The organism is Leucobacter insecticola, assembly GCF_011382965.1.
Classification (GTDB): Bacteria; Actinomycetota; Actinomycetes; order Actinomycetales; family Microbacteriaceae; genus Leucobacter; species Leucobacter insecticola.
The window spans coordinates 173,014-230,684 of record NZ_CP049934.1 but is presented as its reverse complement, the minus strand read 5'-3'; the positions used below and the strand labels follow the sequence as shown (position 1 = coordinate 230,684).

The following is a 57,671-nucleotide window of genomic DNA, read 5'->3' as shown; positions in this document are numbered from 1 at the left end:
ACCTGTATAAAAGGTGCCCTGACGCTCTTTGCGCGAGAGCGCCCCCATTGATTCGAGCCGGCCAATCCGATCCCTCAGCGTGTTGCGACTGACGTTGAGTTTTTGTGTCAGTTCGCGCTCGCTCGGCAAGCGTTCGCCCGGCTTCATAGTGACGAGCAGGTCAACGATTGAACTCAGTGCCGTGTCGCTCAAGAAGGTAGCTTGGAAGCGATCCGTGCTGGGAATGTCAGGTCGTCGTTGAACGGCAGCTTCAGAATTTTGCAACGGGTACCTCTTCAGACGTGTCGTCACCAATCTACACCGTTCGGCTCATCTCGGAAGAGGACCTGGTGCGCGTGCTCGACATCATCGGCGCCGCGGATCCCGAAGCCTGACGCGCAAGCGGGCGTCTGACGAGCGTCCCCCTTCCCCGCGAGCGTCCCCCAAAAGCACGGGTGCTTCGGTGTTGGGATGGGGGCCGCTCGTCAGGATGGGGGACGTTCGCCATTGAAACACTCGCGCCCTGCTGGATCTCGATGGAGACCCAGCAGGGCGCGGGTGTTGTGTGCCTGGCTGGTGCCGCAGCTTACATAAAGCGCAGCGCCTGCACGAGAATGGCCAGCACGATGCCGAGCGCGCCGAGCACGATACCGATGATCGCCATAGCCAGCACGCCGCCAGAAACCTGATCGCCGCTCTTCACTGCCTTCCGGTACTGATTGATGGCCTGAGCGCCCGAGATGACGCCAATCGCACCAGCGATGTACGGCAAAAGGAAGATGGACACTGCGCCGGCAATGAGAGCGGTGAGGCTTGCCGCCATCACTGACTTGCTGGTTCCCTTGCCGCTAGCCCAGGCGGGCGGAGCCGGCGGGCCCGCCTGTGGCGCTTGAGGCATCGTCATCGGCTGTGCCTGCATCTGCGGTGCCTGCATCTGCGGTGCTTGCGATGCTTCCGCTGCCTGCGTGGGCTGCGCGGGGGCCGCCTCGGCGGGCGCGGGGGCCGCAGCGGTGTTCGGGTTTGTGGGCTGAGTGTTCGGGGACATTTCGGCTCTCTCGGTCAGACGGTGAAGGCGCTGGGCGGCCTCGACGGAAGGTGAATCTGGTTGTTCGCGAACGATGCTTGACGCGAGTCACTCGTTGCTCAAGGTGCGATAACCGAAGATCAATTATTCCATTGAAAATTCGACGCAAAGCCTACGGAATGGCCATTCAGGCACGTAAATTTCCCTGTTCTTCACTGCAATCTTCATCATCTGTACTGCTTTTGTTGGTTTGTGACCCGACGCTGTGTCGGGTGCAGGGTCCCGATCCGCCACTCGTATGCGCTGGAAATGGGTGATTTCAGCCGATTTTCCGACGCGGTTGCATGGCGTGCGCAGCCGCGTGTGGGGCGAGGCCTTGTGGCCCCACCCCAACGTCGCGATCCTTAGTTCGATGAGAAGCGATCGAGCCGCATCTGTGCGGTGGCGGCGTGGGCGGACATGCCCTCCGACTCCGAGATGGTGATCGTTGCCGGTGCGAGCAGTGGTGTCGCCTCGCGCTCAACACGCTGGTAGGTCAGCGGCTTGAGGTAGCGCGATACCGAGAGACCAGCACTGTGCTTCGCGCCGCCCGCGGTGGGCAGCGTGTGGTTGGTGCCTGCCATGCCCTTATCTGAGTACGCGACCGTGCTCCACTCGCCCAGGAAGACCGAGCCGTAGTTGCTGAGATTCTCGTGGTACCAGGCGTCGTCCGCGGTGATGACCTCGAGGTGTTCGGGGGCGAGGTCGTCCATGAGCGCCACCGCGACCTCGCGGCTGTCGGCGACGGTCACCGAGCCGAAGTCGCGCCAGGCGGGCCCGCAGATGTCGGAGGTTGACAGGGTGAGCAGCTGGCGCTCGACGGCGGCGATGACCTCACGGCCGTGGGCCTCATCGGTGGTGACAAGGGCCGCGGGGGAGTTGGGCCCGTGCTCGGCCTGGCCGAGCAGATCCGCGGCAACGATTTCGGGATCGGCGGTCTCGTCCGACAAGACAGCGACCTCCGAGGGGCCTGCGAGCAGGTCGATCGCAGCGCGCCCGAAGAGCTGGCGCTTCGCCTCGGCGACGAAGGCGTTGCCCGCGCCAACGAGCATGTCTGCGGGAAGTTCGTCGATGAGGCCGTAGGCCATTGCAGCGAGTGCCTGGACACCGCCGAGCAGGAAGACGCGGTCAACGCCTGAGACGTGTGCGGTGTAGAGTACGGCGTCGTTTGCGAGACCTGACGGCTGCGGCGGCGTGCAGGCGATGACGTGGGGCACGCCGGCGGCCTTCGCCACACCGACGGTCATAAACGCGCTCGCGGTGAGCGGGAACCGGCCAGCGGGCATGTAAGCGCCTACGCGACCGACGGGCACGTAGCGAACGCCCGTATGGAGGCCCGGTGCGAGTTCGACGTCGAAGTCGACGTGTCCCTCGCGCTGGCGGCGGGCGAAGGCCTGCGTGCGCTCTGCGCCCAGCTCGATGGCTTCACGCAACGCCGGGTCGAGACGATCCCCGCTGCTGGCGATTGTGCTCGCCGAGATTTCGAAGTCGTTGCCCTCCCAGCGGTCGAGCTTGCGTGCGTAGTCGCGGACGGCGTCAAGGCCGCGCTGCTCGATATCGAGAAGCATTGCGGAGACAGTTTCGACGACCTTTGGGTCGCGCTGCGCGGCAGGCACATCGAGTGGGGTCTTGAGGCGCGTGAAGTGGCCAGCGTACTTTTCGAGGATGGGCGTAGTGAGTTTCATGTTCTGATGCTAGGAAGAGATAACCTCTAGGGCAATAGGGTGGTTGGTTCTATATGGCATAGTCTGGGGCTATGACAATAACGCAGCTTCGCGCCTTCGTGTGCGCGGTCGACGGGGGATCGTTCACCGCTGCCGCTGAGGCACTCGGTGTGTCGCAGCCCACCATCTCGGCCCTGATCCGAAAACTCGAGGAACACCACCAACTGACGCTGTTCATTCGCACCGGACGCAGGCTTAGCCTGACGGCGGCCGGGGCGGAACTGCTCGCCTGGGCTCGCCAGATTGTCGAGACATCGGAACGCGCGGATGAGGCGCTGACGGAGTTGCGCGGCGTGCATCGCGGCTCAATCTCGCTCGGTGTGCTGCGCAATGCGAACTTTTACTTCTTGCCTGACATGGTGGAGCGTTTTCACCGCGTCCGCCCAAATGTGCAGTTGCGGTTGTTTGGGCAGAACTCATTTGAAGTCGTGGAAGGGGTGCGAAACGGCACGCTCGAAGCGGGAATCGTGGTCTTGCCGGTGCCCGACGACGAGCTCGAGGTGTTTCCACTCGTGCAAGATGAAGTGCTGTGGGCGAGCGCCCATGCCGAGCGCGTCGCGAAACCTGTCGGGATCGAGCAGATCGTCTCAAGTCCCGTGGTGCTCTACGACGTGAGCTACAGCTGGAACGACCCGACACGTCGGCAACTCAGTGAACGCGCGCAGGAGCGCGGGCTGCGCCTGGAACCGCAGTTCGAGGTTGAGTATCTCGAGGCGGCACTCGAACTGGTCGCGCGCGGGATCGGCGACACGATGGTGTCGCGCGCGGTGACGCAGAGCAGCCATTTCCCGTCTGAGATTCATGTGGCGCCGTTCGAAGTGCCAATGTACGACACGATCGCCGTGATCAGGCGCCGAAATAGCGTCCTGTCGCCGGCGATCGTGGAACTCATCGACATTGTGAGTGCGCTGTTGCGTCGTCGCGCGCCGGATCCGAGCGTGTATCCGGCTGTTACCGCGCCACACATCACCACCCGGGAATCATCAGCCCGCGGTGTTACTTGACCCGGTGGAGCTTGCCGTCACTCCGCTCCGGTGCCGAGCACGGAATCCACCCGGCGGAGGATCAGATCGAAAAAACGTGCCGCCGGAAGCGCATGCAGTGCGATCTTGCCCCCTTCTTGCGAGATTGCTTCGAAGAGACCTCGACCAGGCACGAACACCGCTCGCCACCATCTATTCTCAAACTCGATCCGGAACTCGGTCCACGGCTCGCCCCTGGAGATCCCGTCGACCCGATCCGCGTATTCTTCGTCCGAGATACTCCATGAATCACTGAAACGGAACGCGGGGACGACTCCCATCCAGGCGACTGAGTCTGCGGGCAGACGCTCTGGGCTGAGCTCATAGGCCTCTACGTTGGCCGTGTCGAGTGCGTGCGTGGAAGCTCCGCTAGTACGTAGTACCACCAGTCCATCCTTGGTTGAGTAGGCTGCGTAGAACCCCTGAACCCTGCCGTGAGTGACCACTGCGTGGAGCACCTTGGGTTGTTCGAGCCGTACGCCCCAGGCATCGATCAGCATCTCGATAGCGGATACAGGCATCTGTCGCGCGGATGCCGGCTCGGGTGCCGGGATCACAGTGAGATCTTCGAGGGGAAAGCCCGCTCGGGCGGTCGCGTCATCGTCAAGCTGGACGCCTTCCTCGCTGTTAGCCGTTGCCGCCGTTTGAATCGTCTCGGGGTCTGCCGCAAACCGCAGGTTCGTCACAATCCAATCGAAAGTCTCCTCGACGGCAAGCGCCTGCGACGGGAGAAACGACGCTGAAGCATGCAGGTGGTACTCGCCGGTAGCAATGACCCACTTCTTTACCATGACATCGAGATGTCTCGTTGCAGGATAAGCAAAGATGAGCACGCGACCGATCGGGGGGTCATCGGCTAAAGCCAGAGACCCGAAGAACACGTCGACACTCACCAATCGGGCACCGAGATGTTGCTCGCCCGCGGCCAGGATCGCGGCCATCGAGGCGTCGACGAGCGGTGCGGTGTTCTTTGTTGAGGTGAATACAATATTTGGGCGAAAGGGCAGATCGGCGTCGCGCGCAACGAGCACCAGCTCAACATCGTCGCCGTGCCCCACTTCCTCGACCCGGAGCACGTTTGGATACCGAACGAAGAGACGAGCAGTCTGTGCCTCATCAATGAGGACTTCGGTCTTTGTGTCGCTATGATCAGTCATTGTTCTTCCGATTCGCCTTCCTCAGCCCCCGGGCGGTCTTTCTCAAGTCTCTGGCGGTACGCTCGGCCTGACGACGTAACTCGCGCCCCTCACGGAACCACTTCGGGAGCATGAAATTCGGCCATAATCCGAGAAAGCCGAGGGACCCGACGGCCCCAACCGCTGCGAAAGCAATGGTGAGTAGCGTGACGTCTTTTCCTGTTGCCCAAGCTGCTGGAAAAAGCAACGTAACCCCGAGCAGTACCGGTAGAACCCCGAGAAACACTAGAGCAAAACCTCCGCAGGAGGTAAAGCCGCTCGGGTAAGCCCACTTCTTCCATCTGCCCGTGTAAGCCAAAACTCCACCGATGCAGCAACAAATGCCGATGAATATGAGAATAACGGCCACGCTACACACTACCCTGATTCGGACTGGCTAGGTCAAGGTAGGTGGCCCCGGGTGCTAGCACCGTGACATCATCACGTTCGTTTCGGACTGTGTCTAGAGTATGTTCTGCCACTTCAGACCCTGCCCAGCCAGCGATGATGCCGCCAGCGATACCACCAATGATGCCCCCGACGACGCCACCAATCAGAGTACCTGCTCCAGGGAAGATTGAGCCGATTGCGGCGCCGGCGATGGCCCCGCCCTTCGCGCCTACCCACGCGCCACCGAGTCCGGCTGCCACAGACGCGCTACCGACAATCGCCGCGTCTTGGACCGCACGTTCTTGACGCTGTTCCTCGCTCCATTCTGGGTATCTGGTGAGGTTCGTGTTATAGCTGTCCGAGTAGGTGCCCCAATAGGTTAAGCCCGCACCAGCGACGCCAAGACCGCGTCCGCCCCAACTCGCCCACCCAGGAGGTGTTCCGAGTTTCGGGTCGGCGGTCAGTATCGGTTTGTTCCACCACCCACTCGGCTTTGTCGCAACGTTCGGCAACGGGGTGTAACCCCAGGAACCAGCAGGGGCTAATAAACCCGTTGTCGGGTGAACAGAGAACCACTTTCCGTTTTCGAAGACTCTCTTCCAGTCGGCATCCACCGCTAGCGGATTAATGAGTTCTGGCGGTATCACGGCATTCGCGCCCGGAATGATTAATGTTCCCCGATACCGTTCCATCATCCCTTGGGCGAGACCAATCGTGGCATCGCCAAGGGTGTTTGGCAGCTTCGCGCCTTCGTGTGCGCGGTCGACGGGGGATCGTTCACCGCTGCCGCTGAGGCACTCGGTGTGTCGCAGCCCACCATCTCGGCCCTGATCCGAAAACTCGAGGAACACCACCAACTGACGCTGTTCATTCGCACCGGACGCAGGCTTAGCCTGACGGCGGCCGGGGCGGAACTGCTCGCCTGGGCTCGCCAGATTGTCGAGACATCGGAACGCGCGGATGAGGCGCTGACGGAGTTGCGCGGCGTGCATCGCGGCTCAATCTCGCTCGGTGTGCTGCGCAACGCGAACTTTTACTTCTTGCCTGACATGGTGGAGCGTTTTCACCGCGTCCGCCCAAATGTGCAGTTGCGATTGTTTGGGCAGAACTCATTTGAAGTCGTGGAAGGGGTGCGAAACGGCACGCTCGAAGCGGGAATCGTGGTCTTGCCGGTGCCCGACGACGAGCTCGAGGTGTTTCCACTCGTGCAAGATGAAGTGCTGTGGGCGAGCGCCCATGCCGAGCGCGTCGCGAAACCTGTCGGGATCGAGCAGATCGTCTCAAGTCCCGTGGTGCTCTACGACGTGAGCTACAGCTGGAACGACCCGACACGTCGGCAACTCAGTGAACGCGCGCAGGAGCGCGGGCTGCGCCTGGAACCGCAGTTCGAGGTTGAGTATCTCGAGGCGGCACTCGAACTGGTCGCGCGCGGGATCGGCGACACGATGGTGTCGCGCGCGGTGACGCAGAGCAGCCATTTCCCGTCTGAGATTCATGTGGCGCCGTTCGAAGTGCCAATGTACGACACGATCGCCGTGATCAGGCGCCGCAACAGTGTGTTGTCACCTGCCATCGTGGAACTCATCGACATTGTGAGTGCGCTGTTGCGTCGTCGCGCGCCGGAGCCTCCGCGCGATTAGACCTCGTTCTCGTCATCCTCTGGCACTACAGAAATCACCTCTGTGGCGGCTGTCTTGAGAATTCCGGATCGACGCAGCAGTGCGCGGGTCTTGGTGTGTTGGGGATCGCCGAACACATCTTCTGGCGGCCCCTGCTCAACGATTTGTCCACCGTCCATGACCACGATCCGGTCTGCGATTTCACGGGCGAACTGCATTTCGTGCGTCACGATCATCATGGTGGTTCCCGACGCGGCGATTTTTTTGATGACCGCCAGGACTTCACCGACCAACTCTGGATCTAGCGCGGAGGTCGGCTCGTCGAAGAGCATCACACTGGGCTGCATTGCAAGTGCCCTGGCGATGGCAACGCGCTGCTTCTGTCCGCCGGAAAGGCGAGACGGGTAGTTGTGCATGCGATCCTGCAGTCCCACCATATTGAGCGCTGGCTCGGCCAGTTCTTCCGCTGCCTCGCGCGAGAGTTTCTTGACGTCCCGCAGAGGGCCATGACGTTCTCGAGTGCGGTTTTATTCATGAAGAGATTGAAGTGTTGAAACACCATCCCGATGTCGGTGCGCTTCGCGGCGGTCGCGCGTGCGGATTCGCCGACAAGTTTGCCTTCGATTTCGCGGTATCCGACCAGGTGGTCATTGACCAGAATGCGACCTGACTCGATCACTTCGAGCTTGTTGATGCAGCGCAGGAGCGTCGACTTCCCCGATCCGCTTGAACCAATCAGTACGACCGTTTCGCCCGGGGCAACCTCAAGATTGACGCCCTTGAGTACCTCGAGTGAGCGGCGAGTGTCTTTCCGGCCAAAGAGCCGCTGCCAGAGTGACGGCTTTTCGCCAATAATGTAGGTCTTGTGGACGTCCTGAACATTGATGACTGAATTAGGCACGGCTTCTCGCCTTCTTTTCGAGCACGATCACGAGGCGTGACAGCGGCAACGACAGTGCGAGATAGAGCAGCGCTGCGGCCGTGTAGATCTCCACCGTCTGGAATGTCTGAGAGTTGAGCGTGTTGGCGGTCTTCAGAATCTCCGATACCGCGATGACCGACGTGAGCGCCGTGTCTTTCACCATCGCGATGAAGTAATTCCCGATCGGGCCGAGCGCGACAGTGAAGGACTGTGGAATGACAATGCGCCACAGAGCCTTCGTGGGGGTGTAGCCGAGTGACAACGCCGCTTCTGTTTGTCCGCTGTCAACGGCGAGGATCGAGGTGCGATACACCTCGGAGAGGTATGCGGCATAGTTTAAGCCGAGACCGATAATGCCCGCTGCAATTGGGTCGAGCTGGATCCCGATGACCGGCAGCACAAAGTAGATGTAGACCAGCTGCACGAGCAGCGGGGTGCCACGCAGCACCTCAACGTACACCGTCGCGATGATGCGCAGTATGCGGCTGTGCGAAATGCGCGCCAGCGCGATGAGCAAGCCCAGTACCAGGGCGAGCACCATCGCCCCGAGCGCAAGCTGTGCGACGACGGGGATGGCGCGAATGAGGCTCGGCAGGACGCCGAGCACGCTCTCAATGAAGTCCATGATTCCTCTTTCAAGATGAGTGGCGGCGGGGACAGACCCCGCCGCCACTCACGCAGGAGCTACTTGGCTGCGTTATCTGAGCCGAGGCCGTACTTCTGGAGAATCTCTAGGTATTTGGGCGTTGCTTTGAGGTCTGCAAGCGCCCCGTTGAGTGCTTCACGCAGTTCATCGCTGTCGCTGTCTTGCCGGAATGCGGCTGCGATGGTGCCGGGAAAGTAGGGCTCGTAGGGTGACACAAGTTTCACTTTGTCGTTGGGATTCTGCACCAGGCTCCATGCAACGACGGCCTGGTCAGTGAATGCAGCATCTACCTGGCCATTTGCGACGGCCTGCAGCAGGTTTGCTTGCGAGTCGTACATCTTAATGTTCTTCTCGTCGGTGAGGCTCTGTGCGATCTCGAGGTGTGTGGTGCCGGTCATCACTCCGATTGACTTGCCCTTGGCATCATCGCGCGAGGTGAGTGTCGAGTTTGCGGGCACCAACATTCCTTCACCCTGGGTGTACCAGGTGTCAGAAAAACTGAGCGTCTTCTGGCGATCCTCGGTGACATAGAGGCCGTCAGCGATGAGGTCGGCTTTCTTTGAGAGAACCGACTGCGGCATTGTGGCGAAGTCGGTGACAACCACCTCAATGTTCCAGTCGAGCTCTTCCGCCATCGCGTTCAACATCTCACCATCGATTCCGGTGAGCTCGCCGGTCTTTTCGTCAACAAACGAGAAGGGGGCATCATTTGATGTCACCACTGTGACCGTTCGTGAACCATCAGTTGAGTCCGTGGAGTCGTTGCTCGCGCTGCACGCACTCAGGAGAAGAGCTGTGGCTGCCAGGGCCGCAATTAGGGCCGACTTCTTGTGAGTAATGTTCATCGTTGTAACACTTCCTTCATTGGAGACTTGCCTACGGCAGCGCAGGCGGTATCCCAAGCATTTATGGAATGGATGTATTACACAAGGTCGCAGGAATCTATGCGATTCAGAGCTTTGTCCTATAGTTCATAGAACTCAGGACGGCGATCCCCGAACACGTCGTTTCGAGGGCTGATACGGCGGCGATCCCCGGCCAGCTCAACCGCCGCATCGTACCGACCAGAGGCAGCCATCTCCCCGGTCACCCAGCCGTCGGTGCCCACCACCGTGGTGCCCTCCGTCCATACCGTGCCGCGTTCTTCCCCGCTGCGGTCGCAGCACGCGATCGCGACTCCGGAGGCGCGGGCCGCGGCCATCGCGTGAACGACCTCGGGTGCGTGCTCGTTTTCGGGGCGCGAGATGTACGGCCAGTTCGTCGGAACCGCGATGACATCTGCTCCGCGCAGGGCGAGGGAACGGGGCATCTCGGGAAACTCCAGGTCGTAGCAGATCACCGTTCCCAGTTTGCCGAAGGGGGTGTCAACGACCGGGGGCACATCAGAGCCGGGGGTGAAGATAGATTTTTCGGTGTCCCAAAGGTGCAGTTTTCGGTAGATCGTGGGGGCGGATCCTGGCGTCAGGATGACTGCGCTGTTGTAGATGAGAACCCCACTCGGATCCTCGCCACCGTGCTCACAAAACCCGATGACGGCGCTCGTGTGCTCCCCAAGGATCGCCTGCCAGCGAGCAAACACCGGTGAATCGGCGGGCAGCGCAGCGTCGCGGGCCTCGCTCGGTGTGAGGCTGTAGCCGCTGGTTGCGAGTTCTGGCAGCACTAACAGATCGATCCCGTCGGATGCCGCGCTGGCGAGCTCCGTTTCAATCTGGGCGAGGTTCCCTGGCCCGTCGCCGATACGGGGGGCGAGTTGGGTGCAGCGAATACGGGCTTGGTTGGTTGAGAAAGACAATGGGGTACCTGCCTGAAACACTCGGAGGCGCGAGACGACGCCGAACGGAGAAGTTGCCCCCTCAGCATCACACAGATCGTGTCAGTCTGGGAGAGTAAGAATCACATCTGGGGTATAGCCAAGATCAATGCCTCCCAGAGGTTGCCGCGGTCTGGTGCGATGCACTTCGGGGGTTTATGGTCGGGTGGAGGTGAGCGCTCATGTGCGGTGCGCTACTCCGCCTGAACGTGAGGAAAGGGATCCAATGACGAACTCCACGCCGGTTGCCGCCGCTCAGGAAGCAGGGCCGCTCATCGAGTCCCGCTCGATCGAGTGGGTGCCGCTCAACGAACGCAGCGGCAGCCCGAAGAGTCTGTTTTCCCTGTGGTTCATGTCAAACGCGAACATCACGACTCTCGCGACGGGCATGCTGGGCGCAGCGCTGGGCGGTTCGTTTGCGATGTCCGCTGTCGCGATCCTCTTGGGGGTCGCTGTCGGCACGGTCTTCACGGCGTTCCATTCGGCGCAGGGCCCGCAGTTGGGCTTGCCGCAGATGATCCAGTCTCGCGCGCAGTTCGGGTACCGCGGTGTTGCGATTATCTGTCTGATCGTGGTGTTCAGCCTGGTCGGATTCAACATGTTCAACCAGATGCTCGGGGCGGAGATCCTGGTCAAGGTAACCGGCGTCGCCGTGAATCCGCTGTGGTATCTGATCATCAGCGGGCTCGCCTTGACGCTCGCAATCTTCGGGTATCACTGGATTCACCGCACCCAGAAGTGGCTGACTTGGCTGTTCCTGCTGACCTTCGGCGTTCTTACCGTCGCGGCCCTGTTCATGGTTTCTTTGCCCGCCGAGCAGTTCAGCTTCAGCGGGTTCACCTGGGTGGCATTTCTGGTGCAGTTCGGAGCTGCAGCGGCCTACGCGCTGGGGTGGGCGCCCTATGTTTCTGACTACTCCCGTTACCTCGCACCCGAGACGAAGCCTGGGCGGGCGCTCTTCTACACCTACAGTGGCATTTTTGCGGGGCGTCTTGGTTGATGCTACTGGGTGCCCTTGTTGCGGCGGTGTTCGTGGGTGCGGATCCGATTTCTGCGGTGAAGGATCTTGCGGACCAACTGCTTCCGGGATTTGGCAACGTGATTCTTCTCGCTGCGCTGCCCGGGCTTGTTGCGGTGATTACCGTCAATATTTACGCTGCCGCGATGGAGCTGATTACGGTGGCCGACTCGATTCGCCCCGTTCGCCCCACCCGTGCGGTGCGGGTCTTCGCAACCTCCGTGATCGCGGCGGTCGCTTTCTTGGGTTCGGTCTTGAGTACGGGGGCATTCCTTGACAGCTTCGGCAGTTTCTTGGTAGTGCTGCTGTATGTGCTCGTGCCGTGGACCTCAGTAAACCTGGTCGACTACTTCTTTGTGCGCCGCGGCCACTACGTCATCTCCGAGATCTTCCGCCCCAACGGGCTGTACGGAAACTGGGGTTGGCGTGGCATGGTCTCTTACGTTGTGGGACTTGCCGTAATGGTGCCGTTTGCGGTGACCGCCTGGTATGTCGGCCCTGTCGCGCAGCAACTCGGTGAGGCAGATATCGCACTGTTTGTCGGCCTGATTGTCTCGGGCTTGGTCTATCTGCTGCTGGGTCGCACCATCGACCTTGAAGCGGAGCGGGCCGCGGCTGCGGCGGACAAGCTCGCTACGGGTGCCCACTCGGTCGCTTTCGAACGGGAGTAACCGGGGCGAAAGACTACTCCTGGACGAGTTTTTCGCAGAGCCGCTGTAGCTCCCGCATCTCGGCTTCGCTCAGCGCCCCTCCAACATCCCGTGCCACGCTCTTTGCGTGCGCCCGACCGACCTCGCGCTGCACGCGCCGCCCGTCCTCGGTGAGTGTGACCTGCACGGCACGGCCGTCGCTCGCATCGGTGCAGCGAGAGAGCAGCCCCCTGGTTACGAGCCGGTCTACCGCACGCGAGAGTGCGGGTTGGCTCAGCAGTACCCCGTGTTGAATCTCGCTGATCCGCATGGGGCGGTCGCCCTTTGCGAGGGTGTACAGCACGTCGTACTCACTGATGCTTACCTCGTGCCACATGTCCTCTGCGAGGTAGCGCTTCATGAGGGTGGCGTGGGCGGTCATCAGCGACTCCCACGCCTCGTTGGCGAGGCGGACGTCGGTGCGCGTGCTGCTTGCCATAGTGGTTAGTTTATCTTTCCTCCTCGAATCGTGTGCCCGCGGTAGCTCGGGCGCTGTCCTGATATGGAGATCCGCCGGTCACGTTGTCGCCCCGATTGGCGTTCGGGCGGGGTTGGCGGGGTGTGGCATCGCCGTACTTCGCGCGCACCCGCGCTGCATGTGAGGGGGTGTCGGGCGTTTCGGGATTCCGAATCGCCGCGAGCTCGCGTCGCAGAACCGGCACGACTTCTTCGCCGAGCAGCTCGATCTGCTCGAGCACGGTGGTGAGCGGGAGGCCAGCGTGGTCGATCAGAAACATCTGGCGCTGGTAGTCGCCAAATGTCTCGCGGAAGCCGAGGGTCTTGTCGATGACCTCCTGAGGGCTGCCGACACTGAGTGGGGTTTTTCGTGTGAAGTCTTCAAGGCTGGGGCCGTGCCCGTAGACGGGTGCTTCGTTGAAGTAGGGCCGGAACTGGCTCGCCGCGTCTTGTGATTTCTTGGCGATGAATGCCTGCCCGCCGAGCCCAACAATGGCCTGCCTTTTGCTGCCGTGGCCGTGGAACTCGTAGCGTTCCCGGTAGAGGTTGACGAGCCGGAGGAAGTGTTCCGAGGGGGCGAAGATGTGGTTGGCGAAGAATCCGTCGCCGTAGTAGGCGGCTTGCTCCGCGATCTCGGGGGTGCGGATCGAGCCGTGCCATACGAACGGCGGCACGTCGTCGAGCGGACGGGGCGTTGACGTGAAGCCCTGCAGGGGTGTGCGGAAATTCCCCTCCCAATCGACCACATCCTCACGCCACAGGCGGTGGAGCAAGTTGTAGTTTTCGAGGGCGAGCGGCAGGGCGCTGCGAATGTCTTTGCCGAACCACGGGTACACCGGGGCAGTGTTGCCGCGGCCGAGCATGAGGTCCATACGTCCGCCCGCGAGGTGCTGCAGCATCGCGTACTCTTCGGCGATCCTGACCGGGTCATTCGTGGTGATGAGGGTGGTGCTCGTTGACAGTTTGAGCGTGCGTGTCTGCGCTGCGATGTAGGCGAGCAGCGTGGTGGGGGCTGAGGAGAAGAATGGTGGGTTGTGGTGCTCGCCGATGGCGAAGACGTCGAGACCTACCTCTTCGGCCTTGCGTGCGATCTGCACAACCGCTTTGATGCGTTCTGCCTCGCTGGGGGTTTCTCCGGTGACCGGATTGCGGGTGATGTCGCTGACGGAGAATATTCCGAATTCCATACTGCTGCGCTCCTTTTTATATGCTCATGCATGTAAATGTAACGGGAAGGCCCGCGATCTATTCCCGAAACTGTGCGCCAGCCTCTGTGGGTTGACGAATCTCGAAAAGTGGTTCTAAACTGACTGGTCAGTACAATTACAGAAAGCCGAACCTTGTACACCGAAACCTCGACACCAGTACCCGTCGCAACGCCCCGATCCCGCAGCATCGTGAACCTTGAAAGCGCCATCGTCAACGGACCCCGCGGCCCGGTGTTTGGCCCGCTCACCGCCACAAGCGCGACGCCGATTACCGTCGTCACCGGTTCGCGAGGCAGCGGACGCACCGCCCTGTTGCTGGTGCTTGCGGGCCGCATGCGGCTCGACGCGGGAACCGCGATCGTCCTGGGTGAAACCGGCACGGCCGCGATCCGACGCCGCACCGGCATTGCGGGTTTCGCCGACATCGATGCGCTCGAACCGACCGCCAGCGTCGCCGCGACACTGCGCGAGCGCCTCGCGTGGGTCTTGCCGTGGTACCGCCGCGCACCGAAGCTGACGAACACGCTCGCCCACGAACTGCTCGAACCGGCGTTTGGGGAGCTTCCGCAGCCGGAGCCCACCGTGTTGGTGCGGGATCTTGTGCCCGCAGACGAAATGCTGCTGCGCATTGCGCTCGCGCTCACCGAGGCTCCCGAAGCGCTCGTGATCGACGACTTCGACGAACTGCGCAGCGCCGCTGACCGGCAGCTGGTCGCCGACCGCCTCAACGCGCTCGCGGACAGTGGCATCGCTGTCATTGTCGCGACAACCGATCCGGCCGACGCGCTGCACTTCCCCGCCGCGCCCGCCCTCATCCGGCTCTAGCCGCTCCGTCGGCTCCTCCGCCCCGCACCGCCGGTTGAGCGAGCGAAGCGAGTCGAAACCAGGAACGTCCGTGATTTCGACTCGGCAAGCCTCGCTCAATCGGCGCAGACCCCACACCTACCAACACGAATCGAAGACCGAACATGTCAATCTTTACCACCGGAACCGAACTGCGCCGCTTTCGCAAGGGCACCCTGCCGCGCATCGCCATCGGAGTGCTCCTGTTTATTCCGCTCATCTATGGGGCCCTGTACCTGTGGGCGTTCTGGGCCCCCACCGACAACATGAATCAGCTCCCCGTGGCGTTGGTGAACCTCGATCAACCCGCCGAGAAACCCGGTGGTGACACCCTGAGCGCGGGGGCAGAGGTGGTGAAGGAGCTCACCGATGGGGGCGAGCTGAAGTGGCAGACCATGTCGTCAAGCGAGGCGGCGCAACAGGTCGCAGATGGCGACGTTTATTTTGCGGTGACGATCCCGCGCGACTTCTCTCGCACCCTCGCGGGTCTGCAAGACGACCCCAAGGCGGGGCAGATTGACGTGGTGTACAACGACAGCAACTCCTTTCTAGCCTCGACCCTCGGCAAACAGGCGATGGTGCAGCTGCGTGATGCAGTCGCCGAAACCACCACCCGCACAGCTGCGAAAGAGGTGCTCGTGGGCGTCGAGACGCTGAGCGACGGCACTCGTGACGCCGCCGAAGCCGCGGGCAGAATCGACGAGGGCACGCACGCGCTTGCCGCGGGGAGCACGGAACTCAGCGTTGGGCTTGGTGCGCTCGCCGACGGCACGGCCGAGCTAGCAACAAGTGCGCCACTCCTGTCGGATGGGGTATCTCAGCTCGCCAGCGGTCTGGGTGAAGCAAGAACGGGCAGTGCGACGCTCGCGTCCGGCAGTGCCGAACTCTCGACCAAAACCGGTGAGGCAGCGACCGGGGCCGCGGCGTTGAGCGCCGGGCTGGGGGAACTCAATACGGGGGCTTCGAACCTTGCGGCGGCAGCGGGACAGGCGGCCGGGGGTGGATCCCAACTCGCCACCGGCATCGAAGGTCTCGCTTCGGGATCCGCGAGTGTCGCGCAGGGCACCGGTCTCATTGCGCAGCTCGCAGCACAAAACCCCGACATGACGCTCGCGGAACTCGATGCCGCATTCGCTCAGCAGGGCAGCTCGCTTGCCACGCTTGCCCAGGGCGCGACCGCGTTGAGCACTGGCGCGCGTACCGCGGCAGACTCAGCCACCACTCTGAGCACCGGGCTGACCGCCTTGAGTGGTGGTGCTGACACGCTGAGCACCAAAGTCAGCGAGGCTGCGACGGGTGCGAGCGGGCTATCCACGGGATTGAGTCAGCTGAGCTCCGGGGCCCAATTGGTGTCTGCGGGGAACGCCACCCTCGCGTCTCAGCTTGGCAGCGCGGCCGACGGTTCCGACACCCTTGCTGCGAAGACGGCGGAGTTGGTGCCCGGCGCCACGCAGCTGAGCGACGGGGCGCAGAAGGCTGATGAGGCTTCGACGGCGCTTGCGAAGGGGGCAACACAACTCGACACGGGCGCGAGCGAATTCGCGGAGAAGCTCAGCGCCGGTGCTGCGGAAGCGCCAGAATTTGCCCCGGGGCAGACCGGTCGCATTGCGCAGACAATGGCCGCGCCCATTGAACTGCACCAGACCACCGAAAACCCGGTACAGGGTTCGGTGAGGGGTTTGCACCGTTCTTCATTGCGCTGGCGACGTTCGTTGGGGCGCTGATCACGTGGTTGATCCTGCGTGCCCTGCCGCGTCGCCCGCTCGCCACGAACACCTCTGGCCTGCGCTCGGTGCTCGCGGGGTTCTGGCCGGCGGCGATCATCGCGGTGGGGCAGGTGGTGATCATGATGGCGGTGCTGGTGTACGGCATCGGGATCAGGCCCGTGCACTGGTTCGGTATGGCCTCGTTCATGCTGCTCGTGACGCTCGCGTTCCTTGCGCTGCAGCAGATGTTTATCGTGTTGCTCGGCACCGCGACGGGACGGGTGGTGAGTCTCGTGTTGTTGATGCTGCAGCTGTCGTCCTCGGGCGGGACCTATCCCGTTGAGACGACGCCGGTGTTCTTCCAGGTGCTGCACCCGTTCATGCCGGCTTCGTACGTGGTGACGGGGCTCAGACAGTTGATCGGGGGCGGGATCGACGCCCGCTTCTGGGTAGCACTTGCCGTGATGCTTGGCGTGCTCGTGGTGTCGCTGGCGGTCAGCGCCGCGTCTGCGCGCAGCCAAAAGGTGTGGACGATGAAGCGCCTCCATCCCGAGCTCGCGATCTAGCGACGGCTAGGCCGTCGCCGCGAGCTCCCGGGCCCGTCTCGGGCCCGGTGTAGGCGCTTGCGGAGTGCTGCGCCGTGCTCGCGATCTAGCGACGGCTAGGCCGTCGCCGCGAGCTCCCGGGCCCGTCTTGGGCTTCGTTGGATTGATCGGACGTGTTTTAGAGGCTACGAGCCTTGGTCTCGGGGAGAAGGAATACCGCAGTCGCTGCTGAGATTGAAAGGAGCACCACCGCGTACAGGGAGAACATCCACGGTTGACCGAGTTGCGCGCCAAACCACGTCTGAAGGTAGGGCGCGGTGCCACCGAAGAGTGCGACCGCAATGCTGTAAGGAACTGCGGTACCAACGGTGCGGATGTGCGTTGGGAAGAGTTCTGCAAAGACTGCAGGGAGAATCGACATGGTGCCCGCGAGAAGCATCAGCACCACCGCGGTGCTGACAAACAGCGTCCATGGTTGATCCGTCATCATCCGCTGCATCGGAAAATAGGCTGCAGCGGTACCGAGCAAGCTGATGGTGAGAACTGGTTTGCGACCAATCCGATCCGCGAGTCTTCCCCATAGTGGGAGGACCGCAATGAAGAGAATGATGCCACCGGAACCGGCCCAGAGCGCGCCACCGGCGTCCATCTCGAGTGTTGCAATCGCAACTGCTGGTGCAGTAACTCCCCAGACGTAGAACGAGACGGTCGCACCGATTGTGAGCAGGATGACAAGCATTGCTGCACGCCCCGCTGACATGAGCGGGGCGGGACGTGCGCCTGTGAGAGTTTGGATCTTTCCTGTCTCAAAGGTGTCGCTCTCCTTCATGCCAACTCGCATCACGAGGACGAATAGTCCGAATGCCGCGGCGAGGAAGAACGGGATACGCCAGCCCCAATCTTCCATCTCGGAGGGGCTAATGAGTCCGATAAGCACCGCACCGAAGAGTGAAGCACAGAGGATCCCCGTCGTGCCGGACACATAGATCAGTGACGACCACAGACCCCGCTTGTTTGGTGCGGCGATCTCAGAAAGATATGTCTGCGCTGCGGGCATCTCGCCGCCATGCGCAAGTCCCTGAACCAGACGGGCGATGAGGAGCAGGACCGCGGCCCAGGCCCCGATGGCGGCGTGCGAGGGAGTCAGGCCGATGAGTAAACTGCCGAGTGATGCGGCGAGGACAGCGAGTATAAGCGATGCTTTGCGTCCCCGACGGTCAGAGATGAGTCCGAAGAGGAGTCCGCCGAGCGGACGAGCGAGGAACCCGACTGCGAAGACAGCGAAAGTCTGGAGTAGGGAAGACACCGGGCTATTGCTGTCGAAGAGCTTCATTGCAATAAAGGGGGCGAAGGTAGCGTAGATTTGCCAGTCAAACCATTCAAGCGCGTTACCGACGCTGGTCGCGAACACGGTCCGGGATTGCGAGCGTGGAGCGGTTGACTTCTTCACCTGTGGAGTGAGCGTGGTGGACATGTTTTCCTTTACGGTGGCTACGCGCAGCTATCGCCCGTAGTTACTGAGGCGTTCTCGGGCACAGCGGCTGACAGCTCTGTTAGTCGCTGGATCGCGAACTCGGTATGGAGGAGAGCGCCGTCGGCGAGAATCGCATCGTCGAAGACGGCGTGGGGGGAATGATTGTAATTGCTTCCTTCAGGCGGCGTTGCGTCGATGAATACGAGCACACCGGGAACTTCCTCGAGGACTTCTGCGAAGTCTTCTGAGGCGGTCTTTGGGGTCTCAACTGTTTCTATGTGGTCTGCGCCGAAGATCCTGCTCACCATCGAAATGACCGCTTCCGTGTCTTCTGCAGTGTTGACGAGCGGCGGGAACTCAGGGGTGAACTCCACCTCCGCCTGTTGATTGTGAGCTAAGGCGACTCCGCGAGCCACGCTGGGGAGCACCTTGGCCGCCATTTCGTGGCTTTCATGTGAGAAGCCGCGCACGGTCGCCTGCAGATGTGCACTCTCTGGGATGATGTTGCGGGCAGTTCCGGCAGAAACTTTGCCGATCGTCACCACGACCGGGTCAAGGGCGTTGAAGCGTCGAGTGGTTGCGCTTTGTAGCGCAAGAATGGTCTCGGCGGCAGTAGGTACGGGATCACTCGCGAGGTGTGGAGCTGAACCGTGGCCACCGCGACCCGTAATGTCAACGGTAAGCCCGGCGGCATAAGCCATCGCGGTGCCTGGGCGAATGCCGAAGCGTGAGCGGCGTTTGTCGCCGGTGAAGACATGGACAGCGAACGCGGATAGTACGCGCGGCCCTGCGGCTTCGAGCACTCCCTCAGAGATCATGATTCGCGCACCGCCCCAGCCCTCTTCGCCGGGCTGGAACATGAAGACGACGTCCCCTCTGAGCTCGTCGCTTCTAGCGCTGAGTTCACGTGCGGCCCCAACAAGCATTGCCATGTGTAGATCATGTCCGCAGGCGTGCATGATGCCAACAACTTGTGAACTGAAATCACAGTTGGCGGGCTCTGATACAGGGAGTCCATCCATGTCGCTGCGAAGAAGTATCGCGGGGGAAGCGCCGTTTCTTTCCGGGTGCGTTCCCCGGAGCACTGCTGTGATGGAAGTACATTTCTGGCCCAGCGTGATTTCGAGCGGCAGGCTTGAGAGTTCTGCAAGAAGTCGCTGTTGCGTGCGTGGAAGCTCGAGGCCGATTTCCGGTACTGCGTGCAGTGCTCTCCGTAACCGAATCAGATAGTCATGTTCGGTGACGTCAATAGCCATTGTCTGCTCCATTGCTTTGAAAAGGGTACTGCCGGGTAAATCTGGTTGCTCAAGTATTGGTCTTTGCCTCTTGCCTTCATCAAAAATGCAGGATTCAATCTCTACATGCGATCAATCTCACGAAACGCTCACCTAAATGATCCGTCCGTGCTTGACGATGAAGACCTCCAGCTTGTGCATGCATTGCAGCTCGCTCCGCGGGCCTCCTGGGCGAGTTTGGCTCCAATTCTGGGCGTCCACAGCACCACTCTTGCGGCGCGGTGGAGTAGGTTGACTTCCGCGGGAATCGCTTGGGTCGTAGCCCACCCAGTCGGCTCTCGCCTCTCGCCTCTCACTGCCTTCATTGAAGTGCTGTGCGAGACGACAAAACGGGATGAGGTGGTCGATGCCCTGTCGGAGATACCGGATGTGGTTTCTCTCGACGTCTCAGCTCGGAACCGGGATCTTCTCCTCACTGTCTCCGCAGCTTCTATGGCTCACTTCACCGAAGACATTCTTCCGGCGATCGCAGAAGTGTCGGGCGTTGAACACCTTTCGACTTCCTTCAGCACTCGAATGCACACCATTGCGGATAGTTGGATGATTCGAGCGCTTTCGCCGGAACAGGCCAAACTCGTTTCGCAGCTCAATGACCGTGCTGTGCCCGGCAAGGCAGCTTCGCGCGTTAACACGGACATATTGCGTGAATTGTCAACAGACGGAAGGCTTTCAGCCTCGGAGATCGCCCGGAAGCTCGGGATGAGCGAGCCCACCGTGCGACGTCAGCTCAGGTCCGCAATCTCGCAGGGGTTCGTGAGCTTCAGATGCGAGCTATCACAAGACGTCAGTGGGACCCCGATTACAGCCGAGTGGTTCGCGACTGTCCCTGCGAGCGAGCACCTGGCATTCGCGAGGCACGTGGCGCAGATACCAGGTTTGCGGTTGTGTGCCTCGACGACGGGACGCACCAATTTTCTGCTGACTTTCTGGTTGCGTTCGGTGAGCGAGGTGCCACATATAGAGGCGCTTCTGGCCGGGGCGATTCCAACAGTGGAGTTTCGTGAGAGCGCTATCGCGTTGCGTATCGTGAAGCGCCTAGGCTGGTTGCTGGGGGAAGGTGGTCGAGCGACCGGTAGGGTAATTGCGCCCTCATGGGGTGCATCGACTCTCTAAGCACGTTCGGTGCGAGAGGATAGAGGCATGGCACGCACCGACACGAAGCAGCTCATCATCGACGCCGCGGTCGCGGTCGCGGCCCAGCACGGCATCAGCGGCGCCTCGATGGACCTGATCGCGGAGACCGCGGGGGTCGCGAAGGGCAGCCTCTATTACAACTTCGCCTCGAAGGACGCACTGTTCGAAGAGGTTATGCAGCGCGGATTCGAAACGCTCGCGGCGGCGATTGACGAGGCGCGATCCCGCACCGTCGATGATCCTGCCGCTGGACCGCGCGCGGTTGCCGCCGCGACGCTCGAGACGCTCCGCGAAAATCTCAACCTTGCCAAGCTCATGGCGTCCGAGGTCTTCCGCACCGACCGGGCATGGGCGGATACGATGGTCGTCGCCCGTGCTTCGGTCGTGGTGCGATACCGCGACGTGTTGCGTGCCGCGCGTCCCGTGGCTCCAGACACTGAAATCACCGAGACAGCGGGCGCAGCGTTTTTTGGTGCGCTTGCTGGAGCCTGCCTCGACTGGTTGCTGTTTCGCCCGGAGCAGTCAGTTGAGGCCGTGCTCGACCAGGTGTTGGGGAGTCGCTAGGCTCCCTTCACCGTCGGCGGGCCTGTGCTGTGTTTTGAGCTATTTTGGAGCTATGCGAAAGCTTCAAGACTCCGCTTGGGTGAAGGTGACATCACTTGTTGTGGGGTTGGTGCTGTTGAGCGGATGTGCCGAGCAAGGGTCTCCGCCGATCCTCGCTGATCCCAGCCCCGATTACTCTGACCATCTATTTAGCCGAACGTTGGCCGTCAGCAGTGACGGTGCGGCTGTCATTGGAGATGCTTGGGGCGGCACATGCGTGTGGGATGCTGCGACGGGCAGCTATGAGGTTTTCGACGGGGGCTTTCTCGCACTTTCACCCGATGGGTCCAGTACCGCCGCATGGGAGAAGGACGGGTCTATTTCGGTGCGTGATCTCCAGTCGCGTGACCTGGTCCACACCTTTGAGGGTCTGCGGCTTGACGCCAGCACTGACGATGCGGTCCCGCATTTCCCCTCCTACCCTGCGAACCTCTCAAATGTCGCGTTTAGCGCTGACGGTGCCCTTGTGGCGGGAGCAGATGCGGGCGGGCGACTTCTGATCTGGGATACGTCAACTGAACAGATACTGAGGTCTTTCGAGTTCGACCATCCCGTTCAGGGGCTTGTGTTTGATCCGCAGGGTGAACGTTTGGCGCTGTTGCAAGAGACCGGTGCCTCGCAGCTTGATATTGATTCTGGAGAGATTCTTGGGCGAGTGAAGACGCAGTCCAAATCTGCGTTGTCGTGGTCGCCTGACGGCACATGGTTGGCCGGGGCCGACGCGGATGGCGCCCCCACAATCTGGCGCGCGGATGACTTCTCTGTAGTGAAGAGCTTTCCGGGGTTTCAGGCGGACGGAATTGCGTTGAGTGCGGGTGCGGGCATCGCCTTTACTGCGTCTCAGGAGACGTCTGACGATTCGAGGGTGTTTGTGTGGTTTGAAGGGTCAGGTGATGAGGCGGCCGAGTTGCCTGGCCGTTACCTTCGCCCGGGCGCCGTGGCGTGGGCACCGGATGGTAAGACGCTCTACGCGCTGAGCTTCACTTCCGGTGTTTTCCGTTGGGATTCATTCGCTGCGGACAGCGTTCCTACACGCTTTGAGGCTCCGCCGCGCAAGTGAGTGTTGCCGCTGATGTTCGAGGCTACGCCCCGAGCAGCTTCTGGATCCGCTTGATGCCCTCGAGCAGCGCCTCGTCGCCGAGCGCGTAGCTGAAGCGCAGGTAGCCGCTCGGCCCAAACGCCTCGCCGGGAACCGCGGCAACCTCAGCCTCCGAGAGGATCAGGTCGGCGAGTTCGAGCGAGGTCGTCGGGGTGACACCGCCGTAGGTCTTGCCGAGTGCGCCCGTGACGTCTACGTAGGCGTAGAACGCTCCCTCGGGTGTGGGGCAGTTGAAGCCGGGCACCTTGCTGAGTTCTTCAACGATGACCTTGCGGCGGCGGTCGAACGCGAGTCGCATGTCTTCGATGGGCTGCTGGGGGCCGGTGAGCGCCTCAATCGCCGCACGCTGCGCGATGTTGTTGATGTTTGAGGTCAGGTGCGACTGCAGGTTCGAGGCGCCCTTGATGATGTCTGCGGGGCCGACCATCCAGCCGAGACGCCAGCCGGTCATGGCGTAGGTCTTGGCAACGCCGTTGACGAGCACGGCGCGATCCTGAATCGCGGGAGCCGCCTCAACGATCGAGACGGCGCGCACGCCGTCATAGGTGAGATTCTGGTAGATCTCATCCGCGATGACCCAGAGGCCCTTCTCCGCGGCCCATTCGCCGATTGCGCGAGTTTCCTCTGCCGAGTAGACCGCACCCGTCGGATTCGATGGAGAGACGAAGAGCAGAACCTTGGTGCGCTCGGTGCGGGCAGCCTCAAGCTGCTCGACGGTGACCTTGTAGCCCTGATCGGCGCCAGCAAACACCTCGACCGCGACGCCGTCGGCGAGCTGAATCGCCTCGGGGTAGGTGGTCCAGTACGGGGCGGGGAGGAGTACCTCGTCGCCCGGATCGAGCAATGCCTGGAACGACTCGTACACAGCCTGCTTGCCGCCGTTGGTGACGATCACCTGCGACGGATCAACCGCCCAGCCGGAATCGCGAGCCGTCTTCTCGGCGATCGCCTTTTTCAGCTCGGGAAGCCCGGCTGCCGCGGTGTAGCGGAAGTTCTTGGGATCATCGAGGGCCCTGCGGGCGGCATCGACGATGTGTTCAGGCGTCGAAAAATCTGGCTCGCCCGCAGCGTAGCTAATCACGGGGCGACCTTCGGCCTGGAGAGCCTTTGCTTTCGCGTCAACCTTGAGGGTTGCCGACTCTGCAATGGCGGCGATCTTCTTTGAAAGGCGAGAATGTTTGATCACCGTTCCAGTCTAAGACATGCACGACGCTGTGCCCCGAACACTCCGGACGCATTTCGCTGGGCTTGGAAAGCCAGACACCACTGACTAAGCAAGTGTTTTTCAATGTTTCATAAAAACTTTTGCACATCTAGCGTCATGATTTGCCCGATGTGTGCTCCCTCTTTATTGGTGGGATCTTTTTGATTGCCTCCGCGTTGTGAACAGTGCCGCTGTGAGTGGTGCTGGAGCGGTTACGGCACCAATGAGGCCCCAGGGCATCCGAAAGTCCTTTTCAGATGAGGGTGTCCGCCGAAATCACGTTAAAGACAGAAATGATGAAGAGAGAGTTGATGTTGAGGAATCGCTTCGAACGGCCAGCGTGTCCGCATGCTGCCGAATTGAAGTCTCCTGTGCGCACCGAGGTGGTCCTTTCGGCCGCCGCATCTGCAGCATTACGAATCCTTTCAAATGTTCCTGTTCTGACGCGTTCGAGCGACGTGCGCCACTGCAGCTGTCAAACGCGGCGGCACACCAACCGTTTTTCCCTCACTGAATGTGTCAGTGGCGGGATCCTGATATCCACACCAGAGAATGAGGTACTCAGTGTTTGAGATTCGATCGCGGTGCGGGGTTTGCGCCCCGCTGCACCTACTCAGCGGAGAGAGCGTCTGCTGGCGCTGAAGCGAGTGTTCTCGCTGGCGCTCGTCGCGTTGGTCGTCGGCAGCGGTGTTTCAGTGGGTTCCACCGCGGCCCAGGCCGCTGAAGTGACGTTCCCGATTGATCTCGACTTCGACAGCGGAGCGAAGGGCGCGGTTTTCTCGAACCCTGATTTCAAGGTATTTGGGTCGCCGACCTACACGGGCAACGCTGTCGCAGATTCCGGTAAAGACGGTGTTGGCTGGTTGCAGCTGACAAGGAATGTGAACAACCAGGCCAGTGCCCTCATCAGTAACAAGTCATTGCCCACGGCTGAGGGCGCGAGCTTCGAGTTTGATTTCCGCGCGTTCGCGCCGGTCAACCAGCAGCTCGCAGACGGCTTCAGCTTCTTCTTGACGGACGGCGACGATCCTAGCTTTGTCCCCACACGAATGGGCGCTCTTGGAGCCGGACTGGGCTACAGTTCCGCGTGTTTGTCAGCGACAGGCTACCCAGGCATCGAGCGGGCCTATTTGGGTATCGGAATCGATGCGTACGGCAACTTCTCGCAGAGTGGTGGAGGATCGACCGCCCTTCGAAACGATGGCGGAAACCGCCCGAGTTCTCCAAGTACGGTCGTGCTGCGAGGCTCCGGTAACGGTGGTGCAGGTAGTGGGGTTGGTTCTTGCGGCCAGGAGTATCGCTTTGCGGCGGCAAATAAGCTGAAGACCGGCACGCTTGCGCAGGTGAACGTCTCGACGAGGGCCGCACGGTATCGTCGTGCGCAGATTCTTGTCGTGCCTCAGCCCGGAACTGGCCCGCGCATTCAGGTGTCGATTAGTGGGTTGACTCCGGTTGGGGAGCAGCCAACTGTTTGGGAATACAACCTGATTGACTATCAGGTGGTTCCTGGTGACGGCGTGTTTAGCGAGCTTCCGGAAAACCTGCGGTTCGGCTTCGCTGCCACAACTGGTGGGCTCAACATGATCACGCAGATCGGAAGCATTCGCTCGAGCTCGGCTGCCGACGCGGAGATTCAGGCTTCGGCGCTGAGGGTGAACGACGTTGAATCCGACACCGCGACGCTCGGTGATACTGTCTCCTTCACGGTAAACGCTACGAACAACGGTCCGTCCAGCATCAACGGCACGACGACTCCGGGCGAGAGCCGCGTCTATCAGGATCTCTCGGAGCTCGGCCTCGAGAATGTGTCTTGGACGTGTGAGAGTGTGAACGGCGGTACCTGCAGCACTGCAGGGGCTTCCGGGGGAAGGATCCTGAAACAGGATTGGTATGGTCCGGCTGGTGCGGGCGTGAAGTTGACCGTGACGGGCACAGTTGCCTCGGCAACGAGCGGTGGCGCAAAGACCAGCAATGTGATCATTCCGACTGACTTTGAGAACAACTCCTTGGGGTCGTCGTCCAACGCGACACCGACCGGAAGCGTGATCGACTCGGATGTGTCGAACAACTCTGCTTCGCTGACGTTGAATGTACTTGCCGCGCTGAATATTGAGGCTTCATCATTCTCAGTGACCACCACTGATGTTGTTGCGGATGGCGATGCAGCACACACATTGACCGCGACCGTGAAAGATACAGACGATCTGCCGCGTGCTGGCGAAACGGTGACGTTTACCGCACCTGCCGGTGTGGTGCTGTCGAGCCAGACCGCCGTATCGGGCGCGGATGGTGTCGCTTCTGTGACGGCGAAGTCGATGACCGCAGGGACGTACACGGTCTCGGCGAAGATTGGCGCGGATCAGATCGGCACGGACAAGCAGATCACGTTCACATCGGGCGATGTTTCGGTGGGTGAGGATGGCACCTCAACGGTGTCGATCACGAGCGAGGAGAAGATCGCTGATGGTTCTGACGCGCACACGGTGACGGCGACGGTGTTGGATGCGAACAATAACCCGGTGTCGGGCGTGACGGTTGATTTCACGGCTGAGACGGGTGCCACGTTGAGTGGAGCATCCGCGGTGACCGGCGCGAACGGTGTTGCAACGGTGACGGTGACCAGCTTGACTGCTGGCTCGTACGATGTGACCGCTTCGGTTGCTGGTGTTGCTCTCAACGGTAGCCCGGTGTCTGCGGTGTTCAAGGCTGGTGCGCCGTCTGTTGGTGTGGATGGTACGTCGAGTTTCGAGGCCACTTCTGGTGAGGTTGGGGCTGATGGTGTTGCAACGCATGCTGCGACGGCGACGGTACTGGATGCGAACAACAACCCGGTGTCGGGCGTGACGGTTGATTTCACGGCCGAGGCTGGCGCCACGTTGAGTGCTGACAATGCGGTGACTGGTGTTGATGGTGTTGCTTCGGTGACGATCAGTAGCGTGACTGCTGGCTCGTACGATGTGACGGGCTCGGTTGCGGGTACGGCGTTGAAGGGGAGCCCTGCGACGGTGACGTTCGTGTCGGGTGCGGCTTCTGCGACGACTTCGTCGTGGACGGTCACTCCTGGTGGTCCGGTTACTGCTGATGGTGTCTCTGCATACACTGCGACGGTGACGGTGCTGGATGCGAATAGCAACCCGGTTGAGGGTGCGACGATTGGGTTCGTGGTTCCTGCGGGCCTGTCCCAGGGCAGTGAGTCGTTGGTGACGGGCGCGGATGGAAAGGTTGCGGTGACGTTCACGTCGCTGGTGGCTGATGATTATGATCTTGTTGCCCAGCTGGGTGCGGATCAGATCGGCGCCACTCGCGTACTCAGCTTCGAAGCTGGTCTGCCCGCGGCTGACAAGAACGCGATCTCCGTGTCCCCCAAGATCGTGGAGGCTAACGGAGTACAGGGAGCGGTCGTTACGGTCTGGCTCTTTGATGCCCAGGGCAACCTCGTCCTGAACGCTGGCGATGTGGTTGAGGTCATCTCGACGGTGGGCACGCACTCTGGTGTGACCCAGATGCCTGACGGCAGCTACCGGGCGACCTTCACCTCTACGGCTGCTGGTGAAGCTGAACTCAACTTCACCGTCGACGGACTGGGTTCAGGAGCGACTGATACCGCTACCTTCGTGGCAACCCCGGCAACTCCGGTGTTGAACCCCACGAATGGCAATCCGGTGACGGGCACCGCAACTCCTGGACAGCGCGTCACGATCACGGACGCCAATGGCGTCGTGATCCGCAGTGGTACTGCTGATGCTACGACCGGAGAGTTCTCGATCCTGCCGGCGCGCCAGCTGGCACATGGTGAAGTGGTCAATGCCTTCGCCACAGATGAGCACGGCTTCAAGTCGGGCTTGGCGTCGGTGACCGTTGACCTGCGGACCCCTGAACCCCCAGTGGTTGATCCCAGCGAGGGCGATAAGGTGACCGGCTGTGCGGAAGCGGGATCCACCGTAACCGTTCGCGACAAGGACGGGAACGTGATCGGCTCGGCCGTTGTCGGAGACGACTGCCGCTTCACCGTGGTGCTCGATCCTGAACAGGAAGAAGGAAGCGAGATCACGATTGAGGTGACAACGCCCTCGGGCAACGGCTCGGAGAAGGTGACGGTCCGCGTTGGTCTGACCTCGTTGATCATGGATCATGACGCGCTGCGGCCTGGCGAAACCCAGATCGCTCGCGGGTTTGGCTACCAGCCGGGCGAGGTCGTCGTTGGTGAGTTGCGTTCTGAACCGTATCCGTTGGGTACGCAGACCGCGAATGAGCTCGGCGAGGTTGTGTTCGAGTTCACAGTGCCCGCGGGTATCGAGATCGGTGAACACTCAGTGATCATTGAGAGCCAGTTCAGCGGCAAGCTTTCGGAGTCGTTCCGGGTGCTCGCTCCGACAGCGCTGTCTTTGACCGGTGGATCGATCCTGGTGACGTTGGGCACGGCCGGTGCGCTGTTGCTGCTGGGCGGGGCGGTGATGGCTGTGAGGCGTCGTCGGAACGCTGAGGCGATGCAGCAGGTCTAAGCGGTCGAGCTAGTTGAGGGGAGTCTCGCAGCGTGTTGTAAATCAGCACGATGCGAGACTCCTTTCAGTTCGACAATCGCACCAGGATCGCGTAGAGTAATCAGCGGTAGTTGACTTCTGCCAGAATTTTCTATGCCCGAAGGGTGTTGGGGGTTCAGGAGTCAGACCCCGAAGGGCGGTGGCTCAATTGGTAGAGCAGCGGTCTCCAAAACCGCAGGTTGCAGGTTCGAGTCCTGTCCGCCCTGCCACTCCTGTTCGGCGCTCCTGGCGTCGAACAGGACAATGTGAAAGGACAGACTAATGAGCACCAGTGAAGTCGAGGAGAGCGGCGGCGGGATCGTCGAGCGCGCCAAGGCGGACCGCGCCGCTAAGCGGAGCTGGTTTGGTCGGATCATTCTTTTCGTCCAGCAAGTCATTGCGGAACTCAAGAAGGTCGTTACGCCGACCCGGAAAGAACTCATCAACTACACCCTCGTGGTGATCGCCTTCGTGGTGATTATGATGGCGCTGGTCTATGTGCTGGACTTGGCCTTTGGTTGGTTCGCCCTACTCGTCTTTGGAACACCGCTCGGATAGTTTGCCGAGTGACCGAATTCTTACACCTACAGAAGGCATAGACAGCAGATGACGAGCGAGAACAAGAACCCCGAGGCCGATCTCGACGCGGCACTCGACGCGCTGGTGCAGTCGGGTGACCCCTCCACTGATGCCGCTGTTGAAGACGCTCTTGAGATCGAAAACCTCGATGAAGCTGCGGTTGACGGCATTGTCGATGAGGAGACCGAAGGGGAAGCTTCCTCGGGTGAAGAATCCGCCGAGGATCCTTACAAGGCATTCAAGAAGGATCTGCGTCGTCGCCCAGGCAAGTGGTTTGTGATCCACACCTATGCTGGCTACGAGCGCAAGGTGAAGTCAAACCTGTGGAACCGTCGCGAGACGATGGGTGCAGTCGACGACATCTTCGAGATCCAGGTCCCCATGGAAGAGGTCATGGAGGTCAAGAACGGTCAGCGCAAGATGGTGACGCGCGTCCGGATCCCGGGCTACGTGCTCGTTCGCATGAACCTCACCGAGAGCACCTGGTCTGTTGTTCGCCACACCCCCGGTGTGACCGGTTTCGTGGGTAACGCCCACAATCCTGTACCGCTTCGCCTCAACGAGGCTTTCGAGATGCTGAAGAGCACCGTTGAGCTTGAGCCCGTCGCCCTGGCGAAGGGTAAGGCCGCTGCTACTGCTGCAGCCGCTGGCAACGTCGAGATCGATTTCGAGGTTGGCGAGACGATCACCATCAAATCCGGCTCTTTCGAGGGCCTGCCCGGCACGATCAGCGAGATCAACCCCGCGGCCGGCAAGCTCACGGTGCTGGTGTCGCTCTTCGAGCGCGAGACTCCCGTCGAGCTCAGCTTCGACCAGGTCACCAAGATGGTCTAGCACGTTTCTGCAGAGGGCCCCGCTTCGGCGGGGCCTTTTGTGTTTGCTTGGCTTGTGTTTGCTTGGCTTGTGTTTGCTCAGAGCACCGATTCGACTGAGAACACCTCCCTCGGCCCGTAACAGGTGTTCTTAGTCGAATCGGTGTTCTTACTGAAGACGGCGGACGCGCCGGATGCGGCTGAAGGCACCGGGCGCGACGGCGAGGATCAACGCATCTGATGAAGCCCGCGCGAGACCGCACCGAGAATCAGGTCCTGCACCCTCGGCCAGTGGTAAACAATGAGGGCATAGTTAACGCGGATCACGTGAAAGCCGCGTTGTCTAAGCTCGGCGTCGTGGGTCATGTCTGCCGTTGCTTGTGCGCCCGAATGCTGTTTTCCATCAATCTGAATGACGAGTCGGTCGCCGATGAGGAAATCTACCCGGTGGCCCAGCAGCCAAGTTTGTGCACGAATGGGTGTGTCCAGCCAAGTGAGCCTTGTGCGAAAGAGGGTCTCGATCCCGGAATCGCTGAAGGGGCTCGCTTCTTCGAGAAGATGCCTTGCCTGCGGACCGAGCGGTAGCGCCGATAAGGATAGGTAGTCTGTCAGGTTCCTTTGGAGCGCGGATTCCCAGATGGTGAGGGCTGCGTCGTGGGGCTGGCAGCGCGCCACGCAGTCGAGTACGTTCTCAATCGGATCCTCCAGGGAATCTGGTGCACGAACCACTAGAGGGCGCTGCCAGTGGATGGTGCCGCTTACTCGGAGCCTGCGACCCCTGGACCGCGCCGCGACGTGGAGACCGTCCATGTTCAAGACCCATAGCTTGAGTCTTTGGGCCTGAGAGACGCAGCTTAGAACGACACCTTGCTGGGCCGCGAGCACGAGCGCGGGATCGGCGTCTGCCACGGCAAGCCATCTCTTGCGCGGCCGCGAGACGCCCCCGGAATCCACTGCCTTCTTGATTTCGTAGTACGAGAAGCCGAGCGCGGTGATGTTTGCCGAGAGCGTGACGCCTCCGAGATCCCGAACCGTTGCTTCGACGCTCATGCCAAGATTCTGCCCCGGATGTCGAAGGAGTTGAGGGCGATGCGAGAAGATGTGGATAACCTGTGGCTTGGATCGGGATCTGGGGCCTTGTGAGCGGAGAACCATTTCGTGCCAGAAGCACCGATTCGACTGAGAACACCTGTTTGGGGCCGGGAGAGGTGTTCTTGCTTGAATCGGTGTCGGTGGTGAAGTGGCAGTGGTGCGGGCGCTGGTGGTGGGCATGGGGCATGGGGCAGGGTGCGGGATCACGGAGGATCGGGTATGCTTGTGTGGTTTGCGGCTTCTTTGGAGACGCGAACCACAACCACGCTCCGGATCGGCCGGAGAGGTGGGAGAACTGCACTCCAGGGTGCGGCTTCGAATCGAAAGGAAACAATCATGGCTAAAGCCAAGAAGGTTACCGGTCTGATCAAGCTTCAGATCGCAGCCGGCGCTGCCAACCCCGCACCCCCCGTGGGTCCTGCGCTGGGTCAGCACGGCGTCAACATCATGGAGTTCTGCAAGGCGTACAACGCTGCGACAGAATCCCAGCGCGGCAACATCGTGCCCGTCGAGATCACCGTCTACGAGGATCGCTCGTTCGACTTCATCCTCAAGACGCCGCCCGCCGCCGAGCTCCTGAAGAAGGCAGCTGGCGTGCAGAAGGGCTCTGGCACCCCGCACACCGTGAAGGTGGCGAAGGTTACCGCCGAGCAGGTTCGCCAGATCGCCGAGCAGAAGCAGGCAGATCTCAATGCGAACGACATCGACGCAGCGTCGAAGATCATCGCGGGCACCGCTCGCTCCATGGGCATCACGGTCGAGTAAGGGCAACGGACATGGCACAGAAGTCAAAGGCGTACCGCGCCGCCGCCGCAAAGATCGGCGAAGATAAGTTTTACACTCCCGCTGAGGCTGTCGCCCTGGCGAAGGAGACCGGTTCCACGAAGACTGACTCGACCGTTGAGGTCGCCGTCAAGCTTGGTGTGGATCCCCGCAAGGCAGACCAGATGGTGCGTGGCACCGTCAGCTTGCCCCACGGCACCGGCAAGACCGCACGCGTCATCGTGTTCGCGACCGGCGCTGCAGCTGAGGCAGCAATTGCTGCTGGTGCTGACGAGGTCGGTGGCGACGAGCTGATCGAGAAGGTTGCTGGTGGCTACACCAACTTCGACTCGGCTGTCTCGACCCCCGAGCTCATGGGCAAGGTTGGCCGTCTGGGTAAGGTACTTGGCCCCCGTGGCCTCATGCCGAACCCGAAGACCGGCACTGTCACCCCGGATCCGGCCAAGGCTGTGACCGACATCAAGGGCGGCAAGATTGAGTTCCGCGTCGACAAGCACTCCAACGTGCACTTCATTGTTGGCAAGGCTTCGTTCTCGGCCGAGCAGCTCGCTGACAACCTGAACTCGGTGCTCGAGGAGATCACCCGCCTGAAGCCGTCTTCGGCAAAGGGCAAGTACGTGCAGAAGGGCGCCGTCTCGACGACCTTCGGCCCGGGTATCCCGCTCGACGTTTCGGGTCTGTAACCCGCAGCAGCAACACGAATGGCCCCTGTCTCCAGTGTGAGGCGGGGGCCATTCGCGTCTGAAGGGCCTTGCATGCGAGGTGCCTTGCTAGCGCTCGGTTCCCAAGAGCGCGAGGCGGTGATCCGCCGTTCAGTTCACACTGGATTCTGACCTTGAGGTCTTTGTGGAGTTTCTGCTTCGTCCGAATCAGCGCAACGGTGCCGGATCCTCCGTATGTCGGCGCTGTGTGCGCAGACTGTTCTTTTCGGGTGGCATAAGAACATATCGCGCACACACGAGGTGGAAGGCTGGTCTTTCGTGCGGGATCCACGGACGGGAAAGTCTGAAGCGTGACGCTGAGCTCATAAATGGGAGTGCGTGCTTCTCTCCCGGGGTCGGTGAGTGAGCCCTCAGTAGACTATAAATATCGCTTTTGCTTGATAAGGGAGCCCTGAGACGCGCGACGAGTTCACATGCCGGATGGCCTGGAAGAGGGCTCGGTTTTTCCGGGATCGGCCGCCTCGAAATGATCACGCGTGGGATGCGGGGTGTCGCCGTTTCGGTGCTCGCGGCGGTGCTGTGTTTCTCGGGTGGTGGCGTTGCGGTGGCCGATGACTCGTTGCCGTCCGATGCGCGAGCGGCCGGGCAGTGGTATGTAAATGACTGGTATAAGTTTGACGACTTGCAGGCGGCTGGGGCGACGGGTGCCGGGGTAAAGATCGCGATCGTTGATGAAGCGATTTACCCCGATGCGCCCGAGCTTGCCGGCGCGAACATTCGGGTGATGGGTTCGACGTGTATTGATCGCGAGACGGGCAAGCCGGTGGATCCTGTGTCTGATGATCCGGAGCTTGCTGGGCACGGCACGAACATCGCGGCGATACTGGTGGGTAACGGGGTTGCGGCTGACGGTGGTGTTGGAGCACACGGGATCGCGCCCGAGGCCGAGATCATGTTTTACGGGGTTGGGGAGTTGCAGAGTTCGGAAGCCTGCGTGAAACACGATCCAACTGTGAAGCCGGGTGAGCCCAATCTCGTCGATGACCTTGTTGGTGCGGAGCGTAGGTTCTTCCTAGACGGGGAGGGTAGAGTAGGCGAGATTTCACCCGAGGGCGACTTCCAGAATGGCGACGCAGTGGCGCTCGGCGTGCGGGCAGCGATTCGCGACGGTGCGGACGTAGTCTCGATCTCGGTGGAATCTGGATTGCCCGACAGTTGGATCCAAGTGCTGAGCGAGGCTATGAAAGCGGGGGTACCGATCGTAAAGGCGACGCTGAATCCCGATCAGATTTTGGAGGGTATCTTTTTCAACGACAAGCTCAACGGGTTTGTCACGGTGGGCGGGGTCGAAAAAGACGGTGAACCGCTTACCGACCCGAAGACCCACTTCCAGGCGCCGGGCGGAACGAATCTGGCGGTTGCTGCGCCGTCTGTAAATCTGCTCGGCGTGGTCGGTGCATCAGGGTGGGGGCCGAGGCTGGTGCACGGCACCTCCTATGCGACCCCGCTGGTGGCTGGAACGATTGCGCTTGGCTTACAGAAGTTCCCTGAGGCGACGGCGAACCAGGTGTTGCAGGCGATGCTGCGCACCACCGGCACGGGTGAAGCGCACGATCTCGACTGGATCAGCGACAACTTTGGGTATGGCTATCTGAACCCCTCGGGGTTGTTGGTGAGCGACCCGTTGCAGTATCCCGATGAGAACCCGGTGTTTGTGTCGAGCCTGGATGATCCGCGGTGTACTTTCGCGAGTGGTAGAAAAGGCACCTGGTTAGAAGCGCAGGGAGGGGTAGCTCTGACGGAGGCCGAGGCAATGAAGCTTCTGAAAGCCGGCGAAAAACCCGAGTGGGCTTGCGAGTGGGCTGGCTTCCCCACACCGTACGACATCGAAGAGTATTGGGCGAGCCGGGCCGAGCCCGATTCTCCGACGTCTGGGGCGGACGAAGACGCGGATGGTGGTCTGTTGTTGTGGCTTGCGATCGGCGGGGGCGCGCTGCTGCTCGGAGTGATCGCGGTCGCCGTGATCGTGCCGCTTGCGGTGTCGCGGTCGCGCAGGCAGCGGGCGGCGCAACAGCCGGTACCGGCCCCGTATATGCAGCAGACGTTTGAAGGAAGACCGCAGCCGCCAGGGCTTGGGCGGCAAGACGGGGGTCTTTGATGTTTTAAGATGGTAGCTATGTCCCTGCATCGAATCTCGATCGCGATGCTCACGTATGAGTAGCGCGGCGGTCAGCCCGCCGCGTATCTCGGGCTTCAGCTACGTGCGACCGTTGGGCTCTGGCGGTTTCGCGCAGGTGTATCAATACGAACAAGATATGCCGAGGCGCGTCGTCGCGGTGAAGGTGCTGTCCGAGAGCCTGTCGGCTCCGTCGAGCAGGGCGATGTTCGAGGCCGAGGCCGACGCGATGGCGCAGTTGTCGAGCCACCCCTCGATCGTGTCGATCTTTGCGGCGAGCGTCTCGGCGGACGGCCATCCCTACATCGCGATGGAGTACTGCCCGCAGTCGCTTCGTGAACGATCGAAGGGGCAGACAAGTCCGTTGAACGAGGTGCTTGACGCGGGCGTGCGGTTGGCCGGGGCGCTTGAGACTGCGCACCAGGCGGGCGTGCTGCACCGCGACATCAAACCGTCGAACGTGCTGATCGCTACCACCGGGCGCCCGATGCTCGCAGACTTTGGGATCGTCTCACTGCGCGGTCAGATGCTCGGTGAGGGCACGAGCCAGGCGATGTCGATTCCGTGGGCGGCTCCCGAGGTCGTTGCCGGGGACACAAGCGGCACGGTCGCGAGCGAGATTTGGTCGCTCGGCGCCACCCTCTACACCTTCGCGGCGGGCAGGTCTCCGTTTGCGAGCCCGCAGCGCGGGCAGAATACCGAGTCCAAGATGATGGACCGAATCAAGCGTGCCAGGTATGTTCCAGTGCCTGGAGCGCAGGGGTACGAACACTTTGACGCCGTGATTGCCCGCGCGCTGATGCAAAAACCCGAGCAACGTTTCACGTCGATGCGTGAGTTTGGTGAGGCGCTGCGACAGGCACAGCGTGCCTACGGCTGGGATGCGACCCCGCTCGACGTCGTGGGTGCCGGGTGGGCCCCGCTTGCGGCGGCCGCGCAGGAGCCGCGGGGTCCGGTGATCACGACGGTGCAGGAGCAGGGGCGCGCGCAGCGCCGTGAAGAGGCTGCGCGGCAGAGGATTGAAGAAGAACTGCTGCCGGATCGCAAAACCTCGCCTGTGAAGGCTGGCCTGATCGGGGCGGGAATCGCGGTTGGAATTCTCGCGGCTGCGGGTGTCGCGTTCGCGCTGATGGGTGGGCTGTGATGGCGGCACGGACGACCCGCAATCGCTCAAGACTTGTGAGTTGGCTCGCCGGCGGGTTGTCACTCGCGGTGCTGACGACCATCGCCGTGGTGGCCGCTGGGTATGACGCCCGCGAGGTGCCGCGGGATGAGCCCGCTGTCTGGGCGATGCGCAGCTCCGGCCAGTATGCGCGCGTCAACACGCTGACCGCGGAGATCGATACGGTGCGTTCGGTTGAGGAACCGAGCGGGCTGCTGCAGTCTGGTGCGCAGAGCGTGCTGCTCAGTCACGGAAACGGACGCGCCTGGAGTATTGATCCGACGCTGCCACGCGACCTCTTGGATGATGCGGCAGGCGGCCAGGATGCGGGTGACGACGCAAACGACGCGGCGACCGTCGCGGATGGGGCAAACGATGCGGGATCCGACGCGGGATCCGCTGCGATGCGCACCCCGAATGGCACTCGGGACATTGTGGCCGCGGGCGGGGTGGTGCTCTTCCGCACCGATCTGGGTGAGGTGTATCTCAGCCTGTTCGATGATAAGGCGGCTGCCGCAAGCGACCCAGACGTAAGGCAGCTCAGCGATCCTGTGCTGCTCGATCCTGCGTCAGGCACCGACGACGCATCGGCCCAAGACCCGGCTGATGCGGGTTTCCAAGCCGCCGCTGTTGCGGTGGATCCGGACGGTCTTGTTGCGCTCTATTCGAGCACCGAACACGCGGTGCACTGGTACGACGCGAGCCGCGCAGAGTTCAGAAACCGCACCGCGAAGGTTTCAGAGGACGTGCCAGCGGAAAACGTGCAGCTCGCGATCGTGGACGAGAAGTGGGTCCTGTTTGATCCGAGCGAGGGCAAACTGTGGGTCGAGGGTGTCACTGATGCCATAACGCTCGACACGGACGAGGGCGCGAAGTTGCAGGCTTCGAGTGCCAAGGCTGCCGGATCCGAGATCCTGGTGGCGGATCGGAACGGGCTGTGGCAGATCGACCGGCAAGACGCCACTCGGGTGGCAGAGGCTGATGGTGTGCCAGCGCAGCCGATCGCCGTGGCTGGCGATCGCTATGCGGCCTGGTTTGGGCCGGAGGAGGCCAACCTCTGGGGCGACCGTGAAGGACTCATCCCGTTGACTCTCGATGACAGCGTCTCGGTGCCGGGGGATCCCGAGCCGGTGATTCGCTCGAGCGGCAGCCATGCGTTGTTGACCGAGGTGCAGACCGGCATGATGTGGACGGTGCCGGACGGCAAGCTGATCCCGGTGCGGCAGTGGGCGCAGGTGGATCCTCCGAAAGAGGAGGATGGCACCGTCGTCGTGCAGGACGTCACTGAACAGGAGCCCCTGTTGCGGTCGATGACAAGTTTGGTGTGCGCGCGGGCGAGCCAGCGTTGTTGCCGGTGCTCTTGAACGATTACGATCCGAACCGCCGCGATGTCATCACCATCGTCCCGGACGGTCTCGGCGAGGGCCTGCCTGCGGAGTTTGGCACGCTTGCCATGCTTGCTGACGGTCAGGATCTGGTGGTGACGCCCTCGGCGGGGGCTCGCGGGAGTGCGAGTTTCACCTACCGGATCACTGATGGTTTTGCGCTTTCGGAGCCGGCAACGGTCACGCTCACCGTCGTTGACACCGACACGAATACGGCACCGGAGTGGTGCCCGGTGGAGGGTTGCCAGCGGACCTGGCCGAAACCGGAACTCGCGCCGGGCGGCACGCTCGTGATGCCGATTCTTGAGGGATGGGTTGACCCGAGGGTGATCCGATGATGCTCGCCTCAGCGGTTCCAGCGAATGCCGAGGATCCGGTGCGCGCGCTTGTCACCGCTGACGGGCGCCTCGCCCTCCGGCACACGGATCCGAACGCCCCCGACAGTGATGTTGCGGTGCGGGTGACCGTTGCGGATTCCCGCGGCGCGAGCACCGAGAAGGTTCTTGTGGTGAGCGTGCGGACGGGTGCGCGTGCCGAGCTCCCGCAGATCGCGAGCACTGTGCAGGTCGGTCAGGCGTCAACGCTGAGGCCGCTCTCGAGGGTGACCGGGGGATCTGGTTCCTACACGCTTGTCGACGCCACCGTACAGAGTGGTTCTGCCGAGGTGTCCGCGAACACGGGCGCGGGGACGATTGAGGTTCGCGCGCGTGAGGCGGGCAGCTCGATCGTGTCGTTGACGGTTCGTGATACCGGCACCGACGCCGAGATTACGGGCACGATGCGGGTGACTGCGGTTGATGCGCGCACAAAACTTGGCCTGCCGCCGCTGCGCGCGTTTGTGCGCCCGCTCTCGGACACCACCGTCGATGTACTCGACGCCGTGCCTGGTGCGAACAGCCGCGCCCTGGTGGTGAATTCCGCCGAGGTGCTCGACGGTGAACTGCGCGCCGATGTGATCGAGCACGCCCGCGTGCGCGTCTCCGGGGCGACGGCGGACGGTGCGCCGGGGCGCATCGGTGCGATCGATGTGGGGGTCGCTGAGGAAGCCGATATTGCGATGGGCCGTTTGACGGTCTTCCAGGTAGCCGACACCGGGAGTGAGGGTGCGATCGCGGTCGCTGACACGGCGACGGTGCGTGCCGGATCCGTGGTCGACATTCCCGTGCTCGACAACGATGTGGCCCCTCCCGGTCAGCGATTGGTGCTGCATCCCGCGATCGAGGGTTCCGGCGCGAAGGGTGAACTGGCCTTCGCTTCCGGGAACGTGCTCCGCTATCTTGCCCCCAGTGAACCCGGCGTCTACACCCTGAGCTACACCACCTACGGCGCGAGCACGCCGGAGCAGAGCGACGTCGGGCACGTCAGAGTGACCGTGCTGCCCAAGACCGGTAACCGGGATCCGCAGCCGAGGACCGTGACCGTGCGCCTCGCGCCGGGGGAACGGGCGAACGCCCAGATCCCGCTCACTGGAGTAGACCCCGACGGGGATCGCGTGCGTCTCGTCTCGGTGGGGGCTTCCGATAACGCGCAACTCGTCGCCACGCTCGCTCCCCGCAGTAGTACGGTACAGGTGGAAGCTTCGAAGCGTGCCGAGCCCGGGGTGACCCTGCTGAACTACACGGTGCGTGATGACTATGGCGGGGAGGGGATCGGCACCCTGCGGGTAATTGTGACACCCGAGGTGGCAGGATCCGGAGCCCCGATTACCTACAGTGACTACGTGCGCCTGACGACCGGAGCCGCAGAGCCCGCCGTGGTGCGCCCGCTCGATAATGACATCGACCCAATGCACGGCACCCTCGAACTCATTGAGGTGGTGCCCAACGTGCCGGGCGGCGCAGATTCCCTGGCCTACCGCGAGCTACAGGGACGTATAGACCTGTCTGAGTTGAAACAGGGGCGGGTGGAAGTGCGTGCGAGCGCGGAGCCCGGCACCGTCTCCTATCGCTACACCGTGCGCTCGTCCGAGAGCAAGAGCACGGCTGACGGGCTGATTGTTGTGCAGACATCCGCACGGGTGGGGCAGCAGGCGCCTACGGTGAAGGACACGGTGCTTTCTGCGCGCGACCGGGTGGAGCTTGAACGCGGCGGTATCGATGTTGTTACGGATCAGGTCTACTGGGCGTCGGGTGACGTCAATGCGCTGAAGCTCTCGGTGTGGGGTTCAGCCGCTGACCGGTTTAAGGTCGATGGTTCCAGGATCATCGGCCCGTATCGTGCCGAGGGCGATCTCGTGCCGTTCCGGCTCGCGGGCAACGACGCCGCGGGTGAGGCCGTAGAGACGTTCGGGTTTTTGGTGATCCCGCCGCTTGACGAGTTGCGGCTCACGCTGAAGGCGGGGGTTCAGCCGATTTCGGTTGACGAAGGTAAATCCGTTGAGGTGGCGGTGCGAGACGTCTTGGATCTCGCGGCTGACGACAAGATCGATCTGAAGCAGGGATCCTTCCCGGTGCAGCGCGCCCAGGCGAGCTGTTCGTCTTCTGGTGCTGCGCAGGTGAAGTACGACGCGGGTAAGGAGGCCCCCTGGACCGACAGCTGTGTGATCGCGGTCAAACTCGCTGAACAGAAGGCGTGGACCCAGCTTCCGATCCCCATCTCGGTGGTGCCCACCGACCCCACTGTGGAACTTGAACCGCTGACCCGCACGGTCGCGCCCGGAGCTTCTGAAACGATTGACCTCGGAGACATGGTGCGCTGGCAGGGCAACCGCGAGGGATCGAAGGATCGGCTGCGATTCCAGGTCAGCGGTGGCGGCCAGAGCTTTCAGGTGGCGCCCTCCGGATCACAGCTGACGGTGACGGCGAACGCGAACGCCGTGCCGGGCAGCCAGGATCCGCTGGTCGTGACCGTATCGGGTGCAGGCGAGAGCCAGGCGCAGTTGACGCTGCGGGTGGGCGAGGCCGCGAAGGACACTCCCCGCGGAGCTACCGTGCAGCTGAACTGCACGGTCGGATCGAGCTGCCAGGCGCGCGTGATCGGCGCCCCGGGCGAGTACGACCCATTCCAGGGCAAGAATGGCGGCGGATTGACGCTCGTCTCGGTGGATGCTGCGGGCTGCACGACAGGATCATTCCAGGCAGCCGGTGACTCCATAAGTGTGGCCTGGCCTGACAGTCGGGGTGCTGGCGGAAAGTGCACCGGTACCTTCACGGTGCGTGATGCGCAGAACCGCACCGGCACCGGCACGGTTGAGCTTGACGCGCAGGGTGTGCCGCGCGCGCCCGCCGGAATCACGCCGACATCGGCTGGTGCCAGCGGCGTGACGCTCGCCGTTGAGCTGAGCTCGCAGACCTCGTATCCGGCCGTCACCGGTGTCGAGATCGTTGCTGGCGGTGCCACGGTCGCGAGCTGTGCGCCGAGCGGCAACCTCGCGAGCTGCACGGTGACGGGACTCACCCCGGGGGAGAAGCGCATCTACACGGCGCGCGCCGTGAACTCGGTGGGATCCTCTGAAATCTCCGCGAACGGTGCCGAGACCTGGGCGTATGTACCGCCGGAGTCGCCGACGATCAGCGCGAAGACGGTGACGTGGCCCGAGAACACGGATTCTGGAAACGGAAAAGTTCAATTGACCGTTGGAGAGGCTGTGGGCGCAGCCCGTATCCTGCTGGTTGATGGAGTAGAGCGGGCGCTGCCCGCCGACGGCATCATCGTGGCCTCCACCGTCCAACACACGTTCTCAGTGATTGCTGCGGATAGCGCCGACAAGATCCCGCCCGGGTACACGGGGAGCGACGGTGGACGCGGCTCCGCGAAGGAGGCGACAGCGACGCCGATCGGTGCGCCGCGGGCGGGTACGGCGAATCTGACGGCCGTAGGCGACACCGGCTGGAGCTTTAGCACCGCGAATTGGGATGCCAACGGTGCAGACCGCTTAACCTTCAGCTACGGTCTGCAAGAGGGACAAGCTGCTCCCGGATGCACGGGGTCAACCGAATCTGGAACTGGTCTGCGACTCTACCGCTATTTCACTGGGGCGGTGTGCGGGTTTACCGACTACGGGACCACTGTGGCGGTACCAACAGCCTCAATCTTTACGGGCGGATCTGTGCCTCCACCCAACAATGTCACTTACACGGTCAACGAATATGCGACAGTGACAGGCAATTACGCTCAGTACTCTGCGAACCCGCCGAACCTCAGCGATTTCGGCAATATCGACGGTGCAACGATCCGCTATGCGAATACGGGCAACGGAAGCTTTTCGATGCTACCCGGCAGCGTTTCTACTACCGCGATCTGGTGCATGACCGATTCTGGAAAATGCTCGGACGTTTCTGCAAACGTCAATCCGGCAGGTGGTATTGCCCCGCTCGGCATCACACTGAATAGCCCCGCGACTTCGCTCGATCCTGCTGAGATTGCCACTCACTTCAGCTTTACTGGTGTTCCCGGGGATACCCCAATCTACTCAGCCGATGAGACCGCCGGAACAATCATGATCAGTTGGGCTGGGTCCTCTCGAAACCCTGTGGTCTTCGCGGGTGCCCTCAACACCACACCCCCGGCCCCTGACCCACCTGCCCACATCCCGCGACAGAAGGAACAAACATGACACCCGAGCCGAAGCTCGTTGCCGACACGGTCGGTCCGCTCACCGACGAGCGCGCACGCTGGGCGAGCGAGGCGGTGCGCTCCGCCGCCGATGCGATGGAACAGGCGATTCAGGGCAAGCGCCGCGTCATCGAGCTGGTGCTCGCCACGGCGATGGGGGGCGGCCATGTGCTCCTGGAGGACGTGCCAGGCACAGGTAAAACCGCCCTCGCGCGTGCCCTCGCGCAGGCGATGCACGGTACCTCTTCGCGGGTGCAGTTCACCCCGACCTGCTGCCGGGTGACGTCACCGGGATCACGGTGTATGACCAGAAGCAGGGCATCTTCGAGTTCCATGCTGGCCCAATCTTTGCGAATGTGGTGCTGGCCGACGAGATCAACCGCGCGAGTCCCAAGACGCAGTCGGCGCTGCTCGAAGTGATGGAGGAACATCAGGTCACCGTTGACGGTCAGAGCCACACGGTCGCGGAACCGTTCCTGGTCATTGCGACCCAAAACCCGGTTGAGCAGGCGGGAACGTATCGCCTGCCCGAGGCGCAGCTTGACCGTTTTATGATCAAAACGTCGATCGGTTACCCGGATGACGCTGCGATGATGCGGATCCTGCAGCGTGAAACGATCAGCCAGGTGCAGCCGGTGATGAATGTTGGCACGCTGTTGCAGCTGCAGGAGTTCACCCGCGCCGTGCACGTCAGTCCGCTGATCGCCTCGTACGTGATCGAACTTGTTGAGGCGACGAGGCGAGCGAGCGAGGTGCGTCTCGGGGCCAGCGTCCGCGGTGCGCTCGGACTCACCCGGATGGCCTCAGCGTGGGCGCTCGTGTGCGGCCGCTCATACGTCACCCCCGACGACATTCGTGAGTTGGCGATCTCAGTGCTGGCCCACCGTCTCGTGCTGGAGCCGGAGGCCGAGTTTGACGGGGTCACCGCGGAGGCCGTCGTCGGCAAGATCCTGCTGGATATTCGAGCCCCCCAGGAGAACGGCACCGCGTGACCGCTGAGCACACCCGCGGCTCACGCACCGGCACCCGGATGACCAGGACCCGGACCCGGCTCGGCGAGACACGCACCTCCACCCGCGCGCTGGCGGACACCCAGCGGCGGAAGATTGTCGTGCGCAGAAGGTGGCGGATCGCGAAAAGCCGGGTCACGGATGCGTGGCATGCCACCACGCAGGCGATCACTCCGCTCGGCTGGTTTGTGCTTGCTGTGATGGTGACAGGGATCGTGCTCGGGGCGACACTTTCCTGGGTTGAGGCCTGGTTTGTTGCGGTCGCGGGCGTGGCGCTTCTCGTGGTGGCGTTGCCGTTCCTCATCGGGAGCCGCGCGTATCACGTGCAGATCCTGCTTGACCGTCCGAGCGTTGTCGCCGGTGGCGCCGTCGATGCCATGATCCACGTGGAAAACAGGGGAACCCGTCCGGCCCTCCCCGCCGTCGCCGAGCTGCCGGTGGGACCTGCGCTTCGTGAACTCACGATCCCGTTTATTGGGCCGCACAGTGAGGTCGACCTTCCCGCCCGCGTACCCGCACCGCACCGCGGGTTGATCCAGATCGGTCCGCTCACCGTTGCCCGCCGCGATCCGCTATCCCTGCTGCGCCGCGAGGTCACCTGGCCCGAAAAGCACCTCGTCCACGTGCACCCCGAAACCGCTGCCCTGCCACCCAACTCGGCGGGTCTCGTGCGCGACCTCGAGGGCACCGCGAGCCGCCGCCTTACAGACTCCGATCTGTCTTTCTACGCGGTGCGTGAGTATGCCCCGGGTGATGCCATGCGGCATGTCCACTGGAAATCGACCGCGAAGACCGGCACCCTGATGGTGCGTCAGTATGAGGAGTCGCAGACCGCCCGCGTCGCCGTGCTTTTTGATGCCCGCCGCGAGGAATATGCGAGCGACAGTGAGTTTGAGCTTGGCGTGAGTGTGGCCGCCTCGATCTCGGTGCAGGCCGTGCGTGAGGGGCGCGAACGGTTCGTCGCGTCCGCTTGGGCGCCGGGCCGGGTGCGCCCGAGCGTCGATGGGCTTGAAGAGCTGCCCTCGCAGGATCCGCAGCAGCTCTTGAATGCCTGGGCCGAGCTCGAAGCGGCTCCCGAGGGGCTGCCGTTTGAGGCGCTTGCGGCGGGTCTCGCCCACTCCAGGCGGCCACTGTCGATCGTCGCGATCGTGACCGGTTCGGTGCCCGAGCTCAGCCGGATCAGACGCGCCTGCGTCGCCTTCGATCCCAATGTGCATGTGCTCGCCGTCCGCTGCGAGGAACACGCGGAGCCGCGAGTACAGCGGGCCGATTCGCTCACTGTGTTCACGGTTGGAGCACTCGTCGACCTGCCGCAGCTGATGCTTCGGAGCGCATCGTGAACGCGGCGCGCGGCACCCGTGAACCGGGCACCCCGGCACCCTTCGCTCGCATGCTGGGGGCGGGGATCGCCGCCGCTATCGCGCTCACGATTGGCGTGTTCGCAGCGTGGCCGATCTATGTCACGCCCTGGTTGTGGGTGCTTGCCGGCGCCGCGCTTGTCGCAGGCTCCCTGCTCGCGTGGGCCCGCGAACGCTGGCGGCTTCGGTGGATCATCACCACCGCACTGTTTCTTGCGCTGCTGGTGTTGACGATCGTGCCCGTCGCGGTGCCGCAGTCGCTACAGAGCGGAGTGCTACGTGGCCTGCTGGACGGGCTCGCCGCCGTCGCACTGGGCTGGAAACAACTATTGACGCTGAGCCTGCCCGTCGGCACCTACCAAACGGTGCTGGTCCCGGCATACCTGGTGATGCTCCTCACCGTCGTACTCACGTTCGTGCTCGCGGCGAGGCCCGGGCGGTGGGCGAGTCTTGCGGCACTGCCGCTTCTCGCGCCCGTCGCGTTTGGCACGGTGTTTGGAGCGTCTGCCGTGAGCGCGCCGTTCCGGCTCGGGCCGGTGACGATCACGGCGCCCCGAGAACTCGCGCTGTGGCTCGCCGCTGGCGCGCTGGGGGCGTGCTGGGTGACCTGGACCGCGGGGGCCCAGCGGCGGGCCGCGCTCAAGCTTGGCCGTGCCGAGAGCAGCGCTGGATCCGGCGGTCGCTTCGTACGCTCGTTGCTCGCCGCCGCTACCGTGGTCGTGGCGCTCGGTGCGGGCGCTCTGGTCGCCCCAGCCCTCGACGCCGGTACGCGGGCGGTGCCGCGTGACAGCGTCGATCCCGAGATTGTGGTGCGGGATCGCCCCAGCCCCCTCGCCAGCTACCGCGCCTCAAAGACCGATGACGCGATCGACGTTCCGTTGTTTACGGTCTCCTCTTCGGGCGGGTTGCCGCAGCATCTCCGGCTGGCCGTGCTCGACGCCTATGAGGGAATCGATTTCCATGTCAGCGAGGATGCTGCCGGGCGCTTCAGTCGATTCCCGAGTGGTGAGGCGCTTTCCAAGCCCAGCACCGTCACGGTGGAGGTCGCCGAGGGTTATCAGGACATTTGGGCGCCCTCCGCGATCCTCGGGGCGCCACCAAGTTTTGGCGGGCCGCGGGCTGCGGAACTCGCGGATTCCTTCTACGTCAACCGTGAAACCGGTGCGGCGATCGCGGTGCCGGGGGGCGCTGCGGATCGCAGCCTCGGCCTCCGCGAGGGCGATCGCTACACCGCCCCGATGGAGACCCGCGAGCTGAGCGCGGACCTTGGTACATCGGGTGCCGCGCTCATTGACCTTGAGACCACCCCCGAGATGGCGCGTTGGATCGAGCGGCAGGGCGTCGCGGCAGACGGACAAGGCCTCGTCACACTGATCGAGCGGCTTCGCGCCCGCGGCTACCTCAGCCATGCACTCGACGATTCCGGCGGGGAACCGCAGTGGCTACAACGCCTGAGCGAAAAATACGGCACAAGTTTTGAAGCGAGCTCGGGCGGGCACTCGCTTGCGCGCATCGAGACACTTTTCAGTCAGCTCAACACGCAGCAGCAGGCAGCAGGAGAAGACGCCTCCGATGCGGTGCTGGTTGCCGGTGTCGGAGATGACGAGCAATTCGCGACCGCCGCAGCCCTGCTTGCGCGGGCGCTGGGGTTCGAATCCCGTGTCGTTGTCGGGGTGCGCTTCGGAGAGGGCGTAGCCGGCGTGCCCGGCTGCGAGGATGTGTGCACCGGTGAGAATCTTTCGGCGTGGATTGAAGTTCAGGCCGAATCTGGATCCTGGGTGCCGATCGATGTCACCCGCAGGCCGAGAAACGGCCGGAGCGACTTGAGCAGGGCGAACAGCTTCCCGAGTTCCCCACCACCCCAGAAGAGCGTGACGCACGCGAGGTTGATCCCCCGATCGGCCTCGGGGAGCAATCGGACAACGCGGAACCCGCGGCGGACGCCTCCAGCGCAAGCTGGGTGTGGCCGGTGCTGCGCGTGATCGGGCTATCGCTTTCGGCGCTGCTGCTCATACTGCTGCCGCTACTGTTTCTTCCCGTGGCGAAGCGGCTTCGAGCACGTCGCCGCCGGGCCGAACAGGTGCCGGAGCTCAACGTGCTTGGTGCGTGGGAGGAGTACCTTGACCGCGCCCGTGACGCCGGCCGGATCATTCCTCAGGGATCGAGCCGAGGTGTCACTGCCGACGCAATCGGCGGTCCCAAGTCGCGCTGGATCGCGGGCGAGGTTGATCGGGCTGTGTTCTCTCCGACTGGAATCGATGCGAGTCAGGCGGCGGCCGTTTGGGAGGTCGTGGAGGCAGAGGATAAGGGCTACCGCGCGACGCTCAGCATTTGGCAGCGACTTCGCCACGCCTATTCGCTTCGCTCGTACGGGCTCAGACCAAGAATCGTGCATGATGGACTCGTGCAGGCAAAGGAGACACCGTGAGAGAGCACCGGGGCTTTGAGGCGCTTGGGCAAGCGGTTGCGCTCGCCGAGCCTCCGCTCATAGAGTCGTCGGCGCGCACCGATGTCGGCGTACACCGGCGGGTCAATGAGGACGCGGTGTTTGCGGACGGTGGCGTGTACGTCGTCGCCGACGGCATGGGCGGTCATGAGGCGGGCGACTTGGCGAGTGCTGCAGCGATTGAACCGTTTCGTGCGCTCGCCGCTGCTCATGGGGCACGTGATTACCGCATGGTCGAGGCCACCATAGAATTGGCGAGACGCGCGGTCGATACGGTTTCCTTGCGCACCGAGCGCGGCGCAGGCTGCACCCTCACTGGCGTGGTGCTCATCGAGCACGGTGGGATCCCGCACTGGTATGTGATGAATGTCGGCGATTCAAGGGTGTACTTGCACTCTGGCGCCGAGCTGACTCAGCTGACCGTCGATCATTCCCTGCACGCGGAGCTGCTGGCGGAGGGCCGGGCCGAAGCAGCCGACACCCCGCGGAATGTCATCACGCGGGCGCTCGGATCGGGTGATTCTCGGCACGATGCCTGGTTGCTGCCTGTTCACGCTGGGGGCGCATCCTGGTGTGCTCTGACGGGCTGACCACGGAGATTGCCGACGATGAGATCCTGGCGGTGCTCACCGTTGGCGGCAGGGCCGACGCCGTAGCCGACGAGTTGATTCGCTTGGCCTGTGCTGCCGGAGGACGCGACAATATCTCGGTGATTATCGTCGACACCGTTTCGGCGGGGAGCGTGGTGGGCGCAATTCAAACGGTCGAGGATGACCTCTACAACGATGAAACCATAGAGATCACGAAGCCGGTGCGGCGATGAACGAGCGCGAAGATCCTGACGAGACTGTCGTTGTGCCGAAGCTGCGACCCAGGCCCAGCGTGACAGCTCCAGATGAGACCGTCATGGTAGATCGGCCGCGAGTCGCGCCTGAACCAGTGGATCCTGATGCGACCGTGGTGGTGGACAGGCGGCGAGCTGCACCCGAGCCTGTCGATCCTGATGCGACCGTGGTGGTGGATCGGCCGCGAGCTGCACCAGAACCTACGGACCCTGACGCGACCGTGGTCGTTGTCCGTCCGCAAACTGCGGCTGTTGACCCTGATGCGACCGTGGTCGTTTCGCGGCCGCGACGAGCACTGAGCGAGGACCGGCAATCTCCTACAGGTGCGGGTCCCGGCGAGATTATTGACACCGATGAACTCACGAGTGCCGCACCGGCGCGCGCGGTGTATGGCGCCCGCTCAGTGAGCGCCCCTTCGCTTTCGATCGCAGCGGAGGGAGTGGGTTTCCCTTTCGAAGACCTCGGTCAGCACCCACCTCTCGCCGAACGATCCGGCTTGCCTTCGCTTGCCCGGCGATTCAAACGAAAGCGGGTTTTGACCCTGATTGGGTACGCGGGGCAGTGCTGTTGTCGATTGGGGGACTCATCGTGGTCATCAACACAGCATTCAATAGTTAGTTCGAGGCACCCAGCATTACTCTAGCTGAGAATTTCATGGCAGAGTTAATACTGGCAAGAATGCCGACACACCAGAGTAGGAAAGAATAATGACCGACAACTTTGGGGCCACAGCCCTTGCGATCGCCGCAATTTGGTCGGTCGTTCTCCTTGGCTACTTTATTTGGTACCTGTGGTCGCTCTCGCGACTCTTCCCGAAGCTTGGCCTACCCGCTGGGGCCGGATGGGTGCCGGTCTGGAACCTGTGGCAGCTGATTCAGCGGGGCGGTTTGCCCGGCTGGATAGCGTTGCTGGGTTTGGTTCCGGGGCTCGGGATCGTCGCGTTCATCGTGCTGATCATCGCGATGAATCGCATTAACGCCGAACATGGCAAGGGTGCAGGGTTTACCGTGCTCGGTGTCCTTGTGGCGCCGCTGTGGGCGATGCTGCTTGCGAATCACATCGGGCAGAGCGGGGTTGCTCCGGTTGCGTCGGGAATTCCGGGTTTTGCTCCTCGTGAGCCTCAGCCGACACAACAGCCGACTGGCCTGCAGCCGAATCCGCCGCAGTCGAACGGACAGTGGCAGGGCCTTCCCCCTGTGTCACCCGAGTCGCTGGGTCGGCCGCAGCCGCTTTTGCCGCCCGCACCACAGGCGAGCGCTCCTGCTCAGGGCTTCGCGACGCCGCCGCCATTTGTACCTCCCGCAGCGCCTGTGCCACCTGCTCAGCCAACTGCGCCGGTGGCACCGCAGGCTGAGCTTCCGCTGGAGCCTCAGCAGGAGGATGCTCCGCTTGTTGCTCCTGAATCGATCTGGACTGAACCCGCTCCTCCGGTAGGTGCGCCGGTTCCTCAAAGCCCCCTGAATAGCTCTGAGCAGGCGCCCTCGGACAACTGGGGATTCGGAAATACGACGGAGGGTGCGTTCGAACGCCTTGCCGCAGAAGAAGCGCAGCGCGCGGGCAATGGACCCCTGGGGGCCGCCCAGCCCCTACAGCCTTTCTCCTGGCCAGAACCGGCCCCCAATTCGGAGCCGATCGTCTTGCCGGAGCCACCTGTTGCTCCACAAGCGGCTCCACCAGTGGCTCCGCCAGTCGCCCCGCCAGTGGCGACACCAGTGGCTCCGCAGGCTGCCCCGCCAGTGGCTACTCCGGTAGCTCCGCCAGCGGCTGCACCGGTAGCTCCGCCAGTGGCTCCGCCGGTGCCGAGTCTACCGGCCGTGGATTCCTCGCTGAGTGATCCCTTCACTGTGCCCGATCAGGCTCCCGTCCCTTCAATCTTTGACACGGGATCGGCCCCCGCTCAGCCGGAGATGCCCGTGCCCGCTGCCCATGCCCCTGGGCCTGCGCATCGCGCCGATGAAGAGGAATTCGACCGCACCGTTGTCGTGGTGCGCAAGACCAGGTGGGGGCTTGAACTCCCCGATGGCGACGTGCTGGAGCTATTCGGAGACGACGTGATTGTCGGCCGAAAGCCCTCCGCAATGGACGGCGCGACCGTGCTGCAGATTGCGGATCCGACGCGCACCATGTCGAAAACTCACGCGCGTCTGCGCCGTGACGGTGAGAGCTGGACGATCGAGGATCTCGGCTCCACAAACGGTGTTGCTGTGATTGATGATGATGGCCTCACCAGCCAGATCGATTCGGGCCAGATCGTTCAGGCTACCTCTCGTCTGCTCATTGGCACCCTCGAAGTGGGTCTGCGCACTATCGAATAGCGGTTTCGCATGAGAAGCCATTATCTCGACGACGGGCCATTCTGCCGACGCCCGGGAAGGGGTTTCTCGTCGAGATAATGGTTTCTCGTCAACGGAAGCCCCGAACCCTTCGTGTAGCTGCATCTCGCAAGGGAGCGGGGCTGTTTTCAGCCCCGGTCCACGGTGATCATGGTCCCCGTGTCTGTGAACTCCTGCTGGATCGACGCATCGTGTCGGTAGGTCGCACGGCTTACGATCACCGCGGTGAGCACCGCGACGACAAACGCGGGCAGTAGTTCGTAGAGACCAGTGTTGAGCGCCTTCCAGATGAACACCGTCGCGGTGCCAGACACCATGGCGGCAAAGGCACCCCAGTTCGTGAGCTTGCGCCAGTAGAGACTGAGGAGCACGATCGGTCCGAACGCGGCGCCGAAGCCGGCCCACGCGAAACTCACCAGACCGAGCACGGTGTCGTTCGGCGCGAGTGCGAGGATCGCGGCGACCACCGCGACGCCGAGCACGCACAGGCGTCCGAGTATCACAAGGACCCGTTCAGATGGTGGAGTCTTACGCACCACCTTGTATAGATCCTCCACAAGCGCCGAGGAACACACGATGAGCTGGCTCGAAAAGGTACTCATGATCGCGGCCAGCACGGCAGCGAGCACCAAGCCAGCAACGAGGGGATGCAGGAGCGTCTGCGACATCATGAGCAGCACTGTTTCTGGATCCGCGAGGTTGATGTTGTTCTTCGCGACGTACGCCACACCCACGAGGCCGGCAAACACGGCCCCCGCGAGAGAGACCACCTGCCAGGCGATCCCGATTCGTCGGGCCGGTGCCGCGTCAGCAGAGGATCGGAGTGCCATGAATCGGACGATGATGTGGGGTTGGCCGAAATATCCCAGTCCCCACGCCAGGCCCGAGGCGATTCCGAGGATGGTGACGCTTGTGACGCCGGTGCCCCCAAATAGGTTGAAGTGTTCCGGTCGCAGAGACGAGATCATCGCGGTGGCTTCCCCGATCCCGCCCACAGAGATCACAGCTGCAACTGGCACGAGTACCACGGCGATGACGAGCATCAGACCCTGCACCACATCGGTGAGTGAGGCGCCCAGGAAGCCTCCGAACATGGTGTAGCCGAGTGTCACGAGAGTGACGAGCGCCATGCCGAGCAGGTAGCTCGACCCAAAAGCGCTTTCGAAAAACTTGCCTCCGGCCACCATGCCCGACGAGATGTATAGGGTGAAGAAGATGAGGATGATGAGACTCGAAGCCACTCGCAAAATACGGGTCTTGTCGCGGAGCCGGTTCTCGAAGAAGCTGGGAACGGTGATCGAGTTGTTCGAGATCTGGGTATAGGCGCGTAACCTCGGCGCGACCAGCCGCCAGTTCAGGTAGGAGCCGATGGTCAAACCGATTGCGATCCAGCCCTCGATCAGTCCGGCCGCGTAGACGGCTCCGGGAAGACCCATGATGAGCCATCCCGACATATCTGATGCACCCGCGCTGAGAGCGGCCACCCACGGTGGGAGATTACGCCCGCCGAGCATGTAGTCCTCGTGGTCGCTTGTCTTGCGTGCGGCGTAGACGCCGATCGCGATCATCGCGGCGAAATAGATGCCGAGTGCGATAAATAGGTATGCCTGTTGGGACATCATCATCTTTCTTTCATGCAAACTGCGAGCTGCAGCGTGGTTGCACGTGCTGCTTGGCGAGACATGTCAGGTTTCAATTGCGGTGAGCGGTCGAAGATACGGCGTGCTCGCGGAGATAGCAGAGCACCTCAACGCGGGTGAGCGTCGCCGCGAGGCCATTGCTGAGCGGGTGCAAGGGTCCATGACTTGAGACCTTGTAAACGTATCTGGGCAACGGACACCTTTCAAAATGACACGCAAGAGCTTCAGTGCGTGCGGGGCAATTGTAAGTGTGTAGCCGTGCCCGGATGAAGTAAAGCGATTGATTCTGTTGGATAGTGTGCAACTTTACTTAATTGGGTCGGTTCTGTAACGGCGCCATATAGAGTCTTGCACCTCAGCGGCAAGCGCTCAGGCTTACGGGCGTAGTCTGGGATGGTCGTCGGCGAGGAAGTCGATCCACCTGTTGAAAGGGGAGACGTGAAGATCGTCAGCTACAACCTGCGGAAGAATCGCGCGGTGAGTGAGATTGGTGCGATTGCTGAGCAGCACGGCGTCGACATCCTGTGTCTCCAGGAGGCGGAAGCGGTAGCGCTGCCCGCAAGACTCGGGCACCTGAGCCTCGTGCACGCGACCGAGCGCAACAGGCTCGGGCTCGCAATGTATGTGCGTGGGGACCGGTTCCACTCGCGGGGGGCGCACACTTTTCAGCTGAAGAAATCGCTGCACGACCGGTTGCTGCAGCCGGCGCACGAGCGTCTGCTCGGCGCGCGTCTCCATGACACCACGACGGGACGCGACTTTATCGCGGCCTCGTTTCACGCCGCGCCACTCACCGCGTTGAACTCACTGCGTCGCCACCAGATCCACGCGGCCCTTGGCGAGCTGCGCCTACTCGGCCCTGGCCTTCCGGCGCTCATGGTGGGCGATTACAACTATCCCGTCTTCAAGGGTCGCCTTGATATTGAGATGCGCGATCACGGTTACGAACTCAGCCTGAGTGATAAACGCACCTACACGCGATACAAGATGTTTCGGGGCCACTTCGATTTCGCGACCTCCTCTGGCCTTGATATTAAGAGTGTGCGCACGCTGGATCGCGGCACTTCGGATCACTTGCCGATCCTGGTCTCCGCGGCGCTCAGCATGGAGCCTTCGCTCACGCCCAAGCCGGAGCAGAACGCCGTGCAAGCGCCGGTTTAGTGCAGAATAGGGGTATGGTCTCCCGTGATCTCCGTGCGATGACAGCGGATGTCGATTCCTCCCTTGGGCCGGCACCTGCGAGTTTCACGCGACCCGAAGTTTTGGTGCTGCGTTTTCGGCGACAGGGATCGCGTCTGGTCTTTCCTGTGCTCGTGCTGCTTGCCGCTGCCGCTGCCGCTGGATACTGGGTCGGTGCGTTTCCCGAGCCGTGGATGAACGCTCTAGCTGCCGTGGGAGCCGCCGCGCTCGGTCTGCTCCTCGGAGTGTTTCCAATCCTTGCCTGGCTTGCTCAGCGCACAACGGTCACCAGCAGGCGAGTGATCGTGCGGCGCGGCTTCTTCGTGAGGCACCGCGCTGAGGTGGCGTTCGCGCGGGTGCGCGAGGTGCGCTCGCGCCGAAACGTTGCCCAGCGTGTGCGCGGATCTGGCGACATTGACCTGCTCGTTGGAAGCGAGCGGATAACCCTGAAGGATGTGCCGGGGGTTGAAGCTGTGATTGACGCGCTGCAGGAGCTCAGCGAGCGAAACTATGAGCATTCGACGCACGCGCTGTATCGGCGAGCGGAAGCAGACACTCCGGCGGATGCGTACTAGCTCGTCCGCTTGATGAGAACGTCGATGAGCTGACCTGCGAGGTTCACCAGGCGCTCGATCTCTGATTCGTCGCGGTCGATCCACCTAAACTCGGGCTCCCCAACCGGCACAAAGTTCTCGTGCCGTTCCCACACCATCAGCGTTCGTTCTGCGCCGAGAACGTACTGCTGCCACCACACCTGCCGCAGGTAGGGTCGCGGGATCGAGCGCCAGACCTTGTTGGTGGTTTTGATCTCGGCGAGCTCAATGTGGCCGTGCTCGCGCAGCACTACTCCGTCCGGTGTGGCGAGGTGGCGCAGGTCTCCCTCCGCATGAAAGAGGGCCTGGCTGGGAGCGATCCCGTGCTCTTGTAGCACCCAGGCCGCAATTTCCGGCTCGCGTGCTCTGCCGTGATCTGTGTAAGCGTTGCCGCTGAACCGGCTCCCGTGGAGTTTTTCATGCGCGGTTGTCTCGATAGATCTGGGGTGGAGAGCTTCGCAACGTCGGTTGCGGTGATCCCGCGAGCGCGGGCGCGCATCCAGGCAGAGCGGTCCGTGCCGTCGGTGACGACCCGTTGAAGGTAGGCTGGAGCTTGATCGAGCACCTGTTCATTCTGTCACGAGCAGTGGATTCGGCTCCCAGCCGCGCTGCTGAGGACGCGAACTCCGATCAGTGTGACATTTAACTGTTGAATGATTCGTGCGGGTGCCCGAAAGGGTGAATGATATGCCCCTGTGTGCATTGTGTGACTTGATCTAGCATGCCCAGCTTGGACTTTTAGGGATTTTAGTCAACGGGCGGAGAGCTTCGCAGCTAACTGTCAGGAAATGATGTTCCTTGCGGGCAAAACGAGTACACTTTCTAAGAACGGAATCCGCGATGTAGGGGCTATCGCGGTGGGGGACACCTAGAAGAACTCGGTGGGTCGAGTGCTCTTCGAGCGTTGATCATTTCAACGCCCGCTCAACGACCCCATTATATTTAAGGATCGGAAATAGGAAATGGTTGCACAGACTCCACAGCGAGTTAATGGGAGAAGATCCGTGCCTTGGTCGTCGACGATGAGCAGTCAATTACGCAGCTAATTGCGATGACGCTGCGTTATGAGGGTTGGGAGGTCGAGACGGCCGAATCTGGCGAAGAAGCGTTGGAGAAGATTAAGGCTCAGGCCCCCGACGTTGCTGTGTTTGACATCATGCTGCCCGACCTTGACGGAATGAAGTTGCTCTCGCGGGTGCGTAGCGAAGGCTGGATGTTCCCGGTGCTCTTCCTCACAGCACTCGATTCGGTCGAGGATCGCGTCAATGGGCTGACCTCGGGCGGCGACGATTACGTAGCGAAGCCCTTTGCTCTCGAAGAACTGATCGCCCGCCTGCGTGGCCTTGTGCGTCGCTCGCAGGTAGCGCATGCGCAGCAACCCGACCCCGTGCTGCGGGTTGGAGATCTCACGCTCAATGAGGACAGCTACGAGGTTGAGCGTTTGGGTCAGCCCATCACGGTCACCAACACTGAGTTTGAGTTGCTGCGGTACCTCATGCGTAATCCGGGCCGCGTACTCTCGAAGGCGCAGATCCTTGACCGGGTGTGGGCGTACGACTTCAAAGGCAAGTCGACCGTGGTCGAGCTGTACGTGTCGTACCTCCGTAAGAAAATTGACAGCGGTTTTGAGCCGATGCTGCACACTGTGCGCGGTGCCGGCTACATGCTGAAACCTGTGAGTTAGCATTTTCTGGCGCGGAAGGCTCGGTTTAGGCTTCTTCGTATGAATTTAGAGGTCGAGGGATCGCGCGCGGAAGAGAGCGAACGCACCTCGGCAGAACTCTCAGGGCTTCTCGAAGCCGAAGCTGAGCGGCGGCACCTTGCGGGGCTGGGCAACGTTCTCCCGAACGGGTCAAGCCGATCCCTGTGGGAGATTCTGCTCGCAAACGTATTTACCCTGTTCAATGCGATCGTTTTCGCGGGCTTTGGCGTGTTGCTTGCGCTGGGCCGTTGGCAGGATGCGCTCTTCGGCCTTCCGGCCCTCATGAACACCGTTATCGGGGTGGTCCAGGAGTTCAGTGCGAAACGCACCCTGGACCGCCTCGCGGTTCTCAACGCTCCCACCGCACGGGTGCTCCGCGCCGGTGAGGAGCGAGAGATCGCGCTTGACCGCGTCGTGCTCGGTGACCTGCTGGTGCTGCGCACCGGGATCAAGTCACGGCTGATTCGCGCGTGCTGCGGACCGAGGTGAGTGGCCCGGCAGGGCTCGAAGTCGATGAGTCGCTGCTCACCGGTGAGTCTGATTCCGTGCGCAAGCGCGTGGATGATGAGGTGCTATCCGGTTCGAGTGTTGTCGCAGGATCAGGGCTCGCCGAGGTTGTGCGCGTCGGCCCCGATTCCTACGCCGTCAAGCTCACGGCGGAAGCACGCAAGTTCTCGCTCGTGCGTTCCGAACTGCGCAGCAGCATCGATCGCCTGCTGCGGTGGATCACTTGGGCGCTCGGGCCCATGATCCTGATCGTCGCGAACGGCCAGATGCAGGCCCAGGGTGGCTGGGCGGTGGCGATCAGCAACGGTCAGTGGCGCGAAGCTGTGGTGGGTGCGGTTGCCGCGGTGATTGCCATGGTGCCGCTTGGGCTGGTGCTCGTGACAAGTATTGCCTTCGCGGTGAGCGGGGTCACCCTCGCCGGACGGAAGGTGTTGATCCAAGAGTTGCCCGCCGTGGAGGGCTCGCTCGGGTCGATGCGCTCTGCCTCGACAAGACGGGCACGCTCACCACGGGCGAAATGGTGTTCGACGGATCGCACGTGCTGAATGAGGTTGCCGGGTGGCAGCGTGTGCTCGGCACGATCGGATCGGCGCCAGACGCAAACGTGACGGCGCGCTGCCTGGCTGAGCCTTTCTCGGAGGCGGGCGTCGTCGAGGTTGCCGGTGTTGTGCCCTTCGACTCGGTGCGCAAGTGGAGTGCGCTGATCGTTGACGGAGCTGCTGGCGGAGCTGCTGACGATGCTGCAGGCACCAGTGTCGCCGCTGGCACCTGGGTGCTCGGTGCGCCGGACTTCGTGCTGCAGGATTCTCACGCGGGGACCGCGGGATCCCGGGGGCCTCGGGGGTGAGGATCCGCTGGCGCTGGCCGGGCGCCTTGCCGGGGCCGGGCTCCGCACGCTCATGCTCGCTCACAGTTCGGCGGTGATCCCGCTCGATTCAGAAGATGGCGTGACTCTCCCCGAGCGGCTGGAACCCGTCGCAATGCTGACTTTTCGTGAACGGGTGCGATCCGATGCCGCACAGACTCTCGGCTTCTTCGCCGAGCAGGGCGTAGATGTGCGCGTGATTTCGGGAGACGATCCGCGCACGGTTGCCGCGGTAGCCCGCGAGGTGGGACTCGACTGCGAGGCGGGCTTCGACGCTCGGCGACTCCCCGAAGAGATTGATGCGCTCGGCGAGGTGCTCGAGAGCGAACGGGTGTTTGGTCGGGTGACCCCCGCGCAGAAGCTCGCGATGGTGCGCGCCCTGCAGGCTCGCGGGCACGTGGTCGCGATGACCGGCGATGGCGTGAACGATGCGTTAGCGATCAAGGAGGCGGATCTCGGCATCGCCATGGATACCGCAGCCCAGGCGACGAAAGCCGTGGCACGTATTGTGTTGCTTGACGGGCGCTTCGACCGTATGCCGGGAGTGGTGGCTGAGGGGCGCCGGGTGATCGCCAACATTGAGCGGGTCTCGATGCTGTTCCTCACCAAAACGACGTACGCCTTCGCTATCGCAGTGGTGTTTGGTCTGCTCGCCTGGAGCTTTCCGTTTCTGCCTCGTCAGCTGTCGATCACCGACGGCCTCACGATCGGAATCCCCGCGTTCTTCCTTGCGCTCATGCCGAATACGTCCCGTTACCGTTCCGGCTTCTTGAAGCGATCTTTGGCCTTCGCGATTCCCTCGGGACTCATTGTCGCGGGAGGCCTCATCGCCTTGCACGTCGTGGGGAGCAGGATCGGCGACTACGGCATCACCGACATGCAGTCGGCCTCGACACTGACTCTTGCCGGCATCGCACTCTGGGTACTTGCCGTGCTTGCTCGCCCGGTGAGCCCGTTCAGGATCATGATCGTGCTCACCATGTATGCGGGACTGGGACTGGTCTGGATCATCCCGCTCACGCGCGATTTCTTCGATGTGACCTGGCTGCCGCAGCCCCTTGCGCTGCTGGTGCTCGGGATCGTGGCGACGGGGATCGTGCTCGTTGAGATCCTGCGTGCCTGGCACCTGCGCTTCACTCGCAAGTGATACCCGAGATATCCGCCGTCGGTTGAAAAATGTGCTAGGCTTCTCGTTGGCCCAAGACCGCCGGTAGGATCCGCAAGGATTCCGGAACGTCCGCTCACGCGGAGACCAGCGCAGGTACGATTTTCCTTGAGTGTGGGATCTGATCCCGAACTTTTTGAAGCTCCGTGCGTGCGCGCCGGAGCTTTTTCTGATTTTGGAAGAAACTCCGTGTGGCACGGCCCCCGACCAGCATCCGCTGCTCGGGAACAACAAGCTAGGGAGCGCCATGGCTACGAAGGATGCTACGGTTGCCGATCTTCAGAAGCAGTTTGAAGAGTCGTCCGCCGTTCTGCTGACTGAGTACCGCGGTCTCACGGTTGCCGAGCTGCGAGAACTTCGCAACTCGATTCGTGAGCACGCGACGTACGCTGTGGCGAAGAACACGCTGACCAAGATTGCGGCTAACAAGGCCGGGATCACCGTATTCGATGACGAGCTGACCGGTCCTTCGGCGCTCGCTTTCATCCACGGTGACACCGTCGCTGTCGCAAAGTCGCTGCGTGACTTCGCCAAGGCACACCCTCTTTTGGTGGTGAAGGCGGGCTACTTCGATGGCAAGCCTCTGACCGCCGCTGAGGTAGGCAAGCTTGCCGATCTTGAGAGCCGCGAGGTGCTGTTGGCTAAGGCCGCTGGCGCCATGAAGGCTTCGCTGATCGGC

Annotated in this window: 49 protein-coding genes, 1 tRNA gene and 4 pseudogenes (2 of these 54 only partly in view); 36 read left to right on the top strand and 18 right to left on the bottom strand. The window is 62.3% G+C overall.

Annotated features, from left to right (window positions below; all coding sequences use genetic code 11):
• The 3 genes from G7067_RS01030 to hisD all read right to left on the bottom strand — a co-directional run.
• A protein-coding gene (locus tag G7067_RS01030) for a FadR/GntR family transcriptional regulator (RefSeq protein WP_166321362.1) crosses the window boundary here: on the bottom strand, window positions 1-192 show its 5' end (the start). 483 nt of this gene lie to the left of the window's left edge; the window shows 192 of its 675 coding nt (coding positions 1-192); the start codon lies at window positions 190-192; its stop codon lies off the left edge, out of view.
• Between the two features lie 373 nt (window positions 193-565).
• On the bottom strand, window positions 566-1,024 hold the full coding sequence (locus G7067_RS01025) for a hypothetical protein (protein WP_166321361.1): 459 nt from the start codon (window positions 1,022-1,024) through the stop codon (window positions 566-568).
• 383 nt (window positions 1,025-1,407) lie between these two features.
• Window positions 1,408-2,727, bottom strand: a complete 1,320-nt coding sequence (gene hisD / locus G7067_RS01020) for a histidinol dehydrogenase (RefSeq protein WP_166321360.1) — start codon at window positions 2,725-2,727, stop codon at window positions 1,408-1,410.
• A gap of 71 nt (window positions 2,728-2,798) precedes the next feature.
• Here hisD and G7067_RS01015 point away from each other — a divergent pair, with 71 nt between their 5' ends.
• Entirely contained in the window at window positions 2,799-3,770 is a 972-nt protein-coding gene (locus tag G7067_RS01015; protein WP_166321359.1) for a LysR family transcriptional regulator, read from the top strand.
• Window positions 3,771-3,787: 17 nt separating this feature from the next.
• On the opposite strand, the gene G7067_RS01010 is transcribed toward G7067_RS01015, so the two are convergent.
• Complete coding sequence (locus tag G7067_RS01010; protein ID WP_166321358.1) at window positions 3,788-4,945, bottom strand: hypothetical protein; 1,158 nt, start codon at window positions 4,943-4,945, stop codon at window positions 3,788-3,790.
• Between the two features lie 389 nt (window positions 4,946-5,334).
• Window positions 5,335-5,865 carry a hypothetical protein gene (locus G7067_RS01005; protein ID WP_166321094.1) on the bottom strand — a complete coding sequence of 177 codons (531 nt, stop codon included), beginning with the start codon at window positions 5,863-5,865 and terminating at the stop codon, window positions 5,335-5,337.
• Window positions 5,866-6,051: 186 nt separating this feature from the next.
• Here G7067_RS01005 and G7067_RS01000 point away from each other — a divergent pair, with 186 nt between their 5' ends.
• Window positions 6,052-6,993: a LysR family transcriptional regulator gene (locus G7067_RS01000; RefSeq protein ID WP_166321357.1), complete on the top strand. Its 942-nt coding sequence runs from the start codon at window positions 6,052-6,054 to the stop codon at window positions 6,991-6,993.
• On the opposite strand, the gene G7067_RS14560 is transcribed toward G7067_RS01000, so the two are convergent.
• From G7067_RS14560 to G7067_RS00980, 5 genes and pseudogenes are all read right to left on the bottom strand, one after another.
• Window positions 6,990-7,304: an ATP-binding cassette domain-containing protein gene (locus G7067_RS14560; protein WP_341872845.1), complete on the bottom strand. Its 315-nt coding sequence runs from the start codon at window positions 7,302-7,304 to the stop codon at window positions 6,990-6,992. The two genes, G7067_RS01000 and G7067_RS14560, sit on opposite strands and share 4 nt — an antisense overlap.
• 36 nt (window positions 7,305-7,340) lie before the next feature.
• Window positions 7,341-7,873 (bottom strand): annotated as a pseudogene (locus G7067_RS14555) (ATP-binding cassette domain-containing protein); the annotation flags it as partial.
• The gene (locus G7067_RS00990; RefSeq protein WP_166321356.1) at window positions 7,866-8,519 is read right to left on the bottom strand and encodes an amino acid ABC transporter permease; all 654 of its coding nucleotides are present in this window, start codon (window positions 8,517-8,519) and stop codon (window positions 7,866-7,868) included. The gene G7067_RS00990 and the pseudogene G7067_RS14555, both read right to left, overlap by 8 nt.
• 59 nt (window positions 8,520-8,578) lie before the next feature.
• Window positions 8,579-9,259 (bottom strand): substrate-binding periplasmic protein, encoded by a 681-nt coding sequence (locus G7067_RS00985; protein WP_166321355.1) that lies wholly within the window; start codon window positions 9,257-9,259, stop codon window positions 8,579-8,581.
• Between the two features lie 245 nt (window positions 9,260-9,504).
• A complete protein-coding gene (locus G7067_RS00980) occupies window positions 9,505-10,332 on the bottom strand; it encodes a nitrilase-related carbon-nitrogen hydrolase (RefSeq protein ID WP_166321354.1) in 828 nt (275 codons plus the stop codon).
• Between the two features lie 127 nt (window positions 10,333-10,459).
• On the opposite strand from G7067_RS00980, the pseudogene G7067_RS15070 reads away from it, so the two are divergent.
• A pseudogene (locus tag G7067_RS15070) lies at window positions 10,460-12,039 on the top strand (purine-cytosine permease family protein).
• A 13-nt stretch (window positions 12,040-12,052) separates the two neighbouring features.
• Here G7067_RS15070 and G7067_RS00970 read toward each other — a convergent pair.
• Both G7067_RS00970 and G7067_RS00965 read right to left on the bottom strand, forming a co-directional pair.
• Complete coding sequence (locus tag G7067_RS00970) at window positions 12,053-12,496, bottom strand: MarR family winged helix-turn-helix transcriptional regulator (protein WP_166321353.1); 444 nt, start codon at window positions 12,494-12,496, stop codon at window positions 12,053-12,055.
• A gap of 10 nt (window positions 12,497-12,506) precedes the next feature.
• Window positions 12,507-13,700: an LLM class flavin-dependent oxidoreductase gene (locus tag G7067_RS00965; protein WP_166321352.1), complete on the bottom strand. Its 1,194-nt coding sequence runs from the start codon at window positions 13,698-13,700 to the stop codon at window positions 12,507-12,509.
• A gap of 210 nt (window positions 13,701-13,910) precedes the next feature.
• On the opposite strand from G7067_RS00965, the gene G7067_RS00960 reads away from it, so the two are divergent.
• The 3 genes from G7067_RS00960 (at window position 13,911) to G7067_RS13920 (ending at window position 16,836) form a co-directional block, all read left to right on the top strand.
• Window positions 13,911-14,546: an ATP-binding cassette domain-containing protein gene (locus G7067_RS00960; RefSeq protein ID WP_166321351.1), complete on the top strand. Its 636-nt coding sequence runs from the start codon at window positions 13,911-13,913 to the stop codon at window positions 14,544-14,546.
• A 143-nt stretch (window positions 14,547-14,689) separates the two neighbouring features.
• Entirely contained in the window at window positions 14,690-16,288 is a 1,599-nt protein-coding gene (locus G7067_RS00955; protein ID WP_244301167.1) for a YhgE/Pip domain-containing protein, read from the top strand.
• Window positions 16,258-16,836: a YhgE/Pip family protein gene (locus G7067_RS13920; RefSeq protein WP_341872879.1), complete on the top strand. Its 579-nt coding sequence runs from the start codon at window positions 16,258-16,260 to the stop codon at window positions 16,834-16,836. The genes G7067_RS00955 and G7067_RS13920 overlap by 31 nt, the downstream gene beginning before the upstream one ends.
• A gap of 157 nt (window positions 16,837-16,993) precedes the next feature.
• Here the strand turns inward: G7067_RS13920 and G7067_RS00950 are convergent, their stop codons facing one another.
• Together G7067_RS00950 and G7067_RS00945 are read right to left on the bottom strand one after the other, a co-directional pair.
• Window positions 16,994-18,289: an MFS transporter gene (locus G7067_RS00950; protein WP_166321350.1), complete on the bottom strand. Its 1,296-nt coding sequence runs from the start codon at window positions 18,287-18,289 to the stop codon at window positions 16,994-16,996.
• 17 nt (window positions 18,290-18,306) lie between these two features.
• On the bottom strand, window positions 18,307-19,545 hold the full coding sequence (locus G7067_RS00945; protein WP_166321349.1) for a M20 metallopeptidase family protein: 1,239 nt from the start codon (window positions 19,543-19,545) through the stop codon (window positions 18,307-18,309).
• A 105-nt stretch (window positions 19,546-19,650) separates the two neighbouring features.
• Between G7067_RS00945 and G7067_RS15065 the strand changes: the two genes are divergently transcribed.
• The 3 genes from G7067_RS15065 to G7067_RS00930 all read left to right on the top strand — a co-directional run bounded on the left by G7067_RS15065 (window position 19,651) and on the right by G7067_RS00930 (window position 22,381).
• A complete protein-coding gene (locus G7067_RS15065; RefSeq protein ID WP_425280687.1) occupies window positions 19,651-20,697 on the top strand; it encodes an Lrp/AsnC family transcriptional regulator in 1,047 nt (348 codons plus the stop codon).
• Window positions 20,698-20,724: 27 nt separating this feature from the next.
• Complete coding sequence (locus G7067_RS00935; protein ID WP_166321347.1) at window positions 20,725-21,282, top strand: TetR/AcrR family transcriptional regulator; 558 nt, start codon at window positions 20,725-20,727, stop codon at window positions 21,280-21,282.
• Between the two features lie 79 nt (window positions 21,283-21,361).
• The gene (locus G7067_RS00930; RefSeq protein ID WP_166321346.1) at window positions 21,362-22,381 is read left to right on the top strand and encodes a WD40 repeat domain-containing protein; all 1,020 of its coding nucleotides are present in this window, start codon (window positions 21,362-21,364) and stop codon (window positions 22,379-22,381) included.
• A 22-nt stretch (window positions 22,382-22,403) separates the two neighbouring features.
• Here the strand turns inward: G7067_RS00930 and G7067_RS00925 are convergent, their stop codons facing one another.
• Window positions 22,404-23,603: a pyridoxal phosphate-dependent aminotransferase gene (locus G7067_RS00925; RefSeq protein ID WP_166325552.1), complete on the bottom strand. Its 1,200-nt coding sequence runs from the start codon at window positions 23,601-23,603 to the stop codon at window positions 22,404-22,406.
• 605 nt (window positions 23,604-24,208) lie between these two features.
• Between G7067_RS00925 and G7067_RS00920 the strand changes: the two genes are divergently transcribed.
• The 4 genes from G7067_RS00920 to nusG all read left to right on the top strand — a co-directional run bounded on the left by G7067_RS00920 (window position 24,209) and on the right by nusG (window position 29,557).
• Entirely contained in the window at window positions 24,209-28,126 is a 3,918-nt protein-coding gene (locus G7067_RS00920; protein WP_166321345.1) for an Ig-like domain-containing protein, read from the top strand.
• 172 nt (window positions 28,127-28,298) lie between these two features.
• Window positions 28,299-28,374 (top strand) — tRNA-Trp (locus tag G7067_RS00915).
• A gap of 52 nt (window positions 28,375-28,426) precedes the next feature.
• Complete coding sequence (gene secE / locus G7067_RS00910) at window positions 28,427-28,702, top strand: preprotein translocase subunit SecE (protein WP_166321344.1); 276 nt, start codon at window positions 28,427-28,429, stop codon at window positions 28,700-28,702.
• Between the two features lie 48 nt (window positions 28,703-28,750).
• Window positions 28,751-29,557 carry a transcription termination/antitermination protein NusG gene (gene nusG / locus G7067_RS00905; RefSeq protein ID WP_166321343.1) on the top strand — a complete coding sequence of 269 codons (807 nt, stop codon included), beginning with the start codon at window positions 28,751-28,753 and terminating at the stop codon, window positions 29,555-29,557.
• Window positions 29,558-29,763: 206 nt separating this feature from the next.
• Here nusG and G7067_RS00900 read toward each other — a convergent pair whose 3' ends face one another.
• Window positions 29,764-30,585 carry an endonuclease domain-containing protein gene (locus G7067_RS00900; RefSeq protein WP_166321342.1) on the bottom strand — a complete coding sequence of 274 codons (822 nt, stop codon included), beginning with the start codon at window positions 30,583-30,585 and terminating at the stop codon, window positions 29,764-29,766.
• A 378-nt stretch (window positions 30,586-30,963) separates the two neighbouring features.
• Here G7067_RS00900 and rplK point away from each other — a divergent pair, with 378 nt between their 5' ends.
• The 15 genes and pseudogenes from rplK to G7067_RS00835 all read left to right on the top strand — a co-directional run bounded on the left by rplK (window position 30,964) and on the right by G7067_RS00835 (window position 49,323).
• Window positions 30,964-31,392, top strand: a complete 429-nt coding sequence (gene rplK / locus G7067_RS00895; RefSeq protein ID WP_166321341.1) for a 50S ribosomal protein L11 — start codon at window positions 30,964-30,966, stop codon at window positions 31,390-31,392.
• Window positions 31,393-31,403: 11 nt separating this feature from the next.
• Window positions 31,404-32,093, top strand: a complete 690-nt coding sequence (gene rplA / locus G7067_RS00890) for a 50S ribosomal protein L1 (protein ID WP_166321340.1) — start codon at window positions 31,404-31,406, stop codon at window positions 32,091-32,093.
• A 505-nt stretch (window positions 32,094-32,598) separates the two neighbouring features.
• On the top strand, window positions 32,599-34,230 hold the full coding sequence (locus G7067_RS00885; protein ID WP_166321339.1) for a S8 family peptidase: 1,632 nt from the start codon (window positions 32,599-32,601) through the stop codon (window positions 34,228-34,230).
• Window positions 34,231-34,285: 55 nt separating this feature from the next.
• Window positions 34,286-35,392: a serine/threonine-protein kinase gene (locus tag G7067_RS00880; protein ID WP_166321338.1), complete on the top strand. Its 1,107-nt coding sequence runs from the start codon at window positions 34,286-34,288 to the stop codon at window positions 35,390-35,392.
• Complete coding sequence (locus G7067_RS00875; protein ID WP_166321337.1) at window positions 35,392-36,774, top strand: hypothetical protein; 1,383 nt, start codon at window positions 35,392-35,394, stop codon at window positions 36,772-36,774. The genes G7067_RS00880 and G7067_RS00875 overlap by 1 nt, the downstream gene beginning before the upstream one ends.
• Window positions 36,765-37,133, top strand: coding sequence for an Ig-like domain-containing protein (locus tag G7067_RS00870; protein WP_166321336.1), 369 nt, complete (start codon window positions 36,765-36,767; stop codon window positions 37,131-37,133). The genes G7067_RS00875 and G7067_RS00870 overlap by 10 nt, the downstream gene beginning before the upstream one ends.
• The gene (locus tag G7067_RS00865) at window positions 37,130-41,350 is read left to right on the top strand and encodes a hypothetical protein (RefSeq protein WP_166321335.1); all 4,221 of its coding nucleotides are present in this window, start codon (window positions 37,130-37,132) and stop codon (window positions 41,348-41,350) included. Before G7067_RS00870 ends, G7067_RS00865 begins: the two co-directional genes overlap by 4 nt.
• Window positions 41,347-42,341, top strand: a pseudogene (locus G7067_RS00860) (AAA family ATPase). Before G7067_RS00865 ends, G7067_RS00860 begins: the two are co-directional and overlap by 4 nt.
• The gene (locus G7067_RS00855; protein WP_244301166.1) at window positions 42,338-43,699 is read left to right on the top strand and encodes a DUF58 domain-containing protein; all 1,362 of its coding nucleotides are present in this window, start codon (window positions 42,338-42,340) and stop codon (window positions 43,697-43,699) included. Before G7067_RS00860 ends, G7067_RS00855 begins: the two are co-directional and overlap by 4 nt.
• The gene (locus tag G7067_RS00850; protein WP_244301165.1) at window positions 43,696-45,699 is read left to right on the top strand and encodes a TgpA N-terminal domain-containing protein; all 2,004 of its coding nucleotides are present in this window, start codon (window positions 43,696-43,698) and stop codon (window positions 45,697-45,699) included. Before G7067_RS00855 ends, G7067_RS00850 begins: the two co-directional genes overlap by 4 nt.
• Entirely contained in the window at window positions 45,687-46,145 is a 459-nt protein-coding gene (locus tag G7067_RS13915; protein ID WP_244301164.1) for a hypothetical protein, read from the top strand. Before G7067_RS00850 ends, G7067_RS13915 begins: the two co-directional genes overlap by 13 nt.
• Entirely contained in the window at window positions 46,142-46,753 is a 612-nt protein-coding gene (locus G7067_RS00845) for a PP2C family protein-serine/threonine phosphatase (protein WP_244301163.1), read from the top strand. The genes G7067_RS13915 and G7067_RS00845 overlap by 4 nt, the downstream gene beginning before the upstream one ends.
• A complete protein-coding gene (locus G7067_RS13910) occupies window positions 46,735-46,986 on the top strand; it encodes a hypothetical protein (protein ID WP_244301162.1) in 252 nt (83 codons plus the stop codon). Before G7067_RS00845 ends, G7067_RS13910 begins: the two co-directional genes overlap by 19 nt.
• 126 nt (window positions 46,987-47,112) lie before the next feature.
• Window positions 47,113-47,307, top strand: a complete 195-nt coding sequence (locus G7067_RS00840) for a hypothetical protein (RefSeq protein WP_166321334.1) — start codon at window positions 47,113-47,115, stop codon at window positions 47,305-47,307.
• Between the two features lie 408 nt (window positions 47,308-47,715).
• Window positions 47,716-49,323, top strand: a complete 1,608-nt coding sequence (locus G7067_RS00835; RefSeq protein WP_166321333.1) for a DUF5684 domain-containing protein — start codon at window positions 47,716-47,718, stop codon at window positions 49,321-49,323.
• A gap of 146 nt (window positions 49,324-49,469) precedes the next feature.
• Here the strand turns inward: G7067_RS00835 and putP are convergent, their stop codons facing one another.
• Window positions 49,470-50,960 carry a sodium/proline symporter PutP gene (gene putP / locus G7067_RS00830; RefSeq protein WP_166321332.1) on the bottom strand — a complete coding sequence of 497 codons (1,491 nt, stop codon included), beginning with the start codon at window positions 50,958-50,960 and terminating at the stop codon, window positions 49,470-49,472.
• A gap of 459 nt (window positions 50,961-51,419) precedes the next feature.
• Between putP and G7067_RS00825 the strand changes: the two genes are divergently transcribed.
• On the top strand, window positions 51,420-52,142 hold the full coding sequence (locus tag G7067_RS00825; RefSeq protein ID WP_205881162.1) for an endonuclease/exonuclease/phosphatase family protein: 723 nt from the start codon (window positions 51,420-51,422) through the stop codon (window positions 52,140-52,142).
• Between the two features lie 14 nt (window positions 52,143-52,156).
• The gene (locus G7067_RS00820) at window positions 52,157-52,735 is read left to right on the top strand and encodes a PH domain-containing protein (protein WP_244301161.1); all 579 of its coding nucleotides are present in this window, start codon (window positions 52,157-52,159) and stop codon (window positions 52,733-52,735) included.
• Here G7067_RS00820 and G7067_RS00815 read toward each other — a convergent pair.
• Window positions 52,732-53,252, bottom strand: a pseudogene (locus tag G7067_RS00815) (YqaJ viral recombinase family protein). The gene G7067_RS00820 and the pseudogene G7067_RS00815 overlap by 4 nt on opposite strands.
• Before the next feature lie 501 nt (window positions 53,253-53,753).
• Between G7067_RS00815 and G7067_RS00810 the strand changes: the two are divergent.
• The 6 genes from G7067_RS00810 to rplJ form a co-directional block, all read left to right on the top strand.
• Entirely contained in the window at window positions 53,754-54,437 is a 684-nt protein-coding gene (locus G7067_RS00810) for a response regulator transcription factor (RefSeq protein ID WP_166325543.1), read from the top strand.
• Window positions 54,438-54,476: 39 nt separating this feature from the next.
• Window positions 54,477-54,944 carry a hypothetical protein gene (locus G7067_RS13905; protein ID WP_244301160.1) on the top strand — a complete coding sequence of 156 codons (468 nt, stop codon included), beginning with the start codon at window positions 54,477-54,479 and terminating at the stop codon, window positions 54,942-54,944.
• Window positions 54,926-55,507, top strand: a complete 582-nt coding sequence (locus G7067_RS13900; RefSeq protein WP_244301159.1) for a P-type ATPase actuator domain-containing protein — start codon at window positions 54,926-54,928, stop codon at window positions 55,505-55,507. Before G7067_RS13905 ends, G7067_RS13900 begins: the two co-directional genes overlap by 19 nt.
• Window positions 55,501-55,809 carry a hypothetical protein gene (locus G7067_RS13895; RefSeq protein WP_244301158.1) on the top strand — a complete coding sequence of 103 codons (309 nt, stop codon included), beginning with the start codon at window positions 55,501-55,503 and terminating at the stop codon, window positions 55,807-55,809. The genes G7067_RS13900 and G7067_RS13895 overlap by 7 nt, the downstream gene beginning before the upstream one ends.
• The gene (locus G7067_RS13890) at window positions 55,700-56,974 is read left to right on the top strand and encodes an HAD-IC family P-type ATPase (protein ID WP_244301157.1); all 1,275 of its coding nucleotides are present in this window, start codon (window positions 55,700-55,702) and stop codon (window positions 56,972-56,974) included. The genes G7067_RS13895 and G7067_RS13890 overlap by 110 nt, the downstream gene beginning before the upstream one ends.
• A 265-nt stretch (window positions 56,975-57,239) precedes the next feature.
• A protein-coding gene (gene rplJ / locus G7067_RS00800; protein ID WP_166321330.1) for a 50S ribosomal protein L10 crosses the window boundary here: on the top strand, window positions 57,240-57,671 show its 5' portion. 78 nt of this gene lie beyond the right edge of the window; only the first 432 of its 510 coding nucleotides appear in the window; its start codon is at window positions 57,240-57,242; its stop codon lies off the right edge, out of view.

Excerpts from the sequence above, each read along its gene's own strand:
- G7067_RS01025 (WP_166321361.1), bottom strand. The coding sequence starts at position 1,024 with ATGTCCCCGAACACTCAGCCCACAAACCCGAACACCGCTGCGGCCCCC.
- hisD (WP_166321360.1), bottom strand. The coding sequence starts at position 2,727 with ATGAAACTCACTACGCCCATCCTCGAAAAGTACGCTGGCCACTTCACG.
- G7067_RS01015 (WP_166321359.1), top strand. The coding sequence starts at position 2,799 with ATGACAATAACGCAGCTTCGCGCCTTCGTGTGCGCGGTCGACGGGGGA.
- G7067_RS01010 (WP_166321358.1), bottom strand. The coding sequence starts at position 4,945 with ATGACTGATCATAGCGACACAAAGACCGAAGTCCTCATTGATGAGGCA.
- G7067_RS14560 (WP_341872845.1), bottom strand. The coding sequence starts at position 7,304 with ATGCTCTTCGACGAGCCGACCTCCGCGCTAGATCCAGAGTTGGTCGGT.
- G7067_RS00990 (WP_166321356.1), bottom strand. The coding sequence starts at position 8,519 with ATGGACTTCATTGAGAGCGTGCTCGGCGTCCTGCCGAGCCTCATTCGC.
- G7067_RS00970 (WP_166321353.1), bottom strand. The coding sequence starts at position 12,496 with ATGGCAAGCAGCACGCGCACCGACGTCCGCCTCGCCAACGAGGCGTGG.
- G7067_RS00965 (WP_166321352.1), bottom strand. The coding sequence starts at position 13,700 with ATGGAATTCGGAATATTCTCCGTCAGCGACATCACCCGCAATCCGGTC.
- G7067_RS00955 (WP_244301167.1), top strand. The coding sequence starts at position 14,690 with ATGTCAATCTTTACCACCGGAACCGAACTGCGCCGCTTTCGCAAGGGC.
- G7067_RS00950 (WP_166321350.1), bottom strand. The coding sequence starts at position 18,289 with ATGTCCACCACGCTCACTCCACAGGTGAAGAAGTCAACCGCTCCACGC.
- G7067_RS00945 (WP_166321349.1), bottom strand. The coding sequence starts at position 19,545 with ATGGCTATTGACGTCACCGAACATGACTATCTGATTCGGTTACGGAGA.
- G7067_RS15065 (WP_425280687.1), top strand. The coding sequence starts at position 19,651 with ATGCGATCAATCTCACGAAACGCTCACCTAAATGATCCGTCCGTGCTT.
- G7067_RS00935 (WP_166321347.1), top strand. The coding sequence starts at position 20,725 with ATGGCACGCACCGACACGAAGCAGCTCATCATCGACGCCGCGGTCGCG.
- secE (WP_166321344.1), top strand. The coding sequence starts at position 28,427 with ATGAGCACCAGTGAAGTCGAGGAGAGCGGCGGCGGGATCGTCGAGCGC.
- nusG (WP_166321343.1), top strand. The coding sequence starts at position 28,751 with ATGACGAGCGAGAACAAGAACCCCGAGGCCGATCTCGACGCGGCACTC.
- G7067_RS00900 (WP_166321342.1), bottom strand. The coding sequence starts at position 30,585 with ATGAGCGTCGAAGCAACGGTTCGGGATCTCGGAGGCGTCACGCTCTCG.
- rplK (WP_166321341.1), top strand. The coding sequence starts at position 30,964 with ATGGCTAAAGCCAAGAAGGTTACCGGTCTGATCAAGCTTCAGATCGCA.
- rplA (WP_166321340.1), top strand. The coding sequence starts at position 31,404 with ATGGCACAGAAGTCAAAGGCGTACCGCGCCGCCGCCGCAAAGATCGGC.
- G7067_RS00885 (WP_166321339.1), top strand. The coding sequence starts at position 32,599 with ATGATCACGCGTGGGATGCGGGGTGTCGCCGTTTCGGTGCTCGCGGCG.
- G7067_RS00880 (WP_166321338.1), top strand. The coding sequence starts at position 34,286 with ATGAGTAGCGCGGCGGTCAGCCCGCCGCGTATCTCGGGCTTCAGCTAC.
- G7067_RS00875 (WP_166321337.1), top strand. The coding sequence starts at position 35,392 with ATGGCGGCACGGACGACCCGCAATCGCTCAAGACTTGTGAGTTGGCTC.
- G7067_RS00865 (WP_166321335.1), top strand. The coding sequence starts at position 37,130 with ATGATGCTCGCCTCAGCGGTTCCAGCGAATGCCGAGGATCCGGTGCGC.
- G7067_RS00840 (WP_166321334.1), top strand. The coding sequence starts at position 47,113 with ATGCGACCGTGGTGGTGGACAGGCGGCGAGCTGCACCCGAGCCTGTCG.
- G7067_RS00835 (WP_166321333.1), top strand. The coding sequence starts at position 47,716 with ATGACCGACAACTTTGGGGCCACAGCCCTTGCGATCGCCGCAATTTGG.
- putP (WP_166321332.1), bottom strand. The coding sequence starts at position 50,960 with ATGTCCCAACAGGCATACCTATTTATCGCACTCGGCATCTATTTCGCC.
- G7067_RS00820 (WP_244301161.1), top strand. The coding sequence starts at position 52,157 with ATGGTCTCCCGTGATCTCCGTGCGATGACAGCGGATGTCGATTCCTCC.
- G7067_RS13905 (WP_244301160.1), top strand. The coding sequence starts at position 54,477 with ATGAATTTAGAGGTCGAGGGATCGCGCGCGGAAGAGAGCGAACGCACC.
- G7067_RS13890 (WP_244301157.1), top strand. The coding sequence starts at position 55,700 with ATGCTGCAGGCACCAGTGTCGCCGCTGGCACCTGGGTGCTCGGTGCGC.